Annotated in this window: 59 protein-coding genes, 1 pseudogene and 1 other annotated feature (1 of these 61 running past the window's edge); of the genes and pseudogenes, 58 read left to right on the top strand and 2 right to left on the bottom strand. The window is 37.8% G+C overall.

Features of this window, described 5'->3' with window-relative positions; all coding sequences use genetic code 11:
• Positions 1-483: pseudogene (locus tag EDD71_RS04895) on the top strand (transposase); the annotation flags it as partial.
• A gap of 385 nt (positions 484-868) precedes the next feature.
• Here the strand turns inward: EDD71_RS04895 and EDD71_RS04890 are convergent.
• On the bottom strand, positions 869-1387 hold the full coding sequence (locus tag EDD71_RS04890) for a hypothetical protein (protein WP_133627627.1): 519 nt from the start codon (positions 1385-1387) through the stop codon (positions 869-871).
• 347 nt (positions 1388-1734) lie between these two features.
• Here EDD71_RS04890 and EDD71_RS04885 point away from each other — a divergent pair, with 347 nt between their 5' ends.
• The 6 genes from EDD71_RS04885 (at position 1735) to nifU (ending at position 6371) form a co-directional block, all read left to right on the top strand.
• Complete coding sequence (locus EDD71_RS04885) at positions 1735-2181, top strand: GNAT family N-acetyltransferase (RefSeq protein ID WP_133627626.1); 447 nt, start codon at positions 1735-1737, stop codon at positions 2179-2181.
• A 96-nt stretch (positions 2182-2277) separates the two neighbouring features.
• Entirely contained in the window at positions 2278-2436 is a 159-nt protein-coding gene (locus EDD71_RS15230; RefSeq protein ID WP_166636345.1) for a hypothetical protein, read from the top strand.
• 255 nt (positions 2437-2691) lie between these two features.
• Positions 2692-4005 (top strand): replication-associated recombination protein A, encoded by a 1314-nt coding sequence (locus EDD71_RS04880; RefSeq protein ID WP_133627635.1) that lies wholly within the window; start codon positions 2692-2694, stop codon positions 4003-4005.
• A gap of 303 nt (positions 4006-4308) precedes the next feature.
• Complete coding sequence (locus tag EDD71_RS04875) at positions 4309-4755, top strand: RrF2 family transcriptional regulator (protein ID WP_133627625.1); 447 nt, start codon at positions 4309-4311, stop codon at positions 4753-4755.
• Positions 4756-4757: 2 nt separating this feature from the next.
• Complete coding sequence (gene nifS / locus EDD71_RS04870; RefSeq protein WP_133627624.1) at positions 4758-5945, top strand: cysteine desulfurase NifS; 1188 nt, start codon at positions 4758-4760, stop codon at positions 5943-5945.
• Positions 5946-6371 carry a Fe-S cluster assembly scaffold protein NifU gene (nifU, locus tag EDD71_RS04865; RefSeq protein WP_133627623.1) on the top strand — a complete coding sequence of 142 codons (426 nt, stop codon included), beginning with the start codon at positions 5946-5948 and terminating at the stop codon, positions 6369-6371.
• 90 nt (positions 6372-6461) lie between these two features.
• On the opposite strand, the gene EDD71_RS04860 is transcribed toward nifU, so the two are convergent.
• Complete coding sequence (locus EDD71_RS04860; RefSeq protein ID WP_133627622.1) at positions 6462-7700, bottom strand: O-antigen ligase family protein; 1239 nt, start codon at positions 7698-7700, stop codon at positions 6462-6464.
• 94 nt (positions 7701-7794) lie between these two features.
• Between EDD71_RS04860 and EDD71_RS04855 the strand changes: the two genes are divergently transcribed.
• The 51 genes from EDD71_RS04855 to EDD71_RS04605 form a co-directional block, all read left to right on the top strand.
• Complete coding sequence (locus EDD71_RS04855) at positions 7795-8307, top strand: PRC-barrel domain-containing protein (protein ID WP_166636344.1); 513 nt, start codon at positions 7795-7797, stop codon at positions 8305-8307.
• 10 nt (positions 8308-8317) lie between these two features.
• On the top strand, positions 8318-9325 hold the full coding sequence (locus EDD71_RS04850; RefSeq protein ID WP_166636343.1) for an AI-2E family transporter: 1008 nt from the start codon (positions 8318-8320) through the stop codon (positions 9323-9325).
• Between the two features lie 47 nt (positions 9326-9372).
• Positions 9373-9577 (top strand) — a binding site (T-box leader).
• Between the two features lie 46 nt (positions 9578-9623).
• Complete coding sequence (gene alaS, locus EDD71_RS04845) at positions 9624-12269, top strand: alanine--tRNA ligase (protein WP_133627619.1); 2646 nt, start codon at positions 9624-9626, stop codon at positions 12267-12269.
• Between the two features lie 243 nt (positions 12270-12512).
• Positions 12513-12770 carry an IreB family regulatory phosphoprotein gene (locus tag EDD71_RS04840; protein ID WP_133627618.1) on the top strand — a complete coding sequence of 86 codons (258 nt, stop codon included), beginning with the start codon at positions 12513-12515 and terminating at the stop codon, positions 12768-12770.
• A gap of 440 nt (positions 12771-13210) precedes the next feature.
• Positions 13211-13624 (top strand): Holliday junction resolvase RuvX, encoded by a 414-nt coding sequence (ruvX, locus tag EDD71_RS04835; RefSeq protein WP_133627617.1) that lies wholly within the window; start codon positions 13211-13213, stop codon positions 13622-13624.
• Between the two features lie 61 nt (positions 13625-13685).
• Entirely contained in the window at positions 13686-13970 is a 285-nt protein-coding gene (locus EDD71_RS04830) for a DUF1292 domain-containing protein (protein ID WP_133627616.1), read from the top strand.
• Positions 13971-14015: 45 nt separating this feature from the next.
• Positions 14016-14702, top strand: coding sequence for a DNA/RNA nuclease SfsA (gene sfsA, locus EDD71_RS04825; RefSeq protein ID WP_166636342.1), 687 nt, complete (start codon positions 14016-14018; stop codon positions 14700-14702).
• Between the two features lie 106 nt (positions 14703-14808).
• Positions 14809-15045 (top strand): FeoA family protein, encoded by a 237-nt coding sequence (locus tag EDD71_RS04820; protein WP_133627614.1) that lies wholly within the window; start codon positions 14809-14811, stop codon positions 15043-15045.
• Complete coding sequence (gene feoB / locus EDD71_RS04815; protein ID WP_133627613.1) at positions 15045-16886, top strand: ferrous iron transport protein B; 1842 nt, start codon at positions 15045-15047, stop codon at positions 16884-16886. Before EDD71_RS04820 ends, feoB begins: the two co-directional genes overlap by 1 nt.
• Before the next feature lie 726 nt (positions 16887-17612).
• Positions 17613-18074 carry a Fur family transcriptional regulator gene (locus EDD71_RS04810; RefSeq protein WP_133627612.1) on the top strand — a complete coding sequence of 154 codons (462 nt, stop codon included), beginning with the start codon at positions 17613-17615 and terminating at the stop codon, positions 18072-18074.
• A 259-nt stretch (positions 18075-18333) separates the two neighbouring features.
• A complete protein-coding gene (locus EDD71_RS04805) occupies positions 18334-20001 on the top strand; it encodes a ribonuclease J (protein ID WP_133627611.1) in 1668 nt (555 codons plus the stop codon).
• A gap of 112 nt (positions 20002-20113) precedes the next feature.
• Positions 20114-20464 carry a YlbF/YmcA family competence regulator gene (locus EDD71_RS04800; protein WP_166636341.1) on the top strand — a complete coding sequence of 117 codons (351 nt, stop codon included), beginning with the start codon at positions 20114-20116 and terminating at the stop codon, positions 20462-20464.
• Between the two features lie 13 nt (positions 20465-20477).
• Positions 20478-20948 (top strand): QueT transporter family protein, encoded by a 471-nt coding sequence (locus EDD71_RS04795; RefSeq protein WP_133627609.1) that lies wholly within the window; start codon positions 20478-20480, stop codon positions 20946-20948.
• A gap of 94 nt (positions 20949-21042) precedes the next feature.
• Positions 21043-22878, top strand: coding sequence for a translational GTPase TypA (gene typA / locus EDD71_RS04790; RefSeq protein WP_133627608.1), 1836 nt, complete (start codon positions 21043-21045; stop codon positions 22876-22878).
• A 358-nt stretch (positions 22879-23236) separates the two neighbouring features.
• Complete coding sequence (gene mltG, locus EDD71_RS04785; RefSeq protein ID WP_133627607.1) at positions 23237-24277, top strand: endolytic transglycosylase MltG; 1041 nt, start codon at positions 23237-23239, stop codon at positions 24275-24277.
• Positions 24278-24366: 89 nt separating this feature from the next.
• Positions 24367-25011, top strand: coding sequence for an O-methyltransferase (locus tag EDD71_RS04780; RefSeq protein ID WP_133627606.1), 645 nt, complete (start codon positions 24367-24369; stop codon positions 25009-25011).
• A gap of 33 nt (positions 25012-25044) precedes the next feature.
• Positions 25045-26268: a peptidase U32 family protein gene (locus EDD71_RS04775; protein ID WP_133627605.1), complete on the top strand. Its 1224-nt coding sequence runs from the start codon at positions 25045-25047 to the stop codon at positions 26266-26268.
• Between the two features lies 1 nt (position 26269).
• On the top strand, positions 26270-26905 hold the full coding sequence (gene udk, locus EDD71_RS04770) for a uridine kinase (protein ID WP_133627604.1): 636 nt from the start codon (positions 26270-26272) through the stop codon (positions 26903-26905).
• 276 nt (positions 26906-27181) lie between these two features.
• Positions 27182-27901, top strand: coding sequence for an RNA polymerase sporulation sigma factor SigK (gene sigK, locus EDD71_RS04765; protein WP_133627603.1), 720 nt, complete (start codon positions 27182-27184; stop codon positions 27899-27901).
• A gap of 470 nt (positions 27902-28371) precedes the next feature.
• Positions 28372-28887, top strand: a complete 516-nt coding sequence (locus tag EDD71_RS04760) for a YqeG family HAD IIIA-type phosphatase (RefSeq protein WP_133627602.1) — start codon at positions 28372-28374, stop codon at positions 28885-28887.
• A complete protein-coding gene (gene aroE / locus EDD71_RS04755) occupies positions 28880-29677 on the top strand; it encodes a shikimate dehydrogenase (RefSeq protein WP_133627601.1) in 798 nt (265 codons plus the stop codon). The genes EDD71_RS04760 and aroE overlap by 8 nt, the downstream gene beginning before the upstream one ends.
• A 59-nt stretch (positions 29678-29736) precedes the next feature.
• Positions 29737-31419, top strand: a complete 1683-nt coding sequence (locus EDD71_RS04750) for a GspE/PulE family protein (RefSeq protein ID WP_133627600.1) — start codon at positions 29737-29739, stop codon at positions 31417-31419.
• Positions 31420-31430: 11 nt separating this feature from the next.
• A complete protein-coding gene (locus tag EDD71_RS04745) occupies positions 31431-32489 on the top strand; it encodes a type IV pilus twitching motility protein PilT (protein ID WP_133627599.1) in 1059 nt (352 codons plus the stop codon).
• 12 nt (positions 32490-32501) lie between these two features.
• Positions 32502-33707: a type II secretion system F family protein gene (locus EDD71_RS04740; RefSeq protein WP_133627598.1), complete on the top strand. Its 1206-nt coding sequence runs from the start codon at positions 32502-32504 to the stop codon at positions 33705-33707.
• Between the two features lie 64 nt (positions 33708-33771).
• Positions 33772-34161, top strand: a complete 390-nt coding sequence (locus tag EDD71_RS04735) for a type II secretion system protein (protein ID WP_133627597.1) — start codon at positions 33772-33774, stop codon at positions 34159-34161.
• A 518-nt stretch (positions 34162-34679) separates the two neighbouring features.
• Positions 34680-35423, top strand: a complete 744-nt coding sequence (locus EDD71_RS04730) for a prepilin peptidase (protein WP_133627596.1) — start codon at positions 34680-34682, stop codon at positions 35421-35423.
• Between the two features lie 12 nt (positions 35424-35435).
• On the top strand, positions 35436-35912 hold the full coding sequence (locus EDD71_RS04725) for a GspH/FimT family pseudopilin (protein WP_133627595.1): 477 nt from the start codon (positions 35436-35438) through the stop codon (positions 35910-35912).
• A 4-nt stretch (positions 35913-35916) separates the two neighbouring features.
• On the top strand, positions 35917-36366 hold the full coding sequence (locus EDD71_RS04720) for a prepilin-type N-terminal cleavage/methylation domain-containing protein (protein WP_133627594.1): 450 nt from the start codon (positions 35917-35919) through the stop codon (positions 36364-36366).
• 14 nt (positions 36367-36380) lie between these two features.
• Positions 36381-36797, top strand: coding sequence for a PilW family protein (locus EDD71_RS04715; protein ID WP_166636340.1), 417 nt, complete (start codon positions 36381-36383; stop codon positions 36795-36797).
• 1 nt (position 36798) lies between these two features.
• On the top strand, positions 36799-37965 hold the full coding sequence (locus EDD71_RS04710; RefSeq protein ID WP_133627592.1) for a pilus assembly PilX N-terminal domain-containing protein: 1167 nt from the start codon (positions 36799-36801) through the stop codon (positions 37963-37965).
• Positions 37966-37973: 8 nt separating this feature from the next.
• The gene (pilM, locus tag EDD71_RS04705) at positions 37974-39014 is read left to right on the top strand and encodes a type IV pilus assembly protein PilM (RefSeq protein WP_133627591.1); all 1041 of its coding nucleotides are present in this window, start codon (positions 37974-37976) and stop codon (positions 39012-39014) included.
• 4 nt (positions 39015-39018) lie between these two features.
• On the top strand, positions 39019-39561 hold the full coding sequence (locus EDD71_RS04700) for a PilN domain-containing protein (protein ID WP_133627590.1): 543 nt from the start codon (positions 39019-39021) through the stop codon (positions 39559-39561).
• Positions 39558-40265 (top strand): type 4a pilus biogenesis protein PilO, encoded by a 708-nt coding sequence (pilO, locus tag EDD71_RS04695; protein WP_133627589.1) that lies wholly within the window; start codon positions 39558-39560, stop codon positions 40263-40265. The genes EDD71_RS04700 and pilO overlap by 4 nt, the downstream gene beginning before the upstream one ends.
• Positions 40266-40436: 171 nt before the next feature.
• Positions 40437-40892, top strand: coding sequence for a type II 3-dehydroquinate dehydratase (gene aroQ / locus EDD71_RS04690; RefSeq protein ID WP_133627588.1), 456 nt, complete (start codon positions 40437-40439; stop codon positions 40890-40892).
• The gene (locus EDD71_RS04685) at positions 40873-41952 is read left to right on the top strand and encodes a M24 family metallopeptidase (protein WP_166636339.1); all 1080 of its coding nucleotides are present in this window, start codon (positions 40873-40875) and stop codon (positions 41950-41952) included. Before aroQ ends, EDD71_RS04685 begins: the two co-directional genes overlap by 20 nt.
• Positions 41953-41993: 41 nt before the next feature.
• A complete protein-coding gene (efp, locus tag EDD71_RS04680) occupies positions 41994-42551 on the top strand; it encodes an elongation factor P (protein WP_133627587.1) in 558 nt (185 codons plus the stop codon).
• Positions 42552-42617: 66 nt separating this feature from the next.
• Positions 42618-43058: a CD1247 N-terminal domain-containing protein gene (locus tag EDD71_RS04675; RefSeq protein ID WP_133627586.1), complete on the top strand. Its 441-nt coding sequence runs from the start codon at positions 42618-42620 to the stop codon at positions 43056-43058.
• Positions 43059-43489: 431 nt separating this feature from the next.
• Positions 43490-44452, top strand: coding sequence for a stage III sporulation protein AA (gene spoIIIAA / locus EDD71_RS04670; protein ID WP_133627585.1), 963 nt, complete (start codon positions 43490-43492; stop codon positions 44450-44452).
• Positions 44453-44486: 34 nt separating this feature from the next.
• Positions 44487-45008: a stage III sporulation protein SpoIIIAB gene (spoIIIAB, locus tag EDD71_RS04665; protein ID WP_166636338.1), complete on the top strand. Its 522-nt coding sequence runs from the start codon at positions 44487-44489 to the stop codon at positions 45006-45008.
• Between the two features lie 11 nt (positions 45009-45019).
• Positions 45020-45214 (top strand): stage III sporulation protein AC, encoded by a 195-nt coding sequence (spoIIIAC, locus tag EDD71_RS04660; protein WP_133627583.1) that lies wholly within the window; start codon positions 45020-45022, stop codon positions 45212-45214.
• 11 nt (positions 45215-45225) lie between these two features.
• On the top strand, positions 45226-45612 hold the full coding sequence (gene spoIIIAD / locus EDD71_RS04655; RefSeq protein ID WP_133627582.1) for a stage III sporulation protein AD: 387 nt from the start codon (positions 45226-45228) through the stop codon (positions 45610-45612).
• A 66-nt stretch (positions 45613-45678) separates the two neighbouring features.
• A complete protein-coding gene (spoIIIAE, locus tag EDD71_RS04650; protein ID WP_133627581.1) occupies positions 45679-46824 on the top strand; it encodes a stage III sporulation protein AE in 1146 nt (381 codons plus the stop codon).
• Positions 46825-46828: 4 nt separating this feature from the next.
• Complete coding sequence (spoIIIAF, locus tag EDD71_RS04645) at positions 46829-47407, top strand: stage III sporulation protein AF (protein ID WP_133627580.1); 579 nt, start codon at positions 46829-46831, stop codon at positions 47405-47407.
• A gap of 9 nt (positions 47408-47416) precedes the next feature.
• Complete coding sequence (gene spoIIIAG / locus EDD71_RS04640; protein ID WP_133627579.1) at positions 47417-48013, top strand: stage III sporulation protein AG; 597 nt, start codon at positions 47417-47419, stop codon at positions 48011-48013.
• 57 nt (positions 48014-48070) lie between these two features.
• Positions 48071-48562, top strand: coding sequence for a SpoIIIAH-like family protein (locus EDD71_RS04635; protein WP_133627578.1), 492 nt, complete (start codon positions 48071-48073; stop codon positions 48560-48562).
• An 86-nt stretch (positions 48563-48648) separates the two neighbouring features.
• Entirely contained in the window at positions 48649-49047 is a 399-nt protein-coding gene (locus EDD71_RS04630) for an Asp23/Gls24 family envelope stress response protein (protein WP_133627577.1), read from the top strand.
• A 54-nt stretch (positions 49048-49101) separates the two neighbouring features.
• Positions 49102-49638: an alkaline shock response membrane anchor protein AmaP gene (amaP, locus tag EDD71_RS04625; protein ID WP_133627576.1), complete on the top strand. Its 537-nt coding sequence runs from the start codon at positions 49102-49104 to the stop codon at positions 49636-49638.
• 13 nt (positions 49639-49651) lie between these two features.
• On the top strand, positions 49652-49876 hold the full coding sequence (locus tag EDD71_RS04620) for a DUF2273 domain-containing protein (RefSeq protein ID WP_133627575.1): 225 nt from the start codon (positions 49652-49654) through the stop codon (positions 49874-49876).
• A 20-nt stretch (positions 49877-49896) separates the two neighbouring features.
• Positions 49897-50328: a transcription antitermination factor NusB gene (gene nusB / locus EDD71_RS04615; protein WP_133627574.1), complete on the top strand. Its 432-nt coding sequence runs from the start codon at positions 49897-49899 to the stop codon at positions 50326-50328.
• A complete protein-coding gene (locus EDD71_RS04610; protein WP_133627573.1) occupies positions 50306-51235 on the top strand; it encodes a tRNA (adenosine(37)-N6)-threonylcarbamoyltransferase complex transferase subunit TsaD in 930 nt (309 codons plus the stop codon). The genes nusB and EDD71_RS04610 overlap by 23 nt, the downstream gene beginning before the upstream one ends.
• Positions 51225-51726, top strand: partial view of a bifunctional 5,10-methylenetetrahydrofolate dehydrogenase/5,10-methenyltetrahydrofolate cyclohydrolase gene (locus EDD71_RS04605; protein WP_133627572.1) — the 5' portion only. It continues 347 nt past the right edge of the window; the window shows 502 of its 849 coding nt (coding positions 1-502); its start codon is at positions 51225-51227; its stop codon lies beyond the right edge, outside the window. The genes EDD71_RS04610 and EDD71_RS04605 overlap by 11 nt, the downstream gene beginning before the upstream one ends.

Genomic DNA, 51726 nt, shown 5'->3' with positions numbered 1-51726 from the left:
TATCTTGGCCTAAGGAAGGATGCCTTTAATATAGTTGATGAGGATTTTATAATGCAGCTTTTTAGCCAGGATGGAGATAAGGCAAGGAAGTTGTACCTCGAGCTTGTCTATGCATGTAACAACCAAGCTATGATAGATACTGTGGAGTTTAAAAATGAAAAGAGCCAGTATAGAAGCGAGAGGGTAATACTTATTAGGGACTTTCCCCCTGAGGAGATACTTGAATTTGTATCAAAATGCACAGGGATAGACAAGAGGCTTCTTCGCGCCAAAAACAGAAGGGAGGCAACGGAGGGAAGGGCCCTTTGCGTATTTTTGATGAGGTATTTGTGTAACTTTACCCATAGTGATATATGCAAGGTATTAGGATACACAAGCGCATCCAGGATATCAAAGCTTGGGACAATGGGACTAAGGTTGGCATATAATGATGAACGGTATATGGGCGTGATAGATAGACTTATAAAGGAAAGGTCGGCTTAAGAAATTAGGATGATAGCACAGTATAGATAATATGGATTAATCCAAAGTGCTTAAAGGAGTTTGTATTCTATTTTTAAAACGGAAATTAAACAGCAGGGCAAAAAATTCTTATGGTAAATGTTCTTTTGATGAAGATAAGACATGGACAAGCAATGTCTTTTTTTATTTTTTGGGGATATGGAGCTTAAAAGTTCAGCTTAAAATTAGGCCTAGTAGGCGTTAATGAAGTAAAATACCTGTAATTTTAGAGAAGAAATGAAGTTTTTGTGAGTGTTGTCAAATTGTGAACCGTCCCTTGTGATTATTCAGTAAAAAAATAATAGGTAGAGCATACGTAGGATAACATATCTACCTATTGTCATAGTTAAGCTATCTTTGAGTTCTTTTATTCGATCTGAAATTCCTTTATTTTCTTATTTTTATTGAATGTAAATATTTTAATATCCTTCTTTACATTGCTCAGTAAATATTTAATATCTTCATCGCCCTGCTTTTCTGGTGTTACTTTAAACTCCATTGTATAAGTTCTGGATTTGCTCTGGGATTCATCGGGAGAATAATTAAAACTTTGAGGAGTCATGCTGGTTCCTAATATTTCACACGTCCTATCAAAAAATCCCAGGGCGAAGTTCACATACCCTGCTATGTCATCTTTCTCATATCCTGAGGGCAATCTAAAGGTAAGCCTGTATTCAATTGCTGTTTTTCCATCAAGGGTTTGTTTTTCAGCATCGAGGTTAACTATATGGATGTTATCAACGATTTTGGATATATTTTTATTTATTGTCATCACAGTAATGGTGTGGTAAGTAAACCTGTAACTCACATAATAAACTGTTAATGAAGCTAGAATTATTCCAAGTATGGTGATTAATATTCTGTTTTTCAGTATAAAGCCTTTCAATTTAACACCTCCTGATAGCTAATGTTTACAGTCATTCAATATTTTTTAGATTTTCTCATTTTGAATTTGTCCTCTATGTCGGTAAATCTGTTGGGAAAATGTTATTACATATTTATTTTTAAATATTTGCTGATATTCTAAGTTTTATCCATAAAATGCCATAAAAAAATATTTAATGTTTTTGTAATATTTTTTTATTATGTATTCTCACAGAAGTTCATTTTTTCGAACTTCATCCATATTATAAATATAGAAGTTGATCTTAACATAAAAAGGAAAAATTGTTATTTGATGTTAGATTTAAAATTGTCTATCCCTTTATAAATATTTATCATTGCGGTGATTTTATGGATATAAAATATAGAAAAGCAGAAAACTACGACATCGACTATATAAAAAAACTTGTAAGAGAAAACTTGGGCGAAGTAATAGTTACAAGCTTTAAGGGTGACTTTGACTATGATGTATTCGTAGGAAAGGCTGTAATGGATAGATATTCCTATATAGTACTCTGCGACATGTGCCCCTGTGGTTTTTTATGGTATTCGATTAAAGGAGCGTTCCTTCATGTAAACACTATTGTGCTTTCAAAGGAGTATCAAAATAAAGGAATTGGAAGTGCTGTTTTTAAAGAGCTTGAGGAGTTTGGAAGGCAGATAAATTTAAGCTTTCTACAGCTTGGAGTACAGGGAGTGAACAAAAAAGCAATAAAATTTTATGAAAGGCTGGGATTTATTAATAGAGCATATGTACAGGAATTTGATACTTTTTATATGCAAAAGAGAATAAGGTAAAGTAGAACAAAGTTGTCGCCAAAATTCAATTTGTTGTTCTAAAAATGTATAAAAAAAATAAATATTTTATAGAGAAAGATATTAGGAGGTATTTGAGTGGACAACGTTGAATTTGTGGAATTGATGGAAAGGCTGAAGGGTCTAAATAATGAAGAAATAGATAGAGTAATAAAATACTGTAAGATTCTCAAAAAAGCAAATGATGTTAAAGAGGGAAGAAAGCCAGCAAGAAGGAAGAGAACGAAGGGTCAATAATGCTTAAGGTGTAAAAATAAGTAGTAATTTGTGATGAGTTACTACTTATTTTTATTGCGTTTAAACTGGCTGTGCTACTCTACTCTGAAAAGTCAACTGGATTGAAAGCAGATAATATCTATAGATAGGCTCTGCGATAAAAACATATTTCGTTCACCAGTACCCTTATCAAGGAAGTTCTATAATGCTGAATCCATTTATTGTAAGGATGCTCAAAGAAGTCCGGGTATGGTATAATAAGTATTGGTGATGAATATGGATTTATTCGATGTTATGCAGGAAAAGAACAGGAAAAGCAGCGTGCCCCTTGCCGAGAGGATGAGGCCTGAAAGGCTTGAGGAGGTTGTGGGGCAGGAGCATATTATAGGTAAGAATAAACTTCTATACAGAGCAATACAAACGGATAACCTGTCTTCTGTTATATTCTACGGGCCTCCAGGGACAGGAAAAACTACTCTTGCAAGGATTATCGCAAATACAACCAAGTCGGAATTTAAACAATTAAACGCGGTAACTTCGGGGGTTTCTGATATAAGGAAGGTAACGGAGGAAGCAAGTGAAAATCTTAAGCTATATGGTAAAAAAACCATTCTATTTATAGATGAAATACATAGATTTAATAAACTTCAGCAGGATGCACTTCTTCCCTTTGTGGAAAATGGAACCATTATTTTAATAGGGGCTACAACTGAAAATCCCTATTTCGAGGTTAACAGAGCACTTATTTCAAGATCGATGATATTTGAATTAAAACCTGTGGGTATTGAAGATATAAAGAAGGCCTTGATAAGAGCCATAGAAAGCAAAAAAGGATTCGGAGATTTAGAGGTTGAAGTTGATGAAGATGTTTTCGATTACTTTGCATTAAACAGTGGAGGGGATGTCAGGAAGGCTCTAAACGCCTTGGAAATGGCGGTTCTAACTTCAACGTCGATGGATAACAAGGTCAGGATAACCATTGAGGATGCAGTTGAGTGCATGCAGAAAAAGGTGATATCCTACGATAAAAACGGTGACAACCATTATGACATAATATCTGCCTTTATAAAAAGCATGAGGGGCTCTGATCCTGACGCTGCTGTTTATTATCTTGCAAAGATGCTTGAGGCAGGGGAAGACCCTAAATTTATTGCAAGAAGGATTGTAATTTGTGCAAGTGAGGATGTTGGAAATGCCGATCCAATGGCTCTTAACGTCGCTGTAAGCGCTGCCCATGCCGTCGATTTTATAGGGATGCCCGAAGCAAGAATAATACTTTCCCAGGCAGCTATATACGTTGCATGTGCAGCAAAGAGCAATGCAAGTTATATGGCCATTGACAGGGCCATTGAGGAGGTAAGAAGGGGTGAGGATTCAGGGGTTCCCTACCATTTAAGGGATTCACATTATCAGGGAGCCCAAAAACTTGGAAGAGGAATTGGCTATAAGTATCCCCACGACTATGAAGGAGGATATATAGAGCAGCAATATTTGCCTGATTCTATTAAGAAAAAGAGGTTTTATATACCTTCAGGCTATGGATACGAGGCAAGGATAAAGGAGAGACTGAATAAATTGAGGAATAAATAGATGGTTGCCTAAAAATCTCTTCTCCTTTCTGCAGATAGCATTGAAAACCCTTAGCAAAGACGTTCTAAGGTTTGGGATGGAATGCACGCTTTATGTGAATTTCTTATATTTTTTATCGACCCATGTTCACAAATGGCTGGCGCAACAAGTTATTTTGAAGGTATGCATGAATAATTTTCAAATCTCTAAACAAAATAAGGATGAAAATACATGTTGACTGTTTAATGTTGACAGTTTTGCTCAACTATGATAATCTGAAAATGGCGATATCTTATCGATTTACTCGGGATTTGGGGTGATTTAATGAGGCTCTCAACAAAGGGTAAATATGGTGTAAAGGCCATGTTTGAGCTGGCCCTTCACTATGGTGGTGAACCCGTTTCGATAAAAACTATAGCTGAAAAACAGCATATCTCCGAATACTACCTTGAACAGCTGTTTTCAAGTCTTAGAAAGGCTAAGCTTATAAAGAGCACAAGGGGGGCACAGGGTGGATATGTGCTTTCGATGCCGCCGGAAAAAATAACTGTAGCGGATATATTAAACGTGCTTGAAGGCCCCATTGAAATATCGGAATGCATAACCGATGAGGTGGTTAATTGCTCAAGGTACAATTACTGTGCAACAAGGCTGCTGTGGCTGAAAATAAGCGATAGCGTAAATCAGGTTATAAATTCAATAACACTTCAGGATATGATAAATGACTACCTTGAAATGGTAAAGGTTAATGATGAAAAGAGGGGAGAATAATTATGGACAGCAAGAGAATAGTTTATATGGATCATGCTGCAACTACATATGTAAAGCCAGAGGTTCTTGAGGCTATGCTTCCATATTTTACCGAACAGTTTGGGAATCCTTCATCAGTTTATACCCTTGGAAGAAAGTCAAGAAGTGCAATTGAAGAAGCGAGAGAAAAGGTTGCAAAGGCTATTGGCGCTCTTCCCGAGGAAATTTATTTTACAGGAGGAGGTTCTGAAGCGGACAACTGGGCAATCAAAGGAGCTGCCTTTGCAAACAGGGCTAAGGGAAACCATATTATAACATCGAAAATTGAACACCATGCGATCCTTAATACCTGTGAATTCCTTGAAAAGCAAGGCTTTGAAGTTACATATGTTTCCGTTGATGAAAACGGGGTAATTGATCTTGAAGAATTAAAGAATTCCATTACAGACAAAACCATACTTATTTCCATCATGTTTGCCAACAATGAAATAGGAACGATTCAGCCAATTGAAGAGATAGGCAGGATTGCAAAGGAAAGGGGAATTATATTTCATACAGATGCTGTTCAGGCAATAGGAAATGTAGAAATAAACGTAAAGGATATGAATATAGATATGCTTTCCCTTGCAGCCCATAAGTTTTACGGTCCAAAGGGAGTTGGAGCTCTTTATGTAAGAAAGGGAATAAGGATTGAAAACCTCATACATGGAGGTGGGCAGGAAAGAAAAAGGAGGGGAGGTACCGAAAACCTTCCTGGAATAGTTGGGCTTGGAAAGGCTATAGAGCTTGCAACAGCTGATATTGAGGGACACAATGCCAGAATAAGGGCATTAAGGGATAGGCTTTTAAATGGAATACTGGAGAAGATACCATATACGAAACTGAACGGTCATCCTGAAAAAAGGCTTCCTGGAAATATCAACGTAAGCTTCAAGTTTATAGAAGGAGAAGGCTTGCTGCTTCTTCTTGACCAGAGCGGTATATATGGCTCCACGGGAAGTGCATGTTCTTCAGGTTCACTTGATCCATCCCATGTACTTCTTGCAATAGGGCTGCCCCATGAGATTGCCCACGGGTCACTCAGGCTCTCGCTGGGGGATAAAAACACTGAAGAAGATGTAGATTATGTGCTTGATGTACTTCCAAAGATAGTTCAAAGGCTGAGGGATATGTCGCCACTATATGAAAATTTCATTAAGGGGGGAAGGTAAATGTACAGCGATAAGGTAATGGATCATTTTATGAATCCAAGAAACGTTGGAGAAATTGAAAATGCAGATGGAATTGGAGAAGTAGGAAATCCAAAGTGCGGAGATATAATGAGAATATACCTTGATGTTGAGGATAACATAATAAAGGATGTAAAGTTTAAAACCTTTGGATGTGGAGCGGCAATAGCATCAAGCAGCATGGCAACCGAACTTATCAAGGGCAAGACCCTTGAAGAGGCATGGAGGCTAACAAACAAGGCCGTTGCAGAAGCCCTTGGAGGACTTCCGGCAATTAAAATGCACTGTTCGGTGCTTGCAGAAGGTGCAATCCACAAGGCTATAAATGACTATAGAATAAAGCATGGTCTTGAGCCATGGAAAGACGATAAAAACTATGATGACGACCATCATGACATTGGTGAGTAGACGAAGCAATGAAGGAAAAGGTCGTTGTTGAAATGAGGGGCGGGGCATTTGCTCCACCGCTGCATATTTTTTATCTTGGCAGTATACCCATCAACTATGTGCCATGCCCGATAATATTCCTAAAAACCCCCAATACACGGGTGCTACAGATACCACGCTTATATTGAAAAAGGCCTGTATAAGGTATCCTGATATACTGCAAAGCAGAGGTATTATCAGGATATTTTTTTTAAAGTTTTTAAAGGATTTGAAAAGAATTGCCCCTACAAAGGTGAGATATAGGATAGCTGCAGGCAAACCCGATGAAGCAGCTATTTGAATGTATTCATTATGGGCCTTATCCACCGAAAGGTCTCCAAAATATTTTTTTGTATCTTCATAAAAATTTTTCATAAAGAGAATATCGAGGGTGTCGGGCCCAAATCCAAATATTGGCTTTGTGGCTATGAGTTTCAGGCATTTTTTCCAAATAAATATACGTGTTGACCCTGCCCTTTCATAATCCGGTGCCTTAGTAGCAACGGCCTTTGCATCGGAAAGAATTGAGACAAACCTATTCTTTACTTCATGATTGCTGTAATAGTTTAAACCCAGTGTTATAGTTGAAAAAAGTATTAATATGTAAATCATGGGCTTTAATTCAATCCGGCGTATGTATATTAATATTATAAGGAGAATGCCGGAAAAGACCCCTCCTATCCATGCGCTTCTTGTACGCGTGCAAAGCAGCGCCATATATAAAATTCCAGATGAAAACAGATAAGCATATTTTCTTGAGATTATATAACAAAATATGCATACAGGAAGAATAAGTACAATATAACTGCCGAGAAAGTTAGGATTTCCGGTCGTTGAATAGGCATATCTTTCCCATGCCGTTCTAATGCCGTCTGAAGGTATGGGGTCGAAGTTGAAGTACTGAATAATTCCGTAAATACATATTATAACAGATGAAACGATAAGTATTGGAACGTGTTTTTTTGAGTAAGAATAAAACTTTGAGGCAGTAAGGTAAATCAATATATAACATGTCAGTGATAGAAGACCTTCATATCTGTAGTCCTTCCCCAGAAATGCCCTATTTATATCGATGGAAAATAATGTTGAAAGGGTTATCCATAGTAAATATAAAACCACAACAATATCTTCAAAACGCTTTTGCGTTTTACTATTTGAAAGGAATATAGATATTACGGCTAATATAAAGGCAAGGGCGTATATTGCAATGATCTTTGGATAGTAATAATAGTCTGGAGCCCAGGGAGTTATAATTAGCGGAACTATGCAAATAATAAGTATAAAAATTAAATTTAAAACCCTTGTGAGCATTTTTCACCCCTTAAGATATTGTTTTATTAATATTTATAAACAATTCAAACAGCAAGTATTACTAAATTTAAAACTTGACAGAGAGTGTGATTTTATGAAAAGATTTCTCGATGTTAAAGGCTGCAGCGTAGTTGATTATAACGGAAGGGTAAGAGGAACAGTTGAGGATAGTGTTATAGATCCCAGAAACAATAGAATCTGTTCATTTATAGTCTCAGGCAGGGGAGTTATACCATCGCTTTTCGTTGTGCCTTTGGGTGAAATTGAGCATTATAGCGACTGTATAATTTCAAAGGGTAGATTTTATAGAATAAATAAGCTTGCTTTAAAGAAAAGCAGAGGATTGGCAGCCCATGATTACATTGGAAAAGAAGTTATTACAAACAAGGGGGAGCTTATAGGAAACCTTGCAGATATTATTTTTGATGAAAAGGTGGGAAATATTAAGGCGCTAATATGTACGAGGGGCTTTTTTGAAGATTTTCTTCATGGAAGAAAGTTAATCATTGTAGATGGAAAAACTGTACTGGGAAATGAAAAAATAATTATAGAGGAGGGAAACCTCGACATCATAAACGATATTTCCTTCAAAAAGCTTATGGGATAGGATGTGGAAAATGGTAAGCAGCAGCGTAAAGAAAATTTTTATTCTCATATTCATAGGGATAATTATATTGATATTGTATATTTCACGAAGCATAATAAAACCCATACTTTTTTCCATAGTTTTGGCCTATCTTATAAATCCAATGGTCGAGCTTTTGGTCAGGAGAGGGCTAAGGAAAAAAACAGCAGTCTTGTTAACCCTTCTGCTGCTTCTGGCATTTACATTCCTTGGAATATTTTTCATAATTCCGGGGCTTCTCAGGGATATGCTGGAGTTTTTGAAAAATACAGACAGCTACAGCAGCATGGCCGGCGAGTATTTGAATAAAATAGGCTATGACAAACTTCCATTGTATCTTAAAAATGCAGCAAACAGTAGCCTCTTAAGAGTTGAAAGAGCTATGGTCGATTACCTTAACAGGTTCTTTAATCAGCTTATAGATTTTACAATGGAACTACCTACATATATACTTACGCCGGTGTTTGTGTATTATTTTCTCATTGATACGGAGTATTTTTTAAAAATAATCAAATCAATAATTCCAATGCGAATAAGGAGCAAAGCCATTGAGCTTGGACATGAAATTGATAAGATAATAGGAAGCTTTATAAAGAGCCAGATAATACTGTCAATAATAATTGCCGTTCTAACATTTTTTGCATTGATTATACTCAAAATCAGGTATGCTATAATAATAGCTTTTATAAACGGTATTACAAACATAATACCATATTTTGGCCCCGTTATAGGGCTTTTGCCTGCTCTTTTTGCAGGGCTTGCGGAATCAGTTAACAAGGCCATAATGGTTGTAGCTGCATTCTTTGTAATTCAACAGGTTGAAAGTTCAATTGTAGCCCCAAAGCTTATGGGTGATACCATAGGCATACATCCCGTCATCGTTATGATAGTACTGATTCTTGGAGGAAAATTTTTTGGTGGTTGGGGACTTGTACTTTCAATTCCTGCAGCTGGCGCCATCAAGGTTACATACCGATATATAATGAAAAATTTATATTAACGGAATTGACAACCCTATACACCTTTTGTATAATAATTTCGAGTTAGAAAAAGACGTTGAAGGGAAGGAGTATATCCTGTATTTGCTTTAAGAGAGAAGGCGGCAGGTGCAAGCCTTTAGAAATCGGGGTAGAAGCAGTCCCGGAGTTCCCTGCTGAAATTGAAGTAGGCAGAGGCGGAGGCATCCGTTATATGCATGAGTGACCTTATGGTAATAAGGGTGGTACCGCGGAGTTTAACCTTCGTCCCTGCAGGGGCGGGGGTTTTTTAATTGTACACGTAAGTAAGGAGGCTGTGTTATGAATTATATGGGAGTTAATGAACTGAGGGAAAAATACCTTTCTTTCTTTGAAAACAAGGGCCATTTAAGGGCACAAAGCTTTTCACTTATCCCACGGAATGATAAGAGTTTGCTTCTTATTAACGCAGGTATGGCACCGCTTAAGCCATACTTCACCGGGCAGGAGGTTCCTCCAAGAAGGAGAATGACAACCTGCCAGAAGTGCATAAGAACCGGTGATATAGACAGGGTAGGTAAAACTTCAAGGCACGCAACGTTCTTTGAAATGCTTGGAAACTTTTCCTTTGGCGATTATTTTAAAGAGGATGCCATTCCATGGGCATGGGAGTTTGTAACGGAGGTTTTAAAATTGCCAAAGGATAGGTTATATGTAACCATATATCTTGAAGACGATGAAGCCTATGAAATCTGGACAAAAAGGACAGACGTAGACCCATCAAGGATATTCAGACTTGGAAAGGAAGATAACTTCTGGGAAGTAGGAGTTACAGGTCCCTGTGGTCCATGCTCGGAGATTCATTTTGATAGAGCCCCTGAAAAGGGACAGATTAAAACAGTTGAGGAATTCATAAAGGCTGGAGATGAGGACAGGGTTGTTGAGTTTTGGAACCTTGTTTTTACACAGTTCAACAGGAATGAGGATGGAAGCTATTCAAAGCTTGAAAATAAAAATATAGATACAGGAATGGGGCTTGAAAGACTTGCAACAATAATGCAGGGTGTTGGCAGCATATTTGAAATAGACACCATGAAGGAAATACTAAATGCTGTATGTAAAGCAGCAGGAACGGAATATAACAGGGACAGCAAAAAAGACGTGTCCTTAAGGATAATAACTGACCACATTAGAAGTGTAACCTTCCTTGTAAGCGATGGGGTTATTCCCTCAAACGAAGGAAGGGGATACGTTCTTAGAAGGCTTTTAAGAAGAGCAGCAAGGCACGGCAAACTTCTTGGAATAAACAGTCCATTTTTGTATGAGCTTTGCGATTTGGTTATTGAAAACTCAAAGGGTGCATATCCAGAGCTTGAGGAGAAGAGGGAATATATAAGGAAGGTTATAAAGATTGAGGAAGAAAGGTTTGACGAAACAATAGACCAGGGGATAGGAATACTTAATGAATATATTGAAGAGCTTAAAAAGGAAGGCAGAAAAACCTTAAACGGATACAGGGCATTTAAGCTCTATGACACATATGGCTTCCCAACTGAGCTTACACTTGAAATACTTGAGGAACAGGGAATGGATATTGACATGGAAGGTTTCAACAGGGAGATGGAGGAGCAGAGGCAGAAGGCGAGATCAGCAAGGGAAGAAACGAACTATATGGGAAGGGATTTAGACGTTTACTCAAAGCTTCCAGCTGAAATTTCGACTGAATTTAAGGGATATGACAGCCTTGAGGCCGTGGGTAAGGTCCTTGTGATTGTAAAAGATGAAGAGATTGTTGATAATGTAAATGACGGGAAAGAAGTATCCATAATTCTTGATACAACTTCCTTCTATGCTGAGATGGGAGGCCAGGTTGGAGATACAGGAATTATCGAAGGTGAAGGGGTAAAGATCGAGGTAACAGATTGCAGAAAGAGTGCAAACGGCAAGGTACTTCACATTGGAAAGATTTTAGAAGGTACTCTTAATGTGGGCGACGTTGTGAAAACAAAAGTAGACAAAGCAAGAAGAATGAACATAGCAAGAAACCATACTGCAACCCATCTGCTCCATGCAGCACTTAGGAAGGTTTTGGGCAGCCATGCTGAGCAGGCAGGTTCTCTTGTTGAAGATGGCAGATTAAGGTTTGATTTTACCCATTTTGAGGCTATGTCCTCTGAGGACTTAAGAAGGGTTGAGGACATTGTGAACGAAAAAATTCTGGAAGCCCTTCAGGTTGAAACCATTGAAACTGGAATTGATGAGGCCAGAAGAATGGGAGCTACAGCGCTCTTTGGAGAAAAATATGGAGACGTTGTCAGGGTTGTAAAGGCTGGCGACTTCAGCATGGAACTTTGTGGAGGAACCCATGTAGCCAACACTTCGGCAATAGGTATGTTTAAGATCATATCAGAGTCTGGAGTTGCTGCAGGAGTTAGAAGAATAGAAGCTGTAACGGGAAAGGGAGCACTCAGGTATGTTGATAATCTTGAGGAAACCTTAAAAGAAGCTGCAGCTGCACTTAAAACAACACCTAAGGATATTGTAAGAAGGGCAGAATCGATAATAGCTGAACTCAAGGAAAAGGAAAGGGAAATTGAAAACCTTAAGGCTAAGATGGCTTCAAATGCTGCAGATGAAATACTAAATGCTTCAAGGGATATAAAAGGAGTTAAAGTCGTTACTGCCGTAGTTGATCTGGATGTTGATGGACTTAGAAACCTTGGCGATAAACTGAGGGATAAGCTTGGAAATTCGGTTGTTGTGCTTGCAAGCACAGCAGGCGATAAGGTGATCTTTATATCAATGGCAAGTAAGGACGCAGTTTCCCGAGGAGCGCATGCAGGAAATATAATTAGGGAAGTTGCAAAGATTGCAGGAGGAGGCGGCGGTGGAAGGCCTGATATGGCCCAGGCCGGCGGCAAGAACAAGGAAAAGGTGGATGAAGCATTAAATGCTGTTTATGGAATAGTTGAGGGTATGTTAAAATAAAAAATAATTTCAAACATGATGGGTTAACTCAGTGAGAATCTATTTGAATATATAACAAGGAAGATTTATACGTAATTTTAGCAGGTTTTATCGGAGATAAAACCTGTTAAAATTTTAAACTTATATCATGAATGTGGGAAAAAATTGAATAAAGAGTTAAAAAATTGATATATGATATTTGCTTTAAAAACCATATCATGATATATTAATTCTAGGGACAGTTTTTAAGAAAGGTGTGGGAATATGTCTGAAAGATCTGAAGGAACCATGCAGTTTAAATTCCAGATGAATGAAGATAATAAGACGAGAGATATAATTCAGGAAGTATATAAATCTCTAAAGGAAAAGGGATACAATCCTATAAATCAGCTGGTTGGTTACATTTTGTCCGGTGATCCTACATATATAACAAGCTATAATAATGCCAGGGCTTTGATAAGAAAACTTGAAAGGGACGAGATACTGGAGGAACTTTTGAGAAACTATCTGGATGAAAAATAAATTCAAAAAACAGTATGTAATCTTACATAATCATTCATACCTTTTTATCCCGTAAGTGCTGGAATTTTAGACATGGTGTTGATGCATACGGACGGTACTATATGTGCCGTCCTAAATTTTATACTTTAATTAATTTGTTGTGCAAGCTTTTCATTTAAAGAAAGCAGTAATAAAAAATATATTCCATTCACTTTTTGCGCTTGGCAAAGAAGTTCTAGGGCTTTTGATTTGAAAAATCAAGAACTTTCGTTAAACTCGCCCTGCTTAAGTCACGAAAGTCCTAGGATTTTTCTGCATCCCTTCGCCAAGAACTTCCAGCTGTCCCGAGCTTTAGAACCTCTGTGCGCAAGCGTGGTTGTGAGAACAATATATTTTTTATCACAGCGTCTTTTGTAAATAAAACTATCACAACGCGTTAATTTATGGAAGGAGAGTATTTGATGCGCATAATGGGACTTGATATAGGAGAAAAAACAATAGGCGTAGCTGTGAGCGACCCCCTTGGGTGGACTGCACAGGGAATAAAAACTATTAGAAGAAAGAGTATTAAAAAAGATATTGAAGAAATAATAAACATTATAAGGGAATATAATGTAGAGAAGATAGTTTCAGGCCTTCCAAAGAATATGAACAATACAATAGGACCTACAGGAGAGATGGTTTTAAGCTTTTGTGAAAAACTGAAGAGCAAAACGGGAATGGAAATCGACTTTCAGGATGAGAGGCTTACAACCGTTGCGGCGGAAAAAATGCTTATAGGGGCTGATGTTTCAAGAAAAAAGCGCAAGGAGGTAATAGATACTGTTGCAGCTACATTTATTCTTCAAAGCTATCTGGATAGAATAAATAAATAGTGTTGACAATATCCTGGTTTAAAATTAAAATTACAGTATAAATATGAAAGAGGTGTATCTTATGGAAGAAATGGATAATGTGGTTGTTCTCAAGGATGAGAATGGCGTAGAAACAGAGTTTGAAATAATCACTGATCTTGAAGTTGATGGAAATGTATATTATATACTTTATCCGCTGGATGATGAGGAAAGTGAAGAAGCAGTTGCTATGAAGGTTGATGTTGACGAGGAAGGCAACGAGATACTTAGCGAAATTGAAGATGATGAGGAATTTGAAAAGGTAGCAAGCGCTTATGAAAAGTGGCTTGAAACAGCCGACGAAGAGGAGTTTGAGGATGAAGAATAAGGGTATACCGACAGGTATATCCTTATTCTTTTAAGGGGTGATAGCTTGAGTGTAAAAATTGAAGGAGAAAAGATTAAGGGAATTTTTTTAGAAAGGATTAACAGGTTTGAAGCACTGGTGCTTGTAGATGGTGAGGCTCAAAGGGTGCACGTACCAAATACCGGGAGGATGAAGGAACTGCTTCATAAGGGGGTAGAGGTTACCCTTGTAAAGTCAAATAAACCTGACAGAAAAACTAAATACAGCATGATGTTTGTGAACAAAAACGGCCATCTTATATGCATAAATTCACCTCTGGCAAACAGAGTTTTCGAAGACGGGATAAGAAGTGGAAAAATAAACTGGCTTAAGGGTGACATAAAAAGAGAAGTGTCCTTTAGAGACAGCAGGATAGATTTTTTTATTGACGGGGAATATAAAACCTTTGTTGAAGTTAAATGTGGTACCTATGAGGAAAATGGCACAACAATGTTCCCCGACGCCCCAACTGAGAGGGGGAGAAAACACATAGGAGAGCTTATAAAGGCAGTGGAGGATGGGTACAGGGCTGCCGTTGTAATCGTTGCATTTATGGACTACGTAAAGGAATTCACTCCAAACTACAAAATTGACAGGGAGTTTGGTGAAAAGCTAAAGGAAGCATACGATGGGGGTATTGACGTAAGGGCATATAAATGCAGCATAAGTGAGGATGAAATATATATTTTGGAAGAAATTAAAGTATATTTCTAATATTGACAATCATTATCAGTATTGTATATAATTTAAGTGAGAAGAAATTTCATTATTTTTTTAATTATGTTCTGATAATGATTATCAATTTAGGAGGGGTTCTTCCATGACTCTAGACAAAGCCAGAAAAGGTCAAAAAATAATAATTAAAAACATTCCCAATGAACAGATTAGAGTTGAGGCAATAAGGATGGGATTATACGAAGGTGTTGAGGTAAAATGCTCCGGGAAGATTCCTTTTGGTCCTGTTATACTCAGCAACAGGATGCAGGAGATCGCAATAGGCAGAAAGCTTGCCAAGTCCATAATGATTGAGGTTAATGACGTGAAGGAGGGGGCATAATGAACTGTTGTGAAGGATTAAAGATAGATATTCCCGAGGGTGCTAAAAAAATAGTTCTTGTTGGAAATCCAAACGTAGGGAAGTCTGTTTTTTTCAATGCTCTTACTGGAGTATATGTTGATGTTTCTAATTTTCCGGGAACAACGGTGGATGTTTCACATGGGAGATATGGAAATGATGTGGTGATAGATACTCCTGGTGTTTATGGTGTATCATCCTTTAACGACGAGGAAAGGGTAGCGAGGGATGTTATACTCTATGGAGACATTATACTCAATGTGGTGGATGCACTCCATATAGAAAGAGACTTGTTTTTGACTCTTCAAATTATAGATATGGGAAAGCCTGTTATTGTTGCTCTCAACATGATGGATGATGTACAGCGAAATGGTATACAGCTTGATGTCCAGGAACTTGGCAGGCTTTTGGGAGTGCCTGTTATACCAACCGTTGCCGTAAAGGGAGAGGGAATAGACGAGGTCAAGAAAAATTTATATAAGGCAGCTGTGGGAAAGGTTAACCCTAAAATCTATGAAATGATGAAGGATTATATTGACAGGGTTGAGGAGCAGAGCGAAGCCTTAATGATTGTTGAGGATGATGAAACCATACTTGACAAGTATAATATGGAAGCTACTGGAAAGAGAGAAGAGGCCTATAAATTAAGAAGGCAGAGGGTAGATGAAATTGTATCAAGGATAATCAGAAAAGAAGGAAGAGGAAATACCTTCAGGCAAAGGCTGGGATATTATATGTTAAACCCGATTACTGGAATACCGATGCTTATACTTGTGCTATATATAATGTACAAGCTTATAGGTGTTTATGTGGCGGGTAATGTAGTTGATTTCACTGAAGGTACATTGATGCAGGGATATTATGAACCATTCGTAAGAGGAATAATTTCAAAAGTTGTTGGTGAAGGGAATATAATATATAGAGCACTTGCAGGTGAGTATGGCCTTTTAACCCTTACACCAACATATGTTTTTGGACTTTTACTTCCCCTTGTAATAGCGTTTTATTTCTTTATGTCGCTAATGGAGGATTCCGGATACCTTCCAAGAATTGCTGCATTAACGGATAGGGTTCTCTCATTTTTCGGTCTTAATGGAAGGGCTATAATTCCTCTTATACTTGGATTTGGATGTGTAACAATGGCTACGATAACTACAAGGCTTTTGGGGACCAGAAGGGAAAAGGTTATTGCAACGGCGCTTTTAGGGATGACGATACCATGTTCCGCTCAGCTTGGAGTCATTGCCGGAATGATTGCTCCTCTGGGTGCTAAGTATCTACTTATATACATTTTAACGATACTTTTGGTTTTTGTAATTACCGGAACGACTTTAAACAGGGTGCTTCCAGGGGAATCGTCCAATCTGTTTATAGATCTTCCTCCAATCAGGTTGCCAAGAACTATAAATGTACTTAAGAAAACATGGTCAAAGACTTCCATGTTTATTAAAGAGGCAGCACCATTGTTTGCACTGGGTGCTTTGATAATTACTTTATTAAACGAGACAGGAATACTTGTGGTAATTCAGGATTTATTTAAACCCTTTACCGTTGGGATGCTCAAGCTTCCAAAGGAAGCAGCAACAGCCTTTATTATGGGTATTATAAGAAGGGACTTTGGAGCTGCAGGTCTTACGGATCTTACTTTAACACATGCCCAGACTGTTGTGGCCCTTGTAACCATTACTCTTTTTGTACCATGCATCGCTTCAATTATGGTTATGTTTAAGGAGAGAAGCAAAAAAGAGGCGATAAGCATATGGCTCGGCAGCTTTGTAAGCGCATTTGTGGTGGGAGGACTTCTTGCCCTGATCATAATTTAATGTATCGGGCAAGTTTTGTCCTTCCACTCCCTTAGGAACTTCCGGTTGCTTGCTAAATGTGAATTCCATATATTTTTATCTCAGCCTATTTATAAGGAATGGCACAACAAGTCAATATAAGAAGGTGGAATTATGGAAATAAAATGCCCCACATGCGGATATAAGGTTAAAGATTCTATGGTGTGTCCAAGATGTAGAACGAAGCTTATAGACTGCTTTAATTGCTCTGGAAATTGTGCAAAATGCCCATCAAAAAATATTGAAATAAGCAAGAAATAAATTAATTCGTTGTGCTAGATAAATTTGTGGATTGGCGCTGCGATAAAAAATATATTTCATTCACCAGCACGCTTAGCAAAGAAGTTCTAAGTCTCGGGATTTGAAAAATCAAGAACTTTCGTTAAACTCGCTTCTCTCAAATAAACGAAAGTTCTAGGATTTTTCTGCATCCCTTCGCCAAGAACTTCTATTTGCTCGCTTCATGTGAATTTCATATATTTTTTATCTCCGCTAACCCTCTGAACTAGCACAGCGGATTAAATTAACTTTTTATGCCCGTTTTATATTCCAAAAGGTGCTGCGATAAAATAATATATTGATTTTTAAAAACTCTGCAGAAATCCTCTGCAGAGTTTTTAAAAATCAATATCAATTGAATATTACTTGACAATGGATGAGAAAAATTATAAACTCAAAGTAATATTTAATAGAAATTGAGGTGTAATTATGTCAGCTCTTTCAAAAGCAGATAATGAAAAATTAAAGGATTTGTTGAAGGGAGAAGGCTATAAACTCACCCCTCAGAGGAGGGCAGTGCTTGAGGCAATGATAGCCAATGAAGGTAAACACTTATCAACAGAAGAAATTTATGACGTAGTTAAAAAAGAGTGTCCTGAAATAGGGCTTGCAACGGTTTATAGAACCATTCAGCTTTTAGAGAAGATGGGCGTTGTATCAAGGGTTAACTTTGATGATGGATGCAACAGATATGAGCTTGTACATAATGATGAGGATCACAGGCATCATCACCTTATATGCTCAAACTGCGGAATGGTTGAGGAGGTGGAGGATGACCTTCTGGAGTCCATTGAGAAGGAAATAGAGAAAAAATATAATTTTTATATTACCAATCACAACGTTCAGTTTTATGGTTACTGCAGCAAATGCAAAGAGGATGTAAACAAGTAAAATTTTATCCCTTAAAGTAGGCTGGAATTTAAAGTACCCAAAGCCTGCTTTAAGGGTTTTTGTTTACTGGAGGCCTGGACTTTAGTAGTAAATAATAAATTTTCATTAAAAGGTAAAACTATAAAGGCAGGTATAGTTTGTGTTGTCCTTTGATTTACATAAATTTTAAATTATATGTTGATAATTGCAGCATTCATACAGTATAATAGCATTATTGGTAATGGTCGGAGAAATTTGCTCTTAAGAGGAGGGACGATATTTGACAAATAGGGATAAGGTTAAAATTATTCCACTCGGGGGAATCAACGAAATTGGGAAAAATATGACCATCGTTGAATATAAAAATGAAATCGTGGTCATTGATTGCGGATTGATGTTTCCCGAGGAGGAGATGTTCGGTATTGATATTGTAATACCCGACATAGCATATCTTTTGAAAAACAAGAATAAGGTAAAAGGAATTGTGCTGACCCATGGACATGAAGATCATATCGGCGCTCTTCCTTATATTTTAAGGCAGCTCAATAAGCCTGTATATGGAACCAGACTGACCCTTGGTATCGTGGAAAACAAGTTAAAGGAGCATGGCCTGCTAAAGGATACTGAGCTTAATGTTGTAAACTCCGGAGATGTTATAAGCTTTGGAGATATTAAAGTGGAGTTCATTAGAAATAACCACAGCATACCCGATTCATGTTCATTAGCACTGCATACTCCCGCCGGAATAATAGTACATACCGGAGACTTTAAGGTTGACTATACTCCAATTGACGGCAAGGTTATGGACTTTGCAAGGCTTGCAGAGCTTGGAAAGCAAGGAGTTCTTCTTCTCATGGCAGACAGTACAAACGTTGAGAGGCCCGGATACACGATGTCTGAAAGGACCGTTGGAGATACCTTTGAAAAGATATTCAGCGATGCCGGAGACAACAGGATAATAGTGGCTACATTTGCATCCAATATTCATAGAATTCAGCAGATAGTGGATGCAGCCCAAAAATATGATAGAAAGGTTGCAATATCCGGAAGAAGTATTGAAAATATAGTTGAGGTTGCAGGAAACCTGGGTTATCTTCAAATGCCTGAAGGACTTATAATAAGCATAGATGATATACAAAAATATCCTAACGGTAAGATAGTTATTTTAACAACGGGAAGCCAGGGAGAGCCCATGTCGGCCCTTGCGAGGATGTCAACGTCCGAGCATAAAAAGGTTGAAATAATGGAAGGGGACGTAGTTGTTATTTCTGCAACATCGATACCGGGCAATGAGAAGCTTATTTCGAGGGTCATAAATCAACTGTTTAAAAAGGGAGCCAACGTAATATATGAATCCCTTGCCGAAGTTCATGTGTCAGGTCATGCAAGGCAGGAGGAGTTAAAGCTTATACACACCCTTGTTAGGCCAAAGTTTTTCATGCCGGTACATGGAGAATACAGGCATTTAAAGCAGCACTCACTGCTTGCTCAAAGGCTGGGTATGGATGAGAAAGATATATTCATTACGGATATTGGTCAAGTGCTTGAATTGACATCTGACAGCGCAAGGTTAAACGGCCATGTAACTGCGGGTCAGGTTTTGGTTGACGGCCTTGGCGTTGGTGATGTTGGAAACATAGTTTTAAGGGATAGAAAACATCTTTCACAGGATGGGATACTTACAGTTGTGGTTACCATCGAAAGGGAGACAGGAAAGGTTATTGCAGGCCCTGATATAATATCAAGGGGATTTGTTTATGTGAGGGAGTCCGAGGATCTTATGGAGGAGGCTAGAAGTGTCGTTAAAAAGGCCCTTGACAGGTGTCTTGAAAGCAGGATTACGGAGTGGGCAGCTATAAAATCAGAAATTAAAGAAGATTTAAGAGATTTTTTATATGAAAAGACTAAGAGAAAGCCGATGATATTACCAATAATTATGGAGATATAGAATAAGAGCCTGAAGGGGCTCTTTTTAATTAAAAATTCTAAAGGGCATGAAGTTCTTGAATTAAGGGTTATTTTATGTTACAAAATAATTGATAATATTTGGAGGTGGTTATGTGAGTGTTTATGATAAGGCCCATGAGCTTGCGAGGGCTTTAAAAGTTGCTCCTGAGGTAGTTGAGTATAAAAGGGCTCTGGATAAAATTAAAGCTAATGAAAAGAATAAAAAAATGGTGGATGATTTCAGAAATAAACAGATTGAGATGTATAAACTTAAGATGGAGGGTAAGGAGCCTTCTAAGGAGCAAATGGATGCAATAAATAACCTTATGGGTATAATCTCTTTAAACTCAGATATAAGGGAATTTTTAGGGGCGGAAATGAGGTTTTCAAGGCTCTGGGAGGATATAATGAAAATACTGGGGGATGCGGTGGATATAGACTTGGATTTTGGACAAAATAAATAGTGGAGGAATGCAAATGGATAGATTTGATTCAAAGTACATAGTAAAAACAGGTGTAATAGCAGCGATTTATATGGTATTGACCATTGTGATGGGGGAAACGTCCTTTGGCCCGGTTCAGCTGAGAATTTCTGAGGCGATGACCATACTGCCTTTTTTTGAACCTGCAGCAATACCAGGGCTTTTTATTGGATGTTTTCTTGCAAACATATTCGGCGGCCTGGGTTTAGTTGATATAGTATTTGGAAGCTTGACGACGCTGGCGGCTGCATATTTAACATCAAAAATGCCAAATAAATATCTTGCAGTATTGCCGCCTATACTTTTAAATGCATTTATTGTTGCAATATGGGTAAGTAAGTTTTCAAACCTTCCCTACCTTCCAACGGTATATACCATAGGTTTTGGTGAATTCGTATCAGCAGGAGTGCTTGGCTTAATACTTGCATCGGTATTTGAAAGGATAACAGGAAGAGACATACATTGACATTTTAAGACTTTTTGATTAGAATTAAAATGTTTGTTGAAACGGGATATCATTTATGATATCCTGTTTATTTTGGAAAAATGGAGGACTATTTATGGATAGATTTGTGAGGGATGATATAAGGAATATAGCGATAATTGCCCACGTAGACCACGGTAAAACTACCCTTGTTGATGGAATGCTAAAGCAGAGCGGTATTTTTAGAAGCAACGAGAAGGTTGACGAAAGGGTAATGGACTCAAACGACCTCGAGAGGGAAAGGGGAATTACGATCCTTTCAAAAAATACTGCAGTTATGTATGAGGGTAAAAAAATCAACATAGTTGATACACCTGGTCATGCAGATTTTGGTGGAGAGGTTGAAAGGGTTTTAAAGATGGTTGATGGAGTCCTTCTTCTTATTGATGCCTTTGAGGGACCAATGCCTCAGACCAGGTTTGTTTTAAAGAAGGCCCTTGAGTTGAAGTTAAAACCCGTCGTTGTAATCAATAAAATTGACAGGCCGGATCAGAGAGTTAACGAAGTGCTTGATGAGGTTCTTGAACTATTTATAGAGCTTGGTGCAGATGATGAGCAGCTTGAATTCCCTACTGTTTACTGCTCAGCGAAGGAAGGAATAGCAAAGCTTGACATGGAGGAAGAGTCAGAGGACTTAAAACCCCTTTTTGAGACCATTATAAATCACGTGCCAGCACCTTCAGGTTATATGGATGAACCCCTTCAAATGCTTGTAACTACAATTGATTCAAACGAATATGTTGGAAGAATAGCAATAGGAAAGATTGCAAGGGGAAGAATAAAGAAAAATCAGCAGGTTGCCATATGTGGGCGTGAGGGGGATGTAAGAACCGCCAAGGTTGTTACACTATATACCTTTAATGGATTGAAAAGGGAAGAGGTTTTGGAGGCATCCCTTGGTGATATTGTAGCCGTTTCCGGTATACCCGATATAAACATAGGAGAGACCATTGCAGACCCACAAAATCCTGAGGCAATTCCCTTCGTTTCAATAGATGAGCCTACGATATCCATGACCTTCAGTGTAAATGACAGCCCATTTGCTGGAAGGGAAGGTCAGTATGTAACGTCAAGACATTTAAGGGATAGGCTTATGAGGGAGCTTGAAACAAATGTAAGTTTGAGGGTTAATGAGACTGACAGCACCGATTCCTTTGAGGTTTCAGGAAGGGGAGAACTTCATCTTTCAATACTTATTGAAACCATGAGAAGGGAAGGCTATGAGCTGCAGGTTTCCAAGCCAAGGGTTATATTTAAGGAGATAAACGGTGTTCTTCACGAACCTATAGAGTATTTAACGATAGATGTTCCTGAAGAGTTTATGGGAGTCGTTATGGAAAAGCTTGGAGTTAGAAAGGCTGAGATGGTAAACATGACATCCGCCATAAACGGATATGTAAGGCTAGAATTTAAGATTCCTGCAAGGGGACTAATAGGATATAGAAGTGAGTTCCTTACAGATACAAAGGGAAACGGAATTATGAACCATATTTTCTATGGATATGAGCCTGCTAAGGGTGATATTCCTGAAAGAAGCAGGGGAGCCCTTGTGGCCTTTGAAACAGGGGAAGCAGTGACCTATGGCCTTTATAATGCTCAGGAAAGGGGAACCCTCTTTATAGGTCCTGGAACGCCTGTTTATGAGGGGATGATAGTCGGAGTGTGCTCAAGGGCTGAAGATATAGACGTTAACGTATGTAAGAAAAAGCATGTATCCAACATGAGGGCAGCGGGTTCAGATGAGGCATTAAGGCTGACACTTCCAGTAGAGATGAGCCTTGAGCAGTGCCTTGAGTTTATAGCAAGTGATGAGCTTGTTGAGGTGACTCCGAAAAATATAAGAATGAGAAAGAAAATACTCGATTGCAGCCTTAGAAAAAAGGGACAAGCTTCAAAGTTAAAGGGAAAATAGGTTTTAACTCGCGCAATGTGTTAGTTTAACTTGTTGTGCTAGTTTAGGGGCTTAGCGGAGATAAAAAATATATGAAATTCATATAAAGGGGGCAAATAGAGGTTCTTGGCGAAGGGATGCAGAAAAATCTTAGAACTTTCGTGACTTAAGCACGGCGAGTTTAACGAAAGTTCTTGATTTTTCAAATCCCGAGCATTAGAACTTCTTTGCTTAGCGTACTGGTGAATGAAGTATATTTTTTATCGCAGCGTCGATCTGTAAATTTATCTAGCACAACGAATTAATTTAGTTTTTCTTGTAAAACTTTGTTTAAAATACTATAATATCATTAGTATTTTGTGGATTGGTGGGTTATGGTATGGAAACAACTATTATTAATAAGAAGAAAAAAACAGTCATAATTCTTTCAATTACAGCATTGATGCTGATACTTTCTATAATTTTACCATACGCCTTATATCAGAGCTTTCTTAAAAGTCCTGTTTCTTACCAGAGCAGGGAAATTGAATTTTATGTAAAAAAAGGTGCCAGCACCAGCACCATAATAGAAGGGCTCCATAGGGAAGGCCTTATTAAAAACAAGCTTTTTGCAAAAATATATGTTAGAAATTTAAAAATGGATAAATCCCTAAAAACGGGATTTTACAAATTTAATACTTCCATGACACCGGTTCAAATATTCGACAAGCTCAAAAAAGGAGCTCCAGATATAGATGCTGTAAACGTAACTATACCTGAGGGATACACCGTTAAGCAAATTGCGGAAAAGCTCATGCAGGCTGGTGTTATTAAAAGCGTGGAATCCTTTTTAAATGAGGCTCAAAGGGGCGTTTTTAACTATGAGTTTTTAAAGGATATACCTCAAAACAGAACTTCAAGGCTTGAGGGATATCTTTTCCCCGACACCTATGAATTTAAAAAGGGTTCAGATGACCATGAGGTTATAGTTAAATTTCTTGACAGATTCAATGAAATTTATACATCGACAATAAAGGACAATCTTAAGGACATGAATGTAGATGAGATTATTACAATGGCTTCCATAGTGGAAAAGGAAGCAAAGGTTCAAGAGGAAAGGCCTGTTATAGCAGGAGTATTTTATAACAGGCTCAAGATAAACATGCCCCTTGAATCCTGTGCCACACTTGAATATGCCCTTGGGGTGCATAAAGAGGTGTATTCAATTAAGGATACTCAGGTAGAATCGCCCTATAACACTTACAGAAATCCTGGACTTCCGATTGGACCAATCAGCAACCCCGGAAAAAAATCCATTGAGGCTGCATTATACCCTGAGAAGGTTGACTATTTATTCTTTGTAGCAAATGGGGATGGCACACATAAATTTGCAAAAACTTATAGTGAGCATTTAAGGAATAAAAACTCGACAGGGAATTAATTTTATAATATTGAAAAAACTAATTAATACATGGTAATGGGCTTTTAGCACGTTAATTCCATGTATTAATTTTGTGTATGGAGGCAGATATGAGCAATATAGCCCATGACTATATAGAGGATTATATAAGAAGCCTTATACCTGAGAGAAAGGACCATATAAAGCTTATGGAGGACTATGCAAAGGAGAATTCAATTCCAATAGTTCACCCTGAGGTGGCCCAATTTTTAAAGGTTTTGATAAAATCACACAAAATAAAGAAAATCATCGAGGTTGGAACGGCTATAGGATATTCTTCATCGGTGATGGCGGAGGCTGCAGGCGAAGGCTCCCAAATCGTTACCATCGAGCGCGATGATAATATGTATAGGCTGGCCCTTGAAAACATAAAATTCTGCGGATTTGAGGACAGAATCAAGGTGATAAAGGGAGATGCCCTTGAGGTACTTGAAGGGCTTGAGGGAAGCTTTGATATGGTTTTCCTTGATGCGGCCAAAGGGCATTATGATCATTTTCTGACTCACTGTATAAGGCTTTTGAGGCAGGGAGGGCTTCTTATATCCGACAACGTTCTGTTTAGAGGCATGATTGCAACAAATAAACTTCTTATAAGGCGAAAGATTACAATAGTTAAGAGGATGAGAAAGTATCTTGAACATATTTCCAATATGAAGGAGCTTGAAACCGTTGTTTTACCAGTAGGAGATGGAATTGCAATGAGCTGCAAACTTTAGTAGATGGCAGCGGTGTAGAATGGAGGATTGAATATGAAAAAGATTGAGCTTCTGGCACCGGCTGGAAACCTTGAAAAGCTTAAAACAGCAATAATATACGGTGCTGATGCAGTATATATGGGGGGAGAAGCCTACAGCCTGAGGGCAATGGCTGATAACTTCACCAGAGAAGAGATGATTGAAGGAATCAAGTTTGCTCACGAAAGAGGTAAAAAGGTTTATATAACCGTTAACATATTTGCACATAATTCTGATCTTGGCGGTATGCCTGAATACATTAAGAGTATAAACGAAATTGGCGCTGATGCCGTTATAGTATCCGACCCCGGGGTTTTTGCTATTGTAAGGGAGGTTGCTCCAGACCTTGAGGTTCACATAAGTACCCAGGCTAACAACACAAACTATATGACAGCTGAATTCTGGTATAAGCTTGGTGCGAAGAGAATTGTCCTTGCAAGGGAACTCTCTCTGAAGGAAATAAGAGAAATAAGGGAAAGGATTCCTGAGGATATGGAGATCGAAGCCTTCATACACGGTGCCATGTGTATGGCTTATTCTGGACGATGCCTCTTATCAAACTTTATGACGGGAAGGGATGCCAACAGAGGTGCCTGTGCCCATGCCTGCAGGTATAAATACTACCTTATGGAGGAAAAGAGGCCTGGGCAGTATTTTCCCGTGTATGAAAACGACAGGGGAACCTATATAATGAACTCCCATGACCTGTGTATGATAGAGCACATACCTGAACTTGTTGATGCTGGTATAACAAGCTTTAAGATAGAAGGAAGGATGAAGAGCTCCTATTACGTTGCATCGGTTGTTAAGGCATACAGAGAGGCGATCGACAGCTATCTAAGGGATAAGGAAAACTATAAATTCAATCCAAAATGGCTTAAGGAACTTTCAAAGTCCAGTCATAGGGAATTTTCAACTGGTTTTTACTTTGGAAGGCCTGATAAGCAGATTTATTCCAGCTCTTCATATATAAGGACGCACGATGTAGTTGGAATCGTTGTTGACTACGATGAGAATACTCATACTGCAACTATAGAGCAGAGGAATAAGGTTTTAAGGGGAGAAGAGGTTGAGGTTTTAACTCCAAAAGGGGATAACTTCAATATAATGCTTGAGGATATCAGGAATGAGGAAGGAGAGCCAATAGATTCTACGCCTCATCCACAGATGATATATAAACTGAAAACCGATAAACCACTAAAACCATTTGACATGCTGGTTAAGGAGAAAGGGGATTAATATGAGCAGGCCTATTTTAATTGGAATTGCAGGCGGAACGGGATCAGGTAAAAGTACAGTGGCACAGGAGATATATAAAAGCCTGCCCGAGGAGAGCATTGTAGTTATTGAGCAGGATTCATACTATAGGGACCAGAGCCATCTATCCTTTGAAGAAAGGACTAAAACAAATTATGACCATCCCAATGCCTTTGATACCGCCCTTCTTTTAAAGCATCTTAAGATGCTATTAAATGGAGAGGCCATAGACAAGCCTATTTATGATTTTGAAGTTCATAACAGGAAAAAGGAAACCATAAGGGTTGAGCCAAAGGACATTATAATCCTTGAGGGAATTATGATACTTGTTGAACCCGAAATAAGGGATTTACTTGATATTAAGATATTCGTTGATACAGACGCTGATGTAAGGATTATAAGGAGGATACAGAGGGATATAACTGAAAGGGGAAGGACAATTGATTCAGTTATAGAGCAGTATATGAGCACTGTAAGACCGATGCATCTTCAATTTGTTGAACCTACTAAAAGGTACGCTGATATAATAATACCAGAGGGTGGATATAACAAGGTTGCAATAGATATTATGATTGCAAAGGTTAAGGAAATAGACAGAAGGAATAAAAATTTGTTATAGGGAGAAAAGCAGATGGAGCACTGAGCCATCTGCTTTTTGCTTTTTTTATCAAAGGACGCTGCGATAAAATAATTTATTCCATTCACGAATACGCTTATGCAAAATTTTTTGAGAATGTGCATATTTTTATGTTTAGGAACATATATATTATTGAGTATCTATCCCCATTTTGAAAAAGATATTTCAATTATATACAAAATGTGGTAAAATAATGCTGGAATAGTAATATATACATAGTCTAATAGACATGCACAAAGCCCCCCGGGATTTCATAATATGTACATAAGACTGTATTGGGGGGGTGAAAAATTGATATTTGATATTCTTTTTAATCTTCTTGATGGAGTTTTCCTACTATTTGGATATGTTACTAATGGAAATTCCTTCCCCCAGCCCCTGACAGAGGAAGAGGAAAGGCAGCTTTTTACAGCCTATAGGGCAGGAGATGAAAACGCTAAAAACGAACTGATTACAAGGAATTTGAGGTTGGTTGCCCATATAATAAAGAAATTCAGTCCACATGGAAAGGATGCAGATGACCTCATCTCCATTGGAACCGTAGGGCTCATTAAGGCTATTGAGAGCTTTGATTACAACAAGGGCAACCGACTTGCCACCTATGCAGCAAAGTGCATAGAAAACGAAATACTGATGAATGTAAGATCGAATAAAAAGATTAAATCTGAAGTGTATCTTCAGGATCCTATAGGGGTAGATAAGGAAGGAAATGAAATATGCTTTATGGATGTGCTTGGAACTGAAAGCGATGCAATACTTGATGAGGTTGAAAGCAAAATATCAATAAAGAAGCTTTATTCTCTGATTGACAGGGTGTTGGAAGGAAAGGAAAAATGTATAATACAATGGAGATATGGCCTTGTGGGAGATCCTCTAACTCAGAGGGAAATTGCAAAAAGCCTTGGAATTTCAAGGTCATATGTTTCCAGGATAGAGAAGAAGGCTTTAAAGAAGCTTGCAAAGGAGATGCAAAGTTAAATTTGGCGGGTCTGTTACTATAGCAGGCCCTTTTATATTGGACAGGCATATTTTAAGATTGAATGTAAAAACTATAGTTGTAATTATCAAAGGGCGGTGGGATAAATAAATATTTTATTCACTTCTGCTGTCGAGCCATGTCTGATCTTTATAATAAGCAGTCGATATAATATAATTACTATATGAACGCGTTGTGCCAGATAAATTTAACGCTGCGATAAAAAATATATTTCATTCACCAGCACGCTTAGCAAAGAAGTTCTAAGGCTCGGGATTTGAAAAATCAAGAACTTTCGTTAAACTCGCCGTGCTTAAACAAACTAAAGTTCTAGGATTTTTCTGCATCCCTTCGCCAAGAACTTCTAGCTCTTAGCTTTATGTGAATTTCATATATTTTTTATCTCCGCTTAACCCCTGAACTAGTACAAAGAGTTATATGATGATTTTTGTTGTGCCGCTGAGGTGAAAGTATGAAAAATATATTTAAACCTGATTATTATGTCACGAGTATTTATAATATAAGTTTCGGGAAGCTCAGAGAAATGGGAATACGGAATGCCCTCATAGACATTGATAATACCCTCATGCCCTGGGGAAGCGAAAGGGCTGATGACAGGGTGAGGGATCTTGTAAGGGAATTAAAGGAGGAGGGAATAAGGCCCTGTATACTTTCAAATGCTCCGAAAAACAGAGTTAAAACCTTTGTTGAAAATCTTGATATTGACTTTTATTCCTCAGGAAGGAAGCCAATGAAGATGACCTTTTTAGGTGCACTCAAAAAGCTCGGGGCCAAACCGAAAAATACATGTATAATAGGGGATCAGATATTTACAGATATACTAGGAGGAAATCGCATCGGGCTTTATTCGATACTTGTTGATCCGATAGACAAAAATGAATCGCTGCATACACAGTGGATAAGGGCTATAGAGAGGATCATTAAAAAGAAACTAAATTATGCAAAGGAACTGATGAAGGGTGAGTGATCTTTACGGACTTATAGGGGAAAGGCTTGGACATAGCTATTCTCCTATAATACACAGGGAAATTTTAAAAGAGATAAAAATGGATGGGTGCTACCATCTTTTTGAAGTAAAAAGAGAAGATCTGAAGGATGCTTTATATGGACTTAAAGCCCTCGGGGCAAAGGGAGTAAACGTAACGATTCCATATAAGGTGGAGGTTATGAAATACCTTGATGCCCTGTCCGGCGAAGCGGAAGCTGTTGGTGCTGTAAACACCATAGCCTTTGAAAATGGCAGCATGGTTGGATATAATACCGATTACTATGGATTTGGTATGTTGATGAAAGGCAGCAGCATCGATATAAAAGGTAAAAGGGCTGTAGTGCTGGGCAGCGGTGGAGCCGCCAGGGCAGTGGTTCAGTACTTAAAAGATAATGGCGCAGAAAAAGTTGTGGTTGTGAGCAGAAGTGCTCAAAATGCTGATTTTAATGATGTAGAACTCATAGACTATACTAGATTGGCATGGTTAAGGTTTATGGATGTAATTATTAACTGCACACCCTGCGGAATGTATCCTGATATTGATTGTACCCCCGTTAGCAGAGAAATTTTAAACAATTTTGCTGCTGCCGTGGATTTAATTTATAATCCTGGGAAGACTTTGTTTTTGAAGCTTGCTGATGAGATTGGCATTAAAACCGTAAATGGAATGCAAATGTTAATTGGACAGGCTATTAAAGCCCAGGAAATATGGAATAAAATTCGTATAGATCTGACCATAATTAACAGTATAAGCAAGAAAATTAGATAAAATTGGTATATTTTATTGATAAAATGTTATATTTATAATACAATATAGGGGAGATAAATATGGCCGACATAAAGAAAAAGAGATTGGGAGATATGCTGGTTGAAGCTGGTAAAATTACAAGGGAACAGCTGGAAATTGAGCTTAAAAAGCAGAGGATTACCGGGAAGAGGCTGGGCGAACTCCTTGCTGAAGATGGCCTGGTTTCAGAGGACGATATACTTGATGAACTTGAGATCCAGCTTGGTATCAAAAGGGTGTACCTGGATTTTATAGATATTGACAGGGATGCTGTAAAACTCATTCCTGAAAGTCTTGCCAATAAGTATGACCTGATTGCCATAGGGATTAAGGACGGCAAAGTACAGGTAGCCATGTCCGACCCCCTTAATATTTTTGCGCTGGATGATGTTAAAATAGCTACCGGATATGAGGTGGAACCCCTTATTTCCAGCAAGGAAGAAATTAAAAAGTCCATCGACAAGTATTATTCGAGCCAGTATGCACAAAGGGCTGCAGAGGAGCTTTCAAAGGAAAGCGCGGCACAATCGGAAGATGAGGATAGTGGGCTTGATGACATAAAAAATGCCCCTGCAGTAAGGCTTGTGGATACAATTATTAAGAATGCAGTTAAGGCAAGGGCAAGCGATATTCACATTGAACCCTATGAAAAATATTTAAGAATAAGATACAGAATCGATGGGGAGCTTCAGGAGGTTTTGAAACCTCCAAAGGATACCCTTGGAGCCCTCGTTACCCGTATAAAAATCCTTGCAGGCCTTAATATTGCCGAAAGAAGGCTTCCACAGGACGGTAGAATACTAACCAAGGTAGAGGGCAGGGAAGTGGATTTGAGGGTTTCAACGCTGCCCACCGTTCATGGAGAAAAGACAGTTATAAGAATACTCGACAGAGAAAACTTCCTGATCGGCAAGGATAAACTCGGTATTTTCGATGAGGATCTTGAAAGGCTTGACAGAATTATAAAAAGCCCCTATGGAATTGTACTTGTTACAGGGCCCACGGGAAGCGGTAAATCAACCACCATGTATGCTATTTTAAATGATATTAATACTACGGGTAAAAACATAATAACAGTTGAGGATCCCGTTGAATATATGTTGGATGGAATAAATCAGGTAAACGTTAATCAAAAAGCCGGATTAACCTTTGCAGCAGGCTTAAGAGCTATTTTAAGGCAGGACCCCGATATAATAATGATAGGCGAGATTAGAGACGGTGAAACTGCTGAAATTGCAATAAGGGCTGCCATAACGGGACATCTTGTTTTAAGCACCATACATACAAATGATGCCCCTTCAGCAGTTATAAGGCTGAGGGATATGGGAATAGAGCCTTATCTCGTGGCAACATCTATCTCAGGAGTCATAGCTCAGAGGCTGGTAAGAAAGATATGCCCAAAATGCAGCCAGGAATACGATGCAAGCGAATATGAGAAAAAGCTTCTGGATGAAGATCCTGGAAGACGCATAAAAATTTATAGAGGTACTGGATGTGCCTACTGCGACTATACTGGCTATTCCGGACGTACAGGGATTTATGAAATAATGGAAATAGAAAGGGAGCACAGGGAATATATAATGCATGAGAGGAGCACTGATGAATTAAGGGACCTTGCTGTAAAAAAAGGAATGAAAACTCTGAAAAGATCATGTAAGGATTTGGTGTTAAACGGAATTACAACTATTGATGAGCTTGTTAAAATAGCTTATTTAAAAGACTAAGGGAGGTTAATATGCTGCAATTTGAAGAACTACTGAAGAAAGCAATTGAGCTTAATGCGTCCGATTTACATTTAACCGTTGGTATTCCTCCTACAATGAGGATAAATGGAAATCTGGTTCCCTATGGAAATAATAAACTCACTCCTAAGGATGCAGAGAGCTATGTTATGCAGATTTTAAACGATGAACAGTACAGGAAATACAAAGAAACTGGAGAAATTGACCTTTCATACTCAATTCAAGGTATAGGAAGGTTCAGGGTGAATGTTTTCAGACAGAGGGGCAGCGATGCCATGGCACTTAGAACCGTTGCACCACAGGTTCCTACCCTTGACGGCCTTGGAATGCCTCCAGTATTAAAGGAGCTTACTACAAAAAACAGAGGGCTCATACTTGTTACAGGGCCAACGGGTAGTGGAAAATCAACAACCCTGGCTGCAATGATTAATGAAATAAACAGCACAAGAAGTGGACACATCATAACCCTTGAAGACCCTGTGGAATATCTGCACAGGCATAAAAAAAGTATAGTTAACCAGAGAGAAATTGGACACGACTCAAAATCCTATGTGGCGGCTTTGAGGGCAGCTTTAAGGGAAGATCCGGATGTTATTTTAGTTGGAGAGATGAGGGACTTGGAAACTATTTCAACTGCCATTACGGCGGCGGAAACAGGCCACCTTGTACTTTCAACCCTTCATACAATAGGTGCTTCAAAAACAGTGGACAGAATTGTTGATGTTTTTCCGCCCCATCAGCAGCAGCAAATTAAAGTTCAGCTTGCAGCTGTATTGGAGGGGGTAATATCACAGCAGCTTCTTCCAAGGGCAGACGGGGAAGGAAGGGTATGTGCACTTGAGATAATGGTGGCAACTCCTGCCATAAGGAACTTAATCAGGGAAGGAAAGACTCATCAAATAGATTCAGCTGTGCAGACAGGGGGAAAGTATGGTATGAAGACCATGGACATGTCTCTTGTGGAACTTTATAAAAAGGGCCTTATAAGCTACGACGTAGCCATGACCTATTCCGTAGACAGGGATATAATGATGAGACTTATAAACCTGTAAAGAGGTGGACTTATGCCTGTATTTGAATACGAAGCAAAGACCCTTCAGGGTACAACTGTAAGAGGAAAAACTGAAGCTGTAGATGAAGCAGCGGTAACCAACTATTTGAGGAGCAACAGCTACTACCCTGTTAGAATAAAGCAGTATAGGGAGTCAATGAATATCAGCCTTGGTGAATATAAAAAGGTTGGGCTTAAGGATATATCGATATTTTGCAGGCAGTTTTCAGTCATAATTGCTTCGGGGATTAGCATTTTAAGGGCCTTGGAGATAGTAAGGGAGCAGACTGAGAACAAAAAGCTGAAAAAAATATTAACAACTGTCTTCGATGATGTTCAAAAGGGTAAAGGATTGTCTGATGCGATGGGAATGCACAGGGAATTCCCTGAAATGCTTGTAAATATGGTTCAGGTTGGGGAGGCCAGCGGAACCCTTGACAGGGTTATGGAGAGGATGGCTGTTTATTATGAAAAAGAATACAGGCTGAACCAGAAGATTAAGCAGGCACTGACTTATCCAGCAACAGTGAGCATATTTGCCCTTATTGTAGTCATAATTTTGGTTGTTAAGGTTTTACCAACTTTTGTTAATATGATTGGACAGTTTGGAGGAGGGGAACTTCCTCTTCCAACAAGGATAGTTATGGGGCTCAGCAGTGCACTTCAAAATAATGGATTGTTAATAACCGTTTTAATGGCGGGTATAATTATGCTGACACGCATATATTTAAAATCCAGAGAAGGAAGGAACGCGTTGGATAAGTTCAGGCTTAATGCACCCCTTATGGGCAAGATTTATAAAAAGATAATTACGGCAAGGTTTGCAAGGACCTTTGGAAACCTTATGGGAAGCGGACTTCCAATCCTTGAGAGCATAAGCATATGCTCAAAGGTTGTTGGAAACAGCATTATAGAGAAAATGCTCAATGATGTAAGGGAAGATTTAAAAAAGGGTACAGGACTTGGTGATGCCCTTTCTGTAAGAGGCATATTCCCTATGATGCTGACGCAGATGATCAAAATAGGTGAGGAATCCGGTACCCTTGACAGCATACTGGAAAAAACGGCAGAGTTTTATGATGGGGAAATAGAGTCAGTTACTGCTCAGCTTACCACAATGATTGAGCCTGTTATAATCATAACTCTGGCTTCGGTTGTGGGATTTATAATATTATCCATAATACTTCCAATATTCCAGATGTACCAGATGATAGGTTAGTACATGACTGAAAAGGTTTGTCTATCCATATAGAAATTTATTTCAGTGAAAGGAGGTGAGGGGGATGAAAAGGAAGAACAGCAGGAAGAAGAAGGGGTTTACCCTGGTTGAATTGATTGCGGTTATCGCTATATTAGGAATATTGGCGGCTATTGTTGTGCCAAAGGTGAGCAATTATACTGCTGCAGCTAATAATGCAAAGCTTTTAGCTAACGCTAAGACGATTGCACAGGCTGTAGAGTTATATAATACGGAACAAGATAATGCTGCAAATCCAATTACCGAACAAACATCTATTGATGAGATAAAAACTAAATTAATGCCTTCATCAGGTACTAAGTATTTAAGCAGCTGGCCAAATGATCTTGGTGGTTGGCAAGATTATGGAGATATAATAGACTATATCCAAACTGCTGATCAAAACAATAGCAGTCAAAGCAATGGCGGTAACTAAAATAATGGCAATAAATAAGATAAATAGTTGAATATTACTCGAAGGATATTTATTCTTCGAGTAATATTCATTAAATACAACTTTTATGTATTTATGAGTTATAATATTGAATTTACGGAAGACAGCTGTGGCAGGAAAATTATATTCGATCCAACGTTACGCTACATAGAAAAGTTCTAGGTCTTGTGATTTGCAGGACCTTACATATATTTTTTATCTCTGCTGATTTGGGGATAAAATACTTATAAAAGACACTGTGATAAAAAATATATTGCTCTCACAACTACGCTTACGCACAGAGGTTCTAAGGCTCGGGACAGCTGACAAGCCAAGTAAGCTTTTAAAACTCGCTTGGCTCAAACACCACGAACTCTACTTCGGCTTCTCAGCTGCCCACCCGCCAAGAACCTCTAGTTGTTCGTTAAAATAGTTCGCTTCATATATTTTTTTATCACAGCTTATTAAAAAAAAGAATTAGCACAACAAGTTAAATTAAGTGCTTCCCTTGGAGGTAAATTATGTTGCTCTTAGTCTTTATATTCGGCCTAATTATAGGCAGCTTCCTAAACGTCTGTATATACCGCATACCGCGCGGCGAATCCATATCCTGCCCACCATCGCACTGTACAAGCTGCGGAAGAAGGATAAGGTGGTATGATATGTTTCCCGTACTTAGTTATTTATTATTACGGGGAAAATGCAGATTTTGCGGGGATAGGATTTCAATCAAATATCCTTTAATAGAGTTGACAACAGGTGCCCTGTTTGCGGCACTTTATATAAATTATGGATTATCCTTTGAATTTATAAAATTTGCTCTTTTTATATCCTTGTTAATAGTAATTGGAATTATAGATTTAAATACAATGGATGTATATTTAAAAACAACTATTTTTGGAGTGATTTCAGGTATAGTATTCATGATAATTGGCTATTATCTATATGGCAATGTCATGGAGTATATATCTGGAGGGCTTCTTGGAGGAGGAACAATAGCTTTAATAATAATTTTGACAAAGGGAATGGGCTGGGGAGATGCAGAGATCTGCCTGGTTTCAGGTCTTTTTTTAGGACTCAGGCTTGCTGTGGTAATGTTGTTTTTATCCTTTGTAATTGGAGGGTTCACAGGTATTGCCCTGATATTGCTTAAAAAGAAATCGCGCAGGGACTATATACCCTTTGGCCCTTTCATAGCATTATCCTCTATCGTTACGACATTCTTTGGAGAGAGGATATTAACCTGGTATCTGTCCCTGCTTTAGAGGGGAGATACTTTGAAAAGAGGTTTTACTCTTATTGAAATATTATGTGTACTTGCTATAGTATCAATTATTTCAGCAATCTCGTATCCAGATGTTAAAAGGATTTTACTTAAAGACAGGCTTGATATCACGGCGAGTAAACTGGTTAACGATTTAAGATATGCAAAAATGCACGCTGTAACCCAGGGAACATCATCTGTAAGCGTTATTTTTTTAAAAGAAAACAGCAGTGATGATTATAATGGATATTGGATTTACAAGCCATCTAACCTGTCTTCTATGGAATTAAAGAAGGTGTATCTGACGGATGAAATATATATAAGCAGAAGTGAGAGTACCTTTAGTATTACAAACAAAATACAGTTTAATACAAATGGGAGCATATCTCCACATGCATGCTCAATAGTTTTAAAGGATAGACAAACCGGTAAAAGCATTAAAATTACCCTAACCATTGGGTATACAAGGATAATGATAGTGAAAAGGTGAGATTATGGAAAAGGGATTCACCCTTATAGAAGTGGTTGCGTCAATAGCCATAATTGCCATGCTTGTTTTGGCAATAGGCGCTTTAAACAGTGGAAATATAAAGACCAATAAAACCACACTAAATAGGGACAGCAGCTTTAACATTGCCATGGCAATATGTGAAAAATTTAAGTCTGAAGCAACTACTGTGGATGAAAAGACTGCTGTACTTTATATCAACAGCTTGAATGATCTTGATGGATATATAATAACTGATTTAGTTAATAGCACCACCGAAACCCCAAATACTGATATTCAAAGTATAAGGGATGGCAACAGCAGCCATAAATTATATGCTGTTGTAATTGAAGGGTTTAATAAGACAATCGGTGGTGTTAACCTTAATATGTTAAAAGTTAAAGTGATTACAATGGATAAGGAAAATAATGGTGTTACACTGCAGGTATCAAAATAAATGGAAGTGGTTTTGTGTATAAGAAAAAGGGATTTACTTTAATTGAAATTATAGCAGCCCTGTTTATTTTTTCAATAATAGTAGCTATAACGTTTAACTTCATTAATTTTAATAACTACCTTTTTTCAAATATAAGTTCAAGCGTGGATAAAAAGGGTAATCTTAGAATTGCTATGGATTTTGTTATAGAAAAGATCAGGAACGGGAATGTGATAATCATAGAAGAAAATAATGGAAAGGTCACCATAGATGGGAAATCCATATATGTAAAAAACAACATATTAAGATATGATGTGGATTCACAGCAAATTGCACCCGAAATAACTGATTTTAAAGTTTTTCTTGAAAATGAAACGAGTGGTCTTTATAGAGTAAGGATTGTTTCTGAAATTTATTCATTTGAAACTTTTGTGATGAAAAGGGGTAAGTAATGTGAGAAAAAGGGGTTCTGCTTTAATATATGTTTTAATTATTTTGGTACCTGTTATGATCCTTGCCCTTAGTCTTGCTGATTTGACAACAGTGGATTTTAAAGTAAGTAATCATGTGATAAATTCACAGCAGGCCTTTTACAATGCAGAAAGCGGTATAGAATATGCTTTAAAATATTTAGAGTTGAATGATTATCCAAAGGAAACAAAAGATGCTGAAAGAATCTACTTTGATGACAGTATAAGTGGAAATAATTATGCTGATGTAAAGATTAATTATAAAAGAGAAAAGGATAAGGATATTTTTACAATCAACTCAACGGGCCACTATATGGGATATCAGAAAAATCTCCAAAAGGAATTATCATTTAATATTGTTTCTACACCAGTAAAAATAACCTCTTCCATTTTCAATCTTAAAAGAAAATTTATGATTAAAAATATTATGGTGGAGGGAATATCCGATAGAGTTAATTTTTATGTAAAACCCGGTAGAGATAAAAAACAAGATCAGGATAAATTTTTAATTCTTTCAGGAAGCCAAACGGGTTCTAGCTTTGTTGAAAGTGGGGACAACTATAGCTTTGTAAAGAACAATGGTGCAGGGGGAGGAATAAAAATTAACAAAGACAGCTTTTTTTATCCAGCTTCCAGAGATGATAACAGCATACCGTCAATAAAGACTGGAGACAATTCAGGGAAATGGTTAAGATATGGTGGTACAGATGTATATTATTATGTATCAGATGGGGATATAACAATAAATGGAACAATCTTCACTAATTCCAATGATTCTACAGAATTTCTAAAGGGGTTAAAACAATACAGCAGCAGTATAAGGGTTATTTTTGTTAAGGGAAATGTAACCCTTGAAAATATATTTGGAAATGTTGATAAGAAGAATACCCTGGCTGGGAAATATATGAACAACCTTCTTATATATAGTACAGAAAGTTTAACAATAAAAAATGTTGATTTTCAATCAGGAGCATCAGGTAACAGTGGGCAGAGCGATATAAATATTTGTTTTATTGCAAATGAATTAAAGGTCTCGGGAATCAACACTATAAGCTATGTTTCAGGGAATGATGGCTTATTGTATCAAAATCAAAAAAATATAGAGAATTTAATAACACAAAACATTATTTCAGACATTGACTGGGAGTAGGTGATCTTATGTTGTCAAGGGGCATACTTGCAGTAGATGCAGGGACGAAATTTATAAAACTGATTTATGGTGAAAACATCTTTGGAAGAATAACAATAAAAAAGTGTGGGTTAATTGAAACCCCTGAGAAAGCCATTGATTCGGGACGTATAAATCAAATTGAAAAAGTATTTGAGGCACTAATTCAATTTATTAAAATAAATAATATAAAGGCTAGAGATATCTCCTTTGCAATACAGGGAAATGATATTGTTATAAGATATGCAGAAGTGCCAATAATGGATGAAAAAAACATTAGAGATGCTGTTGAGTGGGAGATAAAGCAGTATCTTCCCGAAAATGGTGAGAGGCACTATATAGATTTTGAGGTACAGCACAGCGTTTTAGAAGCTGATAAAAAGGCATATAGGGTTATGGTAGCTGCGGTACCAAGGGATATTATAGATAATTATGTGGCACTTACAGATATGCTGAAATTGAGGCTTAGAGCTATTGATATTTCAGCAAACAGTGCGGCAAGGATTTTCAGGTTGAGGGATGGTGAAAACTCTCAATTTGAAAGTATCGGAATCATAGATATAGGTTTTTCAAGCAGCAGGATAGTTATACTGGAGAATGGAAGGCTTTTCATGGAAAGGGAGGTGCCCTTTGGCATTAACAATGTCATTAAGGAAGTTTCAAGAAAGCTTCAGGTTAATGAAGAGGAATCCCTTAGGTTTATAACGGATAGCTTTGATATTGCAAAGGTTAATGAAAACGATGAAGTTGAAAGAAGGATTTTAACTCTTTTTGACAACGTTTTATCCACTTTTTTAAAGATAATTCAGTTTTACGCCACAGGAAAAACCAAGAAGACACTTGATAAGATATATCTTATTGGTGGAGGATGTGAAATTAAGGGTATAGAGGACTATATTAAGGATTCCCTTGGCTCAGAAGCTTCTATAGTAAAATCTTTTGATATGCTAAAAAGCAAAGTTAAATTTAATGAAACATGCGATGCTAAACTATTTGTAAATGCTTTTGGGCTTCTTTTGAGAAAGGAGTAATAGAATGTATGAATTAAATCTGCTGCCATATCAAATAAAACAAAAAAGGCAAAAACACCTTAAAAACAGGCAGTATATAGTATATGCGGTAATTGCTCTGTGTCTATTATCTTCAGCACTTTACGTTCCTCACATGATTGAATGGAGTTTAAAGGCAACGGAATTAAAACTCAAGGAACAAATAGAGAAAAACAGTAAGATACTTGCGGAAAATAAAAGTATAAACCAGGAAACGGAAGAGCTTAAATCATATATTGAAAAAGTTAAGGACATGACATCCAGAAAGGTTATCGCAGGCGACAGAATAAGAAATCTTGAAAAATATGTGCCATCCGACGTTATCTTAGAAAATTTAAATTATACCAAAGGGACAATTACGATAAATGGAAATGCACAAAATTATAACTCAATAAGCGAATTTGCTGCTAGCCTTCAAACCACTGATAATTATAGGGATGCCAGAATTACAAACATTATCTACAACCCTGAGCAGTCCAGATATTTGTTTTCCATCAGCATAAGCTATACGAGGGAGGAAAGGAAATGATAAATTTAAGCAAGAGGGAGAGGACTTTGCTCATTATAACCGGGGTTATGATCTTTTTTGCTTTGTATTACAGTTATTTTCTATCTCCCATTTTAAAAAACATATCCGATTCCAGAGCAAATATTGCAATTTATGAAAATGAACTGGGTAATTTAAAATTGACGCAAAAGCTTAATGAAAAACAGAAGAAGGAGCTTGAAGTCATAAGAGATGGGTTTGAAGACGCTGCAAAAGCTCTGCCCAAAATGGAAAGGAGCCCCGAAATAGCATATAATTTAAAAGTTTTAGGTGATGAAAAGGCCATAATAATAAATTCCTTGTCCTTTGGAGAGCCATCGGAGTATAAAATTGAAAGTAATGATTCGAATAACAAAGCAGATACTAAGGACTCTATAAGTGAAGGCGGAGGAAGCGATTCAAATAAAACGGGGGCTGATGCTAAGAATCAGGAAGAAAAGCTGTATGTTGTGGCTGTAAACCTTTCGGTTTCAGGGGATTATATTAACATAATGGATTTCATATCCTCTGTTGAAAATGATAAAAGGATTGCTGAGATAACTGATGTAAACATGAGCAGAGGACAGAATGGAAAGCTTTCTGCAAAAATAAATATAAATTATTACTACGTTGACACAAAGGACAAGGGGGAGCTTAAATATGATTTCAACAACCGAAGCTACGGGAAGCAGAACCCCTTTGAATAAAAACATTGTCCTCAGTGGCATGCCGGACAGTGGGAAAACAACAAAACATTATATTCTAACCAAATCTCCAGCAACAAAAGGTTTACAATGCAAGGTGAAATCTGATAAAATACAATTGTTGTGTATAAACAGGATGTATTAGTATAATATTCCTTATTAGGATGTGATATTTTGAAGATACTAATTATAAATGGCCCAAATATGAACCTTTTGGGAGTACGTGAAAAGGACGTATATGGCACAATGACCTATGATAAAATGTGCCAGTATATATATGATAAAGCAGAGGATATTGGCGTTGAAGTTCACATAGTTCAAAGCAACATAGAGGGCGAGATAGTTTGTCTTATACATGATGCGCAGGGCAAATACGACGGTATAGTTATAAATCCCGGGGCATATACCCACTACAGCATCGCAATACATGATGCTCTCAATGCTGTGGATGTACCTGCTGTTGAGGTGCATTTAAGCAATATATATGCCCGTGAGGAGTTTCGGCACAAATCCGTTACTGCACCGGCATGTATCGGGCAGATATCAGGTTTTGGACATTACGGTTATATAATGGCTATATTAGCTCTTGTAAATAGAGGGGGCGATAAAAATGATAATGAAAAGGCTTGAAAAAATCAGGGCGCAGTTTGACTCCCTGGGAATTGACGGAGTTTTAACCTATAAGGATGAAAATAGAAACTACCTGAGCGGTTTTACTGGAGATGAGAGCTTTGCACTTATAACCAGAGATAAGGCTTTCTTCATTACGGATTCGAGGTTTACCGAACAGGCTCAAATCGAAGTTAAGGAAGGCTATGAGATAATTGAATACAGGCCTCCAATAGCAGATACTATAAAGAGGCTTGTAGAGGACAATAATATAAAAAGCCTTGGTGTTGAAGAGGATAGAATGACCTTTGAGGATTATGACACATACAGGAATGTACTTGAAGGAGTAAATATTGTAAAGCTTAACTATGCAATAGAAAAGCTTAGAATGATAAAGGATAATGAAGAGGTAGAGTTTATAGCAAAGGCTGCAGAAATCGCTGATAGGGCCTTTGAACATATACTTGGTTTTATAAAACCGGGAATGACTGAAATTGAAATAGCCCTGGAGCTTGAATTCTTTATGAAAAAACTTGGTGCTTCAGCCCTTTCCTTCCCGATTATTGCAGCTTCAGGATGGAGGTCATCCCTTCCACACGGCGAAGCTTCAGAAAAGAAAGTTGAAGAGGGGGATTTCCTAACCCTTGACTTTGGCTGCGTTTACAAGGGATATTGTTCTGATATGACAAGAACTATAGTTATAGGAAGGGCAAGTGAAAAGCAAAAGGAAATCTATAATATAGTTCTTGAAGCCCAGGAGGCGGCCTTAAAGGCAGTTAAACCAGGTATGAGCTGTGTAGAACTTGATAAAATAGCAAGGGATATAATAACCGAAAGGGGATATGGAAACAGGTTTGGACATGGGCTTGGACATGGAGTTGGGAGGGCAGTTCACGAGCTGCCGGGCGTAAATATGAGGAGCAAATTTGTCCTTGAACCCGGAATGGTTATAACCGATGAACCTGGAATATATATTCCAGGATTTGGTGGTGTCAGAATAGAAGATCTGATTCTCGTAACTGAGAATGGATGCAGAGTTCTGTCAAATTCACCTAAAAATTTAATTGAGTTAGGCGTATAAAAAATTCATATAAAGTTAATAATTTCTATGGAGGTAGATTTATGATTTCAGCAGGCGATTTTCGAAAAGGAAGTACTTTTGAAGTTGATGGACAGGTATTTACTGTTGTAGAATTCATGCATGTAAAGCCAGGAAAGGGTGCGGCTTTTGTTAGAACAAAGCTGAGAAACGTTATAACTGGGGGAGTTATTGAAAGAACCTTCAGCCCAACTGAAAAGTTTCCTGAGGCTGTTATTGAAAGAAAGGAAATGCAGTACCTATATAACGATGGAGAGCTTTACTACTTTATGGATTTAAATACATATGACCAGATTCCTTTAAATAAGGAAAAGGTTGAGGATGCTATAAAATACCTCAAGGAAAACATGAATGCTATAATCAAGTTCTATAAGGGTGAAGCCTTCTCTGTTGAACCACCAAACTTTGTTGAACTTAAGGTTATTGCAACTGAGCCTGGAGTTAAGGGAGATACTGCAACTAACGCATTAAAACCTGCAACAGTTGAAACTGGAGCAACATTTATGGTTCCTCTATTTGTAAATGAGGGTGACGTTATTAGAATTGACACAAGAACTGGTGAATATATGTCACGTGTATAACACATACTGTAAATGATAACAGTGGCCTTTGCCACTGTTAATTTTAAATTGTAAGGAGGATAAAAGATGGATAACATAAGAGAAAGGGTTGCTTATCTTAAGGGTCTTTCAGATGGACTTGGAATTAACGAGGATACAAAGGAAGGAAAGCTTCTCATAGCTATGATCGATGTGCTTGATGATATGGCAGAAGCAATAGCACAGCTTGATGAGGATTATCAGGAGCTTGATGAATATGTAGACGCCATAGATCAGGACCTTGCAAACCTTGAGGATGACATGTATGATGAGGACGACGATGACGATTACGCTGACGATGAAAACGACTTCGTCGAAATAGAATGCCCAAACTGCCATAATACTGTATATTTAGACTCTGAAATGTTTGAGGATGGAGAAGAAGAAATAATATGCCCAAACTGCAATGAACCCATATATGTTGAAGCAGAGTGCCACTGCGAGGATGACGATGATTGCAACTGTGGGCATGACCATCATCATGAATAAACTAAAGATTTTCATGGCTAAAGGACTCGGTTTAGGGTCCTTTTTATTTTTTTGAAGAGGCGATACTTTCATTCACCATTTCGGCAAGGATATTCTTCCCGTTAACCCTCACCGCTTATCAAGAATTTATAACGATGCCTTTGTTTGAAAGAACTTCTTTGCAAAGCGCAAGAGGGAATGAAATATATTTTTTATCGCAGCGCCTACCTGTAGATATATCTACCTTTATTCCAATGAACTTCTCAGAGTGGCGAACGAGTTAATTTATATTGAACTGGTACAAGAGATTATTTTTATAAAATATTGTGCTTTTTATTAACAGAATTTTCACTCAAAAAACAATTTAATAATCAAATAAAATTTTATTTTTTTTAATGTTATAAATTTTTTTTCATCGTAATAAACATTATATAAGAAAGGAGGACAGGGTGATGTACCTTTATGATGAAAAAAAGATCAGGGATGTACTTGAGAGGGATATAATTCCAGTTCTTCCTGAGAGAATATCAAAAATCATAGGGAAAATATCCCCGGGGGATATGCAGTATATTGAAGAAATAAGGCTTCGTGTTCAAAGACCACTGATGATATTTAAAGGAGGGCTGGATTACTTTGTAAACGAGGATGGAAGTATATCTCACTTTTATACAAGGGCAGTAACTGTTATAAGGGAAGATATGGAGAGGGCCCTTCAACTTATGTCGGATTATTCAATATATGCGGTGGAGGATGAGATTAAACAGGGCTTTTTGACATTAAGAGGTGGACATAGAGTAGGGATAACCGGAAGAGGAGTTATTGATGGAAAGAAAATAAAGACAATTAAAAACATATCAGGCATGAACATTAGAATTGCAAGGGAAGTAAAGGGATGCGGTTTTGAATTGACCGAAAAGCTTTACAGGGATGGGGTAAAACATACCCTTATTGCGTCGCCGCCGGGATGTGGGAAAACCACTTTGCTAAGGGATGTGATAAGGATTTTAAGCTGGGGACAAAAGGAAATAGGGATTAGAGGATATAAGGTAGGCGTTGTTGACGAAAGGTCGGAAATTGCAGGATGTTATCTTGGGATACCTCAAAGGGATGTGGGAATACGTACAGATGTTTTAGACGCATGCCCAAAGGCACAGGGCATGATAATGCTTTTAAGATCGATGTCGCCTGAGATAATAGCCGTAGATGAGATAGGAAGCCTTGAAGATGCCGAGGCCATCGAGGATGCAGTAAACGCCGGTGTCAAGGTCATAGCAACCGTTCACGGAAGGGACATGACTGAAATATTAAAACGTCCGGGGGTTAAGAATCTTGTGGACAGAAGGACCTTTGAAAAAATAGTAATACTCAGCAGGAGGGAAGGCCCGGGAACCATAGATGAAATAATCGATGTTTAATCATGAACAGACTAATGATACAGGAGGGGTTTATATGTTTTTTAAGCTGGCAGGAGGCATTATTATCATTTCTGCAGCGGGGCTAATGGGATTTTTAATGGCCGGGATTTATGTGGAAAGAGTCAGGCAGCTTAGGGAACTTCAATATTGCTTAAATATATTGGAATCGGAGATCGTTCATTCATCTACTCCTCTGGTACAGGCCTTTAAACTGGTATCTGAAAAAAGCTCAAAGGCAGTGAGCAGGCTTTTTAAGGTTATGGCAGAGCTGCTCTTTGAGAAAAAAACCGATACCGTTGCCGAGGCCTTTGACCTTGCATTTCAAGCTCTTAAAAGGGATTTGTATCTTGAAAGGGAGGAAATTGACATAATCTCATCGTTTATGCAGTCAATAGGGAGCAGCGACATAGAGGGTCAGAAGAAGAATTTCAACGTTACAGTTAAGAAGCTTGAGGCCTTTGAAAAGAAAGCTGAGGAAATACGCGTTAAGAACGAGAAGCTCTATAGATATCTTGGAATATGCGGTGGGGCTTTAATAGTAATATTACTTGTTTAAGGGGTGATAGGATGGATATTGGGTTAATTTTTAAAATTGCAGGAATAGGAATTCTTATTCTTATATTGGATAAGCTCTTTAAGGATGTTAAGCAGGAAAACATAGCAACACTCGTTACATTGGCTGGCCTGGTTGTAATTTTTATGATGGTTATTGGTTTGATATCAAGGCTCTTTGACAGTGTAAAGGTTATTTTTCAACTTTAGAGGGTGATTACATGGAGATAATACAGATTCTTGCAATTGCCCTCATAGCAGCCGTTATACTTACTCTGCTTAAGAAGGAGAAGCCCGAGATTGCCATACAGATAAGCCTTGCCGTTGGGATCGTTATATTCCTTTTCATGCTCGGTAAAATAACCCTTGTAATAGAATCAGTGCAGCAAATTGCTCTAAAGGCTAATATATCGCCTACATATTTGAATATTATACTTAAAATAATTGGAATTACATATCTTGCATCCCTCGGCATAGAGATGTGTAGAGATGCTGAACAGAATGCAATAGCTTCCAAAATAGAGTTTGCTGCTAAAATAATAATAATTTCCCTGGCGATACCTATTGTAATGGCTGTAATGGATATGATTTTAAAAATAATGCCCTGATGATAATTAGTGTAATAATAAATTTAAGGGCTTTTCTAACAGATTCTTATAATAAGGGGAAGAAAAATGAATAAAAGAATAGTGACTATGATTGTGGTTTTTATGGTTATTATGAGCTTAAAGGCCTATGCCGATGATGGAAACTTTACAAATGTTGATATATCAAACCTTGAATCTATATCACAGAAGCTTCAGCAGCAGAGGGATTATATGCCGGATATTAGTATATCCAGGATGATAAATACCTATAAGGAAACGGGTTCTCTGGGGCTTACCATTAAGGATTTTGCAGGAAGCCTTATAAGGTTCACTTTTAAAGAGGCATACGGAAATCTGAAGCTTCTTTTGGAGCTTCTTCTTATAGGCATTTTATGTGCAGTCCTCCAGAACATAAGGGATTCCTTTAAATCCAAGGATATTGCAGGTATTGGATATTATGTTTGCTATATTGCAATGGTACTTTTGATTATAAGAAGTTTTACAGTTGCCATCGGTGTCGGAAGGGAAACCATAAACAGCATGATAGAGTTTACAAACGCCATGATGCCTCCTCTTTTAGTTCTGCTTGCAGCAGTTGGAGGCTTCACTTCTGCAGCAACGCTTGACCCTGTTGTCCTTTTAGTTATAAAAGTTACAAGCGATATAATTAGAGATTTTGTACTTCCGATGACGGTAATAGTTGTGGTTTTAAACATAGTAAATAATCTGAGCGACAACATAAAGATTTCCAAGCTTGCAGGGCTTATGAAGCAAATCTGTCTCTGGTCCCTCGGGCTTATAATGACTCTGTTTATAGGCTTCATAACGGTTAGGAGCAGTACAGCGGCTACACTCGATCAGGTTGCTTTAAAAGCAACGAAGTTTGCAGTCGATAATTTTATACCCGTTATAGGAAAGACACTCTCCGACGCAATAGCGACCGTTGCAGGGTATTCACTTGTGCTTAAGGATGCAATAAGCGTTGCGGGGCTTATTATAATGGTATTTATATGTATATTCCCACTTATAAAAATAATACTTTTATCCCTTGTTTACAAATTCGTTGGAGCCGTTATGGAACCTATAGTAGACAAAAAGGTTGTGGACTGCCTAACCTCCGCAGGCAATTCACTTACTATAGTTTTTGCAAGTGTGCTTGCAGTTGCAATGATGTTTTTTATAATGGTTACGATAATAGCTTCGACGGGGAAACTCGTCATGATGGTAAGGTGATCATATGCTTATATTTTTAAAGGAATGGATTACTGCAGTGGTTTCAATGGTCATATTTATGACGGTTATAGACCTTGTGCTTCCTCATAACAGCGGGTTTAAAAAATATGTATCTCTGGTTACAGGGCTCATTGTGGTTATAACCATTTTAGTTCCGGTTTTTAAGCTTATTGATAAAAGAGTCGATGTTCAGGCGACAATACTTCAATACACCGATGACTTTAATAAAAAGCAGTACGAAATAGATAAGAGTAACCTTCAAAAAAGCATAAATGAACAGACGATGGAGGTTTACAAGGAAAAGCTTAGAAAGCAGATAGAGCAGGAGGTGTATAGGGAGACTGGGAAAAAATATACAGTTATAAAGCTTGAAGTAGTTGAGGATACAAACAGTATAAATTATGCTGAGATAAAGGCTTTGGAGTTTAAGGTCAGCCAGGATGAGAGTTCTGTAAAACCCGTGGATAAAGTTGTTATTGGAGGGCAGCAGACGGAAGAGAAGGAATTTAAAGATGTTAAAGTAATCAATTTCCTAAAGGAGAAGTTCAATATTGATCCTTCTTTGGTTAAATTTAAAAAGTGAGGGATTGGAATGGATTTTAAAAAATTACAGGAAAAATTTAAAGATACTAAAAAGCTTATGTATTATCTCCTTATTGCAATACTCCTTGGGGTACTTCTTATGCTTATAGGCAATGTCACTACAAGCCTAAACTCCAGTTCCCTGGGGGAGAAGGACAAGAAAAATACCATACAGGTAAATACCAACACTGCAGCCGGTACTCCTTCTACTTATGAAGATAAACTTAAAAAGGAGCTTACAGATACATTAAGCCAGATAGAGGGAGTTGGAAAGGTTGTAGTTACTATAAACTTTGAAGAAGGTTATGAGGAAGTTCCGGTTATGAATAAAAACAATTCCGATAGAAGAATAGAAGAGAAGGACAGCAATGGAGGGACAAGGATAACGACGGAGAAAACAGACAGTTCAAATGCAGTTATAGTAAACGATGGAAGTGGAAGTAAGGTTGTTATAACCAGAAGGATAAACCCGAAAGTTGCAGGCGTAATTGTTGTTGCAGAGGGTGCAGAGAACAGAAAGCTAAGGGATGACTTAATTCTTGCAGTTAGAACTGTGCTTAACGTACAGGAGCATAAAGTAGCGGTTATGCCTATGAAAAAGAAATGAGTATATTATATTTTTCCAGTACATATAATTATTTAGAAAAAGAAATGGAGGGATATTATGCAAGAAACAAGAAGACAAACTATGATCATTGCCGTTTTAATAGTGCTTATTGCAATAGCGGGTGTATTTGCTAAAAGGTTCAACGAAAGTGCTAAGGATACAAATGCTTTAAATACGGAAGCTAGCCATACAGGAAAATCAATGGCTCTTCAGGAACTTAGGATTACACATCAGAACGAGAGAAACGCTTTAATGCAGAACTATGAGGCTGTAAGCAAGGATGATAAACAGACGGAGCAGGCTAGAAATGAAGCATCAAAAAAATACATGGAGCTTGCATCTATGGGTTCAAAGGAAAATGAAGTTGAAACCAAATTGAAGGAAATGGGGTTTGAAGATGTTCTCTGTATTATAAACGATAACGGCGTAGAGGTTTATATAAAAGGCGACCAAGCTTCAATAAGCGATCAGGGAGCAGAGATAATGGATGCTGTAGTTAAGACTACAAAATTCCTTCCAAGAAATGTTTCCATAAAGCCGGCAGAGTAGCTAATAAATTTTGTAAACTTGTTGATTTTCTGGTATAATAAATGTAAACTAAAGCTAAGGGTTTTTATATGCAGGAGGTGTAATTAATGGTAGATAATGCGGAAATTACCAGTGAAGTTGGGATAATAAAAATATCACCTGACGTAGTTAGCGTTATTGCTTCCATTGCGGCAACTGAAGTTAAGGGCGTAGCTGGTATGAGCGGAGGTTTTACTGACGATATTGCAGAAAAATTTGGTATGAGATCTACAAACAAGGGCATTAAGGTTCAGATCGAAGGAAATGAAACAGCACATATAGATCTTTATCTTCTTGTAGAATATGGTTTAAGAATGCAGGAAATAGCCTGGGAGGTTCAGCAGAATGTAAAGAAGGCTGTTGAAACCATGACAGGCCTTAAGGTAGCAGATGTGAACATACACATACAGGATATCGTTATGCCCAGGGAGAAAAAGGAAGAAGATCCTTCCAGAAAAACAAAATAGTACGGTTAACCCTCTGGAAACAGAGGGTTAATTTGAATTACAAGGGGTGATTATATGAAATTAGTGGATAAGCTTCTGCTTTTTCTTTATCTTATTATACTTACAGCTATTTTTTTGTTTATTATAGTTATTCCAACGGGATATATTCCTGAATATTTGGTAAACACTATATTAGAAGGAATACGCTCTGCATGGTACTATCAGATAGCAGCTGCGGCATTTATAGTTATAAATATAAGGCTTATGGCTTCGCTCTTTTCAGGAGATGGTACCCAGAAGTTTGGAGTTGTTAAGCTAACTCCCGAGGGAGAAATCAATATTTCAAACGATACAATAAAGTCCCTTGTGCTCAGAACTTCAAGCCAGGTTAGGGGCGTAAGGGATGTTAAGGTGTTTATAAGACCTGCAAAGGATAAGATAAATATTTATATTAGACTTTTAATAGTTCCTGATATGAACATTCCCCAGACAGTGAAGGAGATACAGGAAAGTGTTAAGGGATATATAGAGTCCATTGCTGAAATACCTGTAGGCGAAGTTAAGGTTGCTGTTATGGATATAGCATCTGGAACAAAGCTGCGTGTAGAATAGTGAGGTGGGGCTGATGAAGAAAGAGGTTCTGCTTGAAATTTTCTACAACAACAAAGGAAAAGTTATAGGTTCAGCTATAGGTTTTATACTGGCTATACTTGCCATCATAATTGGATTCTTTAAAACGCTTTTTATTGCAATGTGCGTTTTAGTTGGATATTATGTTGGAAAAAAGGTAGATAACAAGGAAAGCATTATAGAGATTATAGAGAGAATACTGCCTGATGGCTGGAAATAAAATTATATGGAGGAAGATACATGAGCAGAAAAAGTGCAAGGGAAACAGCAATGAAGCTTGTATATCAGATGGATTTAAACGAAACAGGAGCTGAGGAAACTCTAAAAAACTTTTATGATCACGGTGGAGAAGACCTATGGGATGATGAAAGGGAGTACATAGAAAACTGCGTAAAAGGTGTCTACGAAAACTTAAATAAAATTGACAACTATATAGAAAAATATTCTAAAAACTGGAAAATAAATAGAATAGCAAAGGTTGACCTTGCTATAATGAGGCTTGCAATATATGAAATGCTCTACAGGGATGATGTGCCCGATGTTGTAGCCGTTGATGAGGCTGTTGAGCTTTCAAAGGAATATGGCGGTGAGAATTCCTATTCCTTTATAAACGGTGTTCTTGGAAACGTAATAAAGGAGATTAATCCAGATGCCCAGGATACTTGGAATTGATACAAGCAATTATACTACATCGGTTTCAGTAGTTGAAGATGGCAAAATATTATATGATGCTAGAAAAATTTTAAACGTAAGGAAGGGAGAAAGGGGCTTGAGGCAATCCGAGGCCCTTTTTCAACATGTAATAAATCTTCCTTCCCTTTTGAAGGATGAAAGGGTTAAGGGCCTTGATGGAGTATGTACAAGTATAAGGCCAAGGCCCATAGAAGGATCCTACATGCCTGTTTTCAAAGCTGGAGAAAGTATAGGTATTTCCATAGCTTCTGCAATGGGAATACCATTTTTTGAAACATCCCATCAGGAAAGCCATATAGAAGCTGCATGCCAGTCTATAGGTTTCGATTATGATGAATTTTATGCCTTCCACCTTTCAGGAGGAACTTCTGAGCTTTTAAAGGTAAAGAGGGAGAATGGATATAAAATTCAAATAATAGGAGGCACGAAGGATATTAGCACAGGCCAGTTCTTAGACAGATTAGGTGTTGCGATGGGGCTTTCTTTTCCTGCAGGAAAGTTTATGGATCAGATGGCAATGGAGGCTGAGAAAACAGGGCTTAGAATTCCATCGAGGGTTGACGGTTTATATTTTAATCTATCCGGTCAGGAAACAATGGGATTAAAATTCATAGAAAATGGCTATAATTATGAGGAAGTAGCCTTTGCTGCAATGATGTGCGTATCGAAGACACTGGAAAAGATATTTAAGAACCTCTTTATAAGGGAGCAGCTCCCCCTTATTCTAATAGGAGGGGTTGCATCCAGTGGGTTTTTAAGAAAATATTTAAATACAAAATTTAAAGATAATATATTTTTTTCCAAAGCCCATTATGCCGTAGATAACGCTGTTGGGACTGCTTTTATAGGATGGAAAAAGCTCAAGGGGGGATTTTATGAAAGGTAAAATACTGGATGGAAGAGAAGTATCAAAAAGAATTAAGGAGAGCCTTAAGGAAAGAATAGAGAAAATGAAAGAGGAAAGGGGGATAACACCAGGGCTCGCTGTTATAATTACTGGAGGGAATCCTTCAGCCATTTCTTATGTCAGAAGTCTGGAAAAAGTATGCAGACAAACATGTGTAAATTCATTTGTATATGAGCTTCCCGCCGAAACTTCAGAAGAAGATTTAATAAAGCTTATAAATGAGCTTAACATAAGGGATGATGTAAATGGCATCCTTGTGCAACTTCCGCTTCCCAAGCATATAAATCCCGAAGAGGTAGCAAAGGCGATAAAACCATCAAAGGACGTAGATGGGTTTAACCCCATAAACGCAGGAAAGCTGTTTAGAGGTGAAAAATGTCTTGTTCCATGTACTCCTAAAGGGGTTATGAGGCTTATAAGTGAATACGGAATAGAGTTAAAGGGTAAAAAGGCAGCTGTAGTGGGAAGGA

This window comes from Fonticella tunisiensis, assembly GCF_004364155.1.
Taxonomy (GTDB): domain Bacteria; phylum Bacillota; class Clostridia; order Clostridiales; family Caloramatoraceae; genus Fonticella; species Fonticella tunisiensis.
Note: the sequence above shows the minus strand (reverse complement) of the source record. Positions and strands in the feature narration are given on the sequence as shown.

Excerpts from the sequence above, each read along its gene's own strand:
- EDD71_RS04885 (WP_133627626.1), top strand. The coding sequence starts at position 1,735 with ATGGATATAAAATATAGAAAAGCAGAAAACTACGACATCGACTATATA.
- EDD71_RS04880 (WP_133627635.1), top strand. The coding sequence starts at position 2,692 with ATGGATTTATTCGATGTTATGCAGGAAAAGAACAGGAAAAGCAGCGTG.
- EDD71_RS04875 (WP_133627625.1), top strand. The coding sequence starts at position 4,309 with ATGAGGCTCTCAACAAAGGGTAAATATGGTGTAAAGGCCATGTTTGAG.
- nifS (WP_133627624.1), top strand. The coding sequence starts at position 4,758 with ATGGACAGCAAGAGAATAGTTTATATGGATCATGCTGCAACTACATAT.
- nifU (WP_133627623.1), top strand. The coding sequence starts at position 5,946 with ATGTACAGCGATAAGGTAATGGATCATTTTATGAATCCAAGAAACGTT.
- EDD71_RS04860 (WP_133627622.1), bottom strand. The coding sequence starts at position 7,700 with ATGCTCACAAGGGTTTTAAATTTAATTTTTATACTTATTATTTGCATA.
- EDD71_RS04855 (WP_166636344.1), top strand. The coding sequence starts at position 7,795 with ATGAAAAGATTTCTCGATGTTAAAGGCTGCAGCGTAGTTGATTATAAC.
- EDD71_RS04850 (WP_166636343.1), top strand. The coding sequence starts at position 8,318 with ATGGTAAGCAGCAGCGTAAAGAAAATTTTTATTCTCATATTCATAGGG.
- alaS (WP_133627619.1), top strand. The coding sequence starts at position 9,624 with ATGAATTATATGGGAGTTAATGAACTGAGGGAAAAATACCTTTCTTTC.
- EDD71_RS04840 (WP_133627618.1), top strand. The coding sequence starts at position 12,513 with ATGTCTGAAAGATCTGAAGGAACCATGCAGTTTAAATTCCAGATGAAT.
- ruvX (WP_133627617.1), top strand. The coding sequence starts at position 13,211 with ATGCGCATAATGGGACTTGATATAGGAGAAAAAACAATAGGCGTAGCT.
- EDD71_RS04830 (WP_133627616.1), top strand. The coding sequence starts at position 13,686 with ATGGAAGAAATGGATAATGTGGTTGTTCTCAAGGATGAGAATGGCGTA.
- EDD71_RS04820 (WP_133627614.1), top strand. The coding sequence starts at position 14,809 with ATGACTCTAGACAAAGCCAGAAAAGGTCAAAAAATAATAATTAAAAAC.
- feoB (WP_133627613.1), top strand. The coding sequence starts at position 15,045 with ATGAACTGTTGTGAAGGATTAAAGATAGATATTCCCGAGGGTGCTAAA.
- EDD71_RS04810 (WP_133627612.1), top strand. The coding sequence starts at position 17,613 with ATGTCAGCTCTTTCAAAAGCAGATAATGAAAAATTAAAGGATTTGTTG.
- EDD71_RS04795 (WP_133627609.1), top strand. The coding sequence starts at position 20,478 with ATGGATAGATTTGATTCAAAGTACATAGTAAAAACAGGTGTAATAGCA.
- typA (WP_133627608.1), top strand. The coding sequence starts at position 21,043 with ATGGATAGATTTGTGAGGGATGATATAAGGAATATAGCGATAATTGCC.
- mltG (WP_133627607.1), top strand. The coding sequence starts at position 23,237 with ATGGAAACAACTATTATTAATAAGAAGAAAAAAACAGTCATAATTCTT.
- EDD71_RS04780 (WP_133627606.1), top strand. The coding sequence starts at position 24,367 with ATGAGCAATATAGCCCATGACTATATAGAGGATTATATAAGAAGCCTT.
- EDD71_RS04775 (WP_133627605.1), top strand. The coding sequence starts at position 25,045 with ATGAAAAAGATTGAGCTTCTGGCACCGGCTGGAAACCTTGAAAAGCTT.
- udk (WP_133627604.1), top strand. The coding sequence starts at position 26,270 with ATGAGCAGGCCTATTTTAATTGGAATTGCAGGCGGAACGGGATCAGGT.
- sigK (WP_133627603.1), top strand. The coding sequence starts at position 27,182 with ATGTACATAAGACTGTATTGGGGGGGTGAAAAATTGATATTTGATATT.
- EDD71_RS04760 (WP_133627602.1), top strand. The coding sequence starts at position 28,372 with ATGAAAAATATATTTAAACCTGATTATTATGTCACGAGTATTTATAAT.
- EDD71_RS04750 (WP_133627600.1), top strand. The coding sequence starts at position 29,737 with ATGGCCGACATAAAGAAAAAGAGATTGGGAGATATGCTGGTTGAAGCT.
- EDD71_RS04745 (WP_133627599.1), top strand. The coding sequence starts at position 31,431 with ATGCTGCAATTTGAAGAACTACTGAAGAAAGCAATTGAGCTTAATGCG.
- EDD71_RS04740 (WP_133627598.1), top strand. The coding sequence starts at position 32,502 with ATGCCTGTATTTGAATACGAAGCAAAGACCCTTCAGGGTACAACTGTA.
- EDD71_RS04735 (WP_133627597.1), top strand. The coding sequence starts at position 33,772 with ATGAAAAGGAAGAACAGCAGGAAGAAGAAGGGGTTTACCCTGGTTGAA.
- EDD71_RS04730 (WP_133627596.1), top strand. The coding sequence starts at position 34,680 with ATGTTGCTCTTAGTCTTTATATTCGGCCTAATTATAGGCAGCTTCCTA.
- EDD71_RS04720 (WP_133627594.1), top strand. The coding sequence starts at position 35,917 with ATGGAAAAGGGATTCACCCTTATAGAAGTGGTTGCGTCAATAGCCATA.
- pilM (WP_133627591.1), top strand. The coding sequence starts at position 37,974 with ATGTTGTCAAGGGGCATACTTGCAGTAGATGCAGGGACGAAATTTATA.
- EDD71_RS04700 (WP_133627590.1), top strand. The coding sequence starts at position 39,019 with ATGTATGAATTAAATCTGCTGCCATATCAAATAAAACAAAAAAGGCAA.
- pilO (WP_133627589.1), top strand. The coding sequence starts at position 39,558 with ATGATAAATTTAAGCAAGAGGGAGAGGACTTTGCTCATTATAACCGGG.
- EDD71_RS04685 (WP_166636339.1), top strand. The coding sequence starts at position 40,873 with ATGATAATGAAAAGGCTTGAAAAAATCAGGGCGCAGTTTGACTCCCTG.
- efp (WP_133627587.1), top strand. The coding sequence starts at position 41,994 with ATGATTTCAGCAGGCGATTTTCGAAAAGGAAGTACTTTTGAAGTTGAT.
- EDD71_RS04675 (WP_133627586.1), top strand. The coding sequence starts at position 42,618 with ATGGATAACATAAGAGAAAGGGTTGCTTATCTTAAGGGTCTTTCAGAT.
- spoIIIAA (WP_133627585.1), top strand. The coding sequence starts at position 43,490 with ATGTACCTTTATGATGAAAAAAAGATCAGGGATGTACTTGAGAGGGAT.
- spoIIIAB (WP_166636338.1), top strand. The coding sequence starts at position 44,487 with ATGTTTTTTAAGCTGGCAGGAGGCATTATTATCATTTCTGCAGCGGGG.
- spoIIIAC (WP_133627583.1), top strand. The coding sequence starts at position 45,020 with ATGGATATTGGGTTAATTTTTAAAATTGCAGGAATAGGAATTCTTATT.
- spoIIIAD (WP_133627582.1), top strand. The coding sequence starts at position 45,226 with ATGGAGATAATACAGATTCTTGCAATTGCCCTCATAGCAGCCGTTATA.
- spoIIIAE (WP_133627581.1), top strand. The coding sequence starts at position 45,679 with ATGAATAAAAGAATAGTGACTATGATTGTGGTTTTTATGGTTATTATG.
- spoIIIAF (WP_133627580.1), top strand. The coding sequence starts at position 46,829 with ATGCTTATATTTTTAAAGGAATGGATTACTGCAGTGGTTTCAATGGTC.
- spoIIIAG (WP_133627579.1), top strand. The coding sequence starts at position 47,417 with ATGGATTTTAAAAAATTACAGGAAAAATTTAAAGATACTAAAAAGCTT.
- EDD71_RS04635 (WP_133627578.1), top strand. The coding sequence starts at position 48,071 with ATGCAAGAAACAAGAAGACAAACTATGATCATTGCCGTTTTAATAGTG.
- EDD71_RS04630 (WP_133627577.1), top strand. The coding sequence starts at position 48,649 with ATGGTAGATAATGCGGAAATTACCAGTGAAGTTGGGATAATAAAAATA.
- amaP (WP_133627576.1), top strand. The coding sequence starts at position 49,102 with ATGAAATTAGTGGATAAGCTTCTGCTTTTTCTTTATCTTATTATACTT.
- EDD71_RS04620 (WP_133627575.1), top strand. The coding sequence starts at position 49,652 with ATGAAGAAAGAGGTTCTGCTTGAAATTTTCTACAACAACAAAGGAAAA.
- nusB (WP_133627574.1), top strand. The coding sequence starts at position 49,897 with ATGAGCAGAAAAAGTGCAAGGGAAACAGCAATGAAGCTTGTATATCAG.
- EDD71_RS04610 (WP_133627573.1), top strand. The coding sequence starts at position 50,306 with ATGCCCAGGATACTTGGAATTGATACAAGCAATTATACTACATCGGTT.